Source organism: Janthinobacterium rivuli (assembly GCF_009208735.1).
GTDB lineage: Bacteria > Pseudomonadota > Gammaproteobacteria > Burkholderiales > Burkholderiaceae_D > Janthinobacterium.
Genome location: NZ_WFLJ01000014.1, coordinates 111,593 through 169,263, shown reverse-complemented (window position 1 = coordinate 169,263; position 57,671 = coordinate 111,593). Strand labels below are relative to the sequence as shown.

The following is a 57,671-nucleotide window of genomic DNA, read 5'->3' as shown; positions in this document are numbered from 1 at the left end:
GCTGGCTGGCGCTGCAAGTCGATATCGGCAAGACGACCCTGGCCGCGCAGAGCGAACGCGCGCGCCTGGCCAAGCTGCGCTACGACAATGGCGCCGCGCCCTACCTGGAAGTGCTCGACGCGCAGCGCGACCTGCTGACGGTGGAGCAGCAACTGGTGCAGACGCGCCGCGCGCTGCTGTCCAGCCAGGTCAGCCTGTATGCGGCGCTGGGCGGTGGCGCGCCAGCCGCTTCCGCCGCCGCTTCCACCCACTAATTTGATCGCCCCGATACCATGAATGCTCAACTGAAGAAAAAACTCATCCCCGCGGCGCTGGTCGTGGCCGTTCTCGTGCTGGGCTATGCGGCCTGGCAAAAAATGCGCCCCACGGGTCCGGGCGAAGGTTTTGTCAGCGGCAATGGCCGCATCGAAGCGACGGAAATCGATGTCGCCACCAAGCTGGCCGGCCGGGTCAAGGAAATCCTCGTGCGCGAGGGCGACTTCGTCAAGGCAGGCCAGCCGCTGGCCACCATGCAGGTCGATTCCCTAGTGGCCCAGCGCGACGAGGCGCGCGCGCGCCAGCAGCAGGCGTCCGACGCCGTGGTCGGCGCGCAGGCGCAGGTGGCCGTGCGCGAGAGCGACAAGGCGGCCGCGCTGGCCATGGTGGCGCAGCGCGAAAGCGAACTCGATGCGGCCAGGCGCCGCCTGGCCCGTTCCGAAACCCTGTCGAAAGAGGGCGCTTCCTCGGTGCAGGAACTCGACGACGACCGCGCCCGCGTGCGCAGCGTGGCCGCGGCCCTGAATGCGGCCAAGGCGCAGGTGACGGCGGCGCAGGCGGCCATTGACGCGGCCAAGGCGCAGGTGGTTGGCTCGCGCTCCGCCGTCGTCGCCGCCGAGGCGACCACGGCGCGCATCGATTCCGACCTGGCCGATGGCCAGCTTGCGGCGCCGCGCGACGGCCGCGTGCAATACCTGGTGGCGCAGCAGGGTGAAGTGCTGGCCGGCGGCGGCAAGGTCCTCAACCTGGTCGACCTGTCGGACGTCTACATGACCTTCTTCCTGCCCGAGACGGCGGCCGGCAAGGTGGCGATGGGCGGCGAAGTGCGCATCATCCTCGACGCGGCGCCCAATTACGTGATTCCGGCAACGATCTCATTTGTCGCCGCCAGCGCGCAGTTCACGCCGAAGACGGTGGAAACGGCCAGCGAGCGCCAGAAGCTGATGTTCCGTGTGAAGGCGCAGATCAGCCGCGAGCTGCTGCAAAAGCACCTGGCGCTGGTGAAAGTGGGCTTGCCCGGCGTGGCCTGGGTGCGTCTCGATGCGAAGCAGGCATGGCCCGCTGAACTGACGACGAAGGTTCCGCAGTGACCATGGATGTGAACAATTTCGTCGTCAGCATCCGGGGCGTCAGCCAGCATTACGGCAAGACGGTGGCGCTCGACGGCATCGACCTCGACGTGCCGGCGGGCTGCATGGTGGGCTTGATCGGCCCCGATGGCGTGGGCAAATCGAGTCTGCTGTCGCTGGTGGCCGGCGCGCGCGCCGTGCAGCAGGGCAGCGTGATGGCGCTGGGCGGCGACATGCGCGATGCGCGCCACCGCGACGACGTCTGTCCCCGTATCGCCTACATGCCGCAAGGCCTGGGCAAGAATCTGTATCCGACCCTGTCGGTCGAGGAAAACCTGCAGTTCTTCGCGCGCCTGTTCGGCCATGACGCGGCCGAGCGCCGGCGCCGCATCGACCAGCTGACCCGCAGCACGGGTTTGCAACCGTTCCTGGCGCGCCCGGCGGGCAAGCTGTCGGGCGGCATGAAGCAGAAGCTGGGCCTGTGCTGCGCGCTGATCCACGATCCCGACCTGCTCATTCTCGATGAGCCGACCACCGGCGTCGATCCGCTGGCGCGCGCCCAGTTCTGGGACCTGATCGCCGGCATCCGCGTGCAGCGTCCGCAAATGAGCGTGATGGTGGCCACCGCCTACATGGACGAGGCGCAGCGCTTCGATTGGCTGGTGGCCATGGATGACGGCAAGGTGCGGGGTACGGGCTCGCCGGCCGAACTGCTGGCGCGCACGGACAGCGCCAACCTGGAAGCGGCTTTCATCAAGCTGCTGCCCGACGCCAAGCGCGCCGGTCACCAGCCCGTCGTCATCACGCCGCTGGACGCGGCCAGCGCGCAGGACGTCGCCATCGAGGCGCAAGACCTGACCATGCGCTTCGGCGACTTCACGGCCGTCGACCATGTGAATTTCCGCATCGGCCGCGGCGAGATCTTCGGCTTTCTCGGCTCGAACGGTTGCGGCAAGTCGACCACCATGAAGATGCTCACGGGCTTGCTGCCGGCCACGGAAGGCAAGGCCTGGCTGTTCGGCAAGGAGGTCGATTCCAACGATATCGACACGCGCCGCAGGGTCGGTTACATGTCGCAGGCATTCTCTCTGTACAGCGAACTGACGGTGCGCCAGAACCTGGTGCTGCACGCGCGCCTGTTCCACGTGCCGGAAGCGGAAATCGCCGCCCGCATCGACGAAATGGCGCAGCGCTTCGACTTGCGCGCCGTGATGGACGACCTGCCAGACAGCCTGCCGCTGGGCATACGCCAGCGCCTGTCGCTGGCCGTGGCCATGGTGCACAAGCCGGAAATGCTGATCCTCGACGAGCCCACGTCCGGCGTCGACCCCATCGCGCGCGACAATTTCTGGCGCCTGATGATCGAGCTGGCGCGGCGCGACCGCGTCACCATCTTCATTTCCACCCACTTCATGAACGAGGCCGAGCGCTGCGACCGCATCTCGCTGATGCATGCCGGTAAAGTGCTGGTCAGCGATGCGCCGGCCGAACTGGTGCGCAAGAAGGGCGCGCCATCGCTGGAAGCGGCCTTCATCGCCTACCTGGAAGAGGCGGGCGGCGGCACGGCGCCGGCGGCAGTGCAGGAAACGCCGGCGCCCGCGCAGCAAGCGGCGGTGCAGGCACCAGCGCCGCAGCACCGGCGCAGCCGTTTCAGCCTGGGGCGCATGCTCAGCTACATGTGGCGCGAAACGCTGGAACTGCGCCGCGATCCCGTGCGCCTGACCCTGGCGCTGGGCGGCTCCGTGCTGCTGCTGTTCGTCATCGGCTTTGGCATCAGCCTGGACGTCGAAGACTTGAGTTATGCGGTGCTCGACCACGACCAGACCACCCTGAGCCAGAATTACACGAACAACCTGGCCGGCTCGCGCTACTTCGTCGAACGCCCGCCCCTGCGCGACTATGCCGATATCGACAAGCGCATGCGCAGCGGCGAACTGTCGCTGGCCATCGAGATTCCGCCCGGCTTTGCGCGCGACGTGCAGCGCGGCGCGCCAGCCCAGGTGGGCGCGTGGATCGACGGCGCCATGCCGATGCGCGCCGAAACCGTGCAGGGCTACGTGCAGGGCATGCACCAGCTGTGGCTGGCCGACCAGGCCTTGCACCGCTATGGCATCACGCTGAGCAACCCGGTCGCCATCCAGACGCGCTACCGCTACAACCCCGACGTGAAAAGCCTGCCGGCCATGGTGCCGGCCGTGATTCCCCTGCTGCTGCTGATGCTGCCGGCCATGCTGGCGGCGCTGTCCGTGGTGCGTGAAAAGGAACTGGGCTCCATCATCAATCTGTACGTGACGCCCGTCACGCGCCTCGAATTCTTGCTCGGCAAGCAGGTGCCGTACGTGCTGCTGGCCATGCTCAATTTCATCCTCATGGCGCTGCTGGCGGTGACGGCCTTCGGCGTGCCGATCAAGGGCAGCCTGCCGACCCTGATCGGCGCCACCTTCATCTACAATATCTGCGCCACCGGCATCGGCCTGTTCGCCTCGACGTTTACGCGCAGCCAGATCGCGGCCCTGTTCGTGACCATGATCGGCACCATGATCCCGGCCATCCAGTTTTCCGGCCTGCTCAATCCCGTCTCGTCGATGGAAGGCGTGGGCAAGGCCATCGGCCTGATGTACCCGGCCACGCACATGCTCAATATCAGCCGGGGCGTGTTCAACAAGGCGCTGGGGTTCGGCGACCTGCACGCCTCGTTCTGGCCATTGATCCTCGCCATTCCCGTGATCCTCGGCGTGACGGTGGCGCTGCTGAAGAAACAGGAGAGCTGATGCGCCACCTTGAAAACATCTACCGCCTGGGCGTGAAGGAAATCTGGAGCCTGATCCGCGATCCCATGATGCTGATCCTGATCCTCTACACGTTTACACTTGCCATCTACGTGGCCGCCACGGCCAAGCCGGAAACCCTGCACATGGCCTCGATCGCCATCGTCGACGAGGATGGCTCGCCCCTGTCCGGGCGCATCGCCTCGGCCTTCTTCCCGCCGCAGTTCACGCCGCCGGCCATGATCAACCAGAGCCAGGTCGATGCGGGCCTGGACGCGGGCCAGTACACCTTCGTGCTGACGATCCCGCCCAAGCTGCAGGCCGACGTGCTGGGCGGACGCCAGGCGGAGCTGCAGCTGAACGTCGACGCCACGCGCATGAGCCAGGCCTTCAGCGGCAGCGGCTACATCCAGCAGATCGTCGCCGGTGAAATCTCCGAATTCGCCAAGCGCTATCGGGGCGCGACGGTCTCGCCGGTGGAGCTGGTGATGCGCGCGCGCTTCAACCCGTCGCTGAGCCAGGCGTGGTTTGGCTCGCTGATGGAACTCATCAACCAGGTGACCATGCTGTCGATCATCCTCACGGGCGCGGCCCTGATCCGCGAGCGCGAACACGGCACCATCGAGCATTTGCTGGTGATGCCCGTGACGCCGGCCGAGATCATGCTGGGCAAGGTCTGGTCGATGGGCCTGGTGGTGCTGCTGGCCGCCGCCCTGTCGCTGAACCTGGTGGTGCGCGGCATGCTGCACGTGCCCATCGAAGGCTCGATCGCGCTGTTCCTGTGCGGCGCTGCGCTGCACCTGTTCGCCACCACGTCGATGGGCATTTTCCTCGCCACCGTGGCGCGCAGCATGCCGCAGTTCGGCATGCTGCTGATTCTCGTGCTGCTGCCGCTGCAGATGCTCTCGGGCGGCAGCACGCCGCGCGAAAGCATGCCCGAGCTGGTGCAGAACATCATGCTGATCGCGCCGACCACGCATTTCGTCGAATTGAGCCAGGCGATCCTGTACCGGGGCGCCGGCATCGACGTGGTGTGGAAACCGTTCCTGGCCCTGCTGGCCATCGGCACGGCCCTGTTTACCTTCGCGCTGGCGCGCTTTCGCAAGACCATCAGCCAGATGGCGTAGCCCCCGCGCCGGAATGGTCCGGCGTTTTTTGCTTGAAAAGGATAGCCATGACAACCGAAGCTGCACCATTTTTCTCCACCGGCGGCGTGCCGTCGCTGGGCGTGCTGGGCGACTATGCGCGCGACTCGTGGCAGCGCATCGTGCTGTACGCGGACGTGATGCGCCGGCGCGGCAACCAGTACCAGGAGCATCTGGCCGAGGAAGTGCCGAACGTGCTGGACTTCCCCGCCGAACTGGTGATGTCGGGCCTGGAGCTGGCGCGTCCCGTCAACTACGGCCTGGCGCGCATCCTGACGCCCGATGCGCCCGAACCGGATCCGTCGAAGCGGCCATTCGTCGTCGTCGATCCGCGCGCGGGACACGGCCCCGGCATCGGCGGCTTCAAGGCCGAGAGCGAGATCGGCGTGGCCCTGCGCGCCGGCCATCCGTGCTACTTCATCGGCTTCCTGCCCGATCCCGTGCCGGGACAGACGGTGGAAGACGTGATGCACGCCGAGGCGGCCTTCCTGGAGCAAGTCATCGCCCTGCATCCGCTCAGCGAGGGCAAGCCCGTCGTCATCGGCAATTGCCAGGCGGGCTGGCAAATCCTCATGACGGCGGCCATGCGCCCGGAGCTGTTCGGCCCCATCATCGTGGCCGGCGCGCCCGTGTCGTACTGGGCCGGCTGGCATGGCCGCAATCCGATGCGCTACGCGGGTGGGCTGATGGGCGGGAGCTGGGCCACGGCGCTGGCGGGCGACCTGGGCAACGGCCGTTTCGACGGCGCCAGCCTGGTGCAGAATTTCGAGAAGCTGAACCCGGCCAACACGCTGTGGAGCAAGCAGTACAACCTGTACGCGAACATCGATACGGAAGCGCCCCGCTACCTGGAATTTGAAAAATACTGGGGCGGCCACGTCTTCCTCAACGACGTCGAGATGCAGTACATCGTCGACAATCTGTTCATCGGCAACCGCCTGGCCACGGCCGAATTGATCACCTCCGATGGCGTGCGCCTGGACTTGCGCAATATCCGCTCGCCCATCGTCGTGTTTTGCTCGAACGGCGACAACATCACGCCGCCGCCGCAGGCGCTGGGCTGGATCACGGACCTGTACCGCGACGACAACGACGTGCTGCTGCACGACCAGACCATCGTGTATGCCATCCATGACAGCATCGGCCACCTGGGCATCTTCGTCTCGGCCAAGGTGGGGCACAAGGAACACCAGAAATTCGCCAGCAATATCGACCTGATCAACCTGCTGCCGGCCGGCATCTACGAAGCGCGGATCGTCGACAAGACGCCCGATACGCCGAACGCCGACCTGGCCAGCGGCGACTACGTGCTGCAGGTCGAGCACCGCGGCATCGAGGATGTGCGCGCCATCGTGCAGCCCAGCGTGGAAAACGACCGCAAGTTCGCCGCCGCCGCGCGCGTGTCCGAGGTGAACCTGGCCTTGTACCGCACGTTTGCGCAGCCATGGGTGCGCGCCATGGTCACGCCGCAGTCGGCGCGCTTCCTGCAGCTCGCGCATCCGCTGCGCGTGTCGTACGAGCGCTGGACGGACCACAACCCGCTGGCCCGGCTGGTGGCCAAGGAGGCGGAAAAAGTGCGCGCCCACCGCCAGCCGGTATCGCCCGACAACCCGCTGCTGGCCATGCAGGAAGCCGTCTCCGGCGCCATCACGGCCGGCTTGAACAGCTGGCGCGACTGGCGCGACACGCTGCAGGAAACCACCTTCGATCTGGTGTACGGCTCGCCCCTGGTGCAGGCGTTGACGGGACAAGCCATCGGCGACGCCACGCCGCCGCGCCCCCATCCCGGCATCTCGCCCGAGCATTGCGAGTACGTGCGCTGCGAAACGCGCAAGATGGACGAGGACATGCAGCGCGGCGGCCTGGTGGAGGCGGCCGTGCGCGCGCTGTTCTACATCTACCGCTTCCGCATGATCGCCGACGAGCGCAGGGTCAACCTGGCCCTCAAACTGATCAAGCCGCAATACCGGCAAGGCGTCAGCATGGAGGAATTCCGCGCCATCGTACGCCAGCAGGCGCGCCTGATGCTGCATGATTTCGATGCCGCCATCGCCGCCTTGCCGACCTTGCTGTCGCGCGCCGAGCCGGACGACATCGGCGCGCTGGCCGAGTGGCTGCAGCAGGTGCTGCAAGTGCCCGAAGCGCCGACGCCGGACGAGGAAGCGAGCCTGCAGCAGATGCTGGACGTCTTCGAGCGCGCGGTCAAGGAGCAAGCGAAGGCGCTGCCGCCGGACGCGCGCGCATCCCATGCCGGGCCGAAAGCCAAGCCGGCCAAACACATTACCTCTGCCTAGAAGACCACGATGACTACTACCCAAGACGAAGATTTGCATATCGTGCGTAACCGCACCTTCGACCAGATCGCCATCGGCGACAGCGCCAGCATCACGCGCACCCTGAGCATGGACGATATCGCCCTGTTCGCGGTGATGTCGGGCGACGACAATCCGCAGCACCTCGATGCCGAATTTGCCGCCTCCAGCCGCTACCAGGGCGTCATCGCCCACGGCATGTGGGGCGCGGCCCTCATTTCCGCCGTGCTGGGCACCCGCCTGCCCGGCGCCGGCACCGTCTACACGGGCCAGACCCTGCGCTTTCTGCAACCGGTGCGCGTGGGCGATACGCTGGCCATCAGCGTCACCGTCACGGCCCTCGAGCCGCGCAACCGCCACGTGACCCTGGCCTGCCGCTGCGTCAACCAGCACGGCGCCGTGGTGCTCGACGGCGAGGCGCAGGTGATCGCGCCCGCCGAGCGGATCGAGCGGGCGCGCGCCACCCTGCCCGAAGTGCGTCTGCATAACGGCGACGGCACGCGGCGCCTGCTGGAACACGCGCGCACCCTGGGTCCGATCCGGGTGGCCGTGATCCACCCCTGCGATGAACTTAGCCTGTCGGGCGCGCTCGACGCGCATGCCGCCGGCCTGATCACGCCCGTGCTGGTGGCGCCGCGCGCGCGCCTGGAAGCGGTGGCGCTGGAGGCTGGCCTGAGCCTGGAGGGCATCGCCATCGAGGACGTCGAGCATAGCCATGCGGCCGCCGCGCGCGGCGCCGAACTGGCGGGCAAGGGCGAAGTCGAGGCGCTGATGAAGGGCAGCCTGCACACGGATGAACTGATGTCGGCCGTGCTGTCGGCCAGCGCCGGCCTGCGCACCAAGCGCCGCATCAGCCATTGCTTCCTGATGCAGACGCCCGCCTATCCGCGCCCCTTCATCATCACCGACGCGGCCATCAATATCGCGCCGAACCTGGCCATGAAGGCCGATATCGTGCGCAACGCCATCGACCTGGCCCACGTGATCGGCGTGGCCATGCCGCGCGTGGCCATCCTGGCCGCCGTGGAAACGGTGAACGCGGACATGCCCGCCACCCTGGACGCTGCCGCCCTGTGCAAGATGGCCGACCGTGGCCAGATCACGGGGGCCATCCTCGACGGCCCGCTGGCCTTCGACAACGCCGTCTCGATCGCCGCCGCCACCGTCAAGGGCATCGTTTCCGAGGTGGCGGGCCGCGCCGATATCTTGCTGGTGCCCGACCTGGAAAGCGGCAACATGCTGGCCAAGCAGCTCGAATACATGGGCGACGCGGACAGCGCCGGCATCGTGCTGGGCGCGAAGGTTCCCGTCATTCTGACCAGCCGCGCCGATTCGCGCGCCAGCCGCATCGCCTCGTGCGCCATCGCCGTGATGCTGGCCAACCATTACCGGAGCACGCCGCCATGAACGCAGCAGTCCAACATGCCGCCGACGGCTCCCTGATCCTGGTGCTCAATTGCGGCTCGTCGAGCATCAAGTTCGCCCTGTTCGAGCAGGCGGGCGGCGTGCTGCCGCAGCAGGCGCAATGGAGCGGCAAGGTCGAAGGCATCGGCCGCGAAAACGCCACCTACCGCGCCGGCGGCCTGCCGGCGGTGGCCTTGCAGCTCGATGCGGAGCTGCCCCATCATGCGGCCCTCGAATACATCCGCGCGCAAGTGGTGACGCAGCTGGCCGGGCGTCCGCTGCGCGCCGTGGCGCATCGCGTGGTGCATGGCGGCAGCAAGTATTTCGCCCCCGTGCGCATCGACTTCACCGTGCTGGCGGACCTGAAAAGCTTTGTGCCGCTCGCGCCCCTGCACCAGCCGTTCGCGCTGGAGGCGATCGAGGTGCTGCTCGAATCGCGTCCCGACATCGCCCAGGTGGCGTGCTTCGACACGGCCTTCCACCACACGGTGCCGCAGGTCGAGCAGATGCTGGCCCTGCCGTACGATGCGTGGGAGCGGGGCTTGCGCCGCTATGGCTTCCACGGCCTGTCGTACGAATACCAGTCGCTGGTGCTGGAGCAGCGTTTCGGTGCCGTCGCGCGCGGCAAGGTCATCGTCGCCCACCTGGGCAGCGGCGCCAGCCTGTGCGCCATGGAGAATTTGCACAGCGTGGCCACCACCATGGGCTTTTCCGCGCTCGACGGCCTGATGATGGGCACGCGCTGCGGTTCGCTCGATCCGGGCGCCGTGATCTACCTGATGGAGATCGAGAAGCTGTCGCTGGAAAAAGTGGCGCATGTGCTGTACCACGAATCGGGCTTGCTGGGCGTGTCGGGCGTGTCGGCCGACCCACCCGTGCTGCTGGCGCAGCAGGACCGGCAGGATGCCACGGGCGAGCGCATCCGCGCCGCGCTGGCTTTATATATCCGCCGCATCGTGCGCGAGATCGGCGCCCTGACGGCCGTGCTGGGTGGGCTGGACATGCTGGTGTTTACAGCCGGTATCGGCGAGCACAGCGCCGAGCTGCGCCAGCGCATCTGCGCCGAGCTGGGCTTTACTGGCCCCGTGCTCGATGCGCAGGCGAATGCGCGCAACGCCAGCCGTATTTCCAGCGCTGCCAGCCGCATCGTGGTGGGCGTGGAGCCGGCCAACGAGGAGTGGGTGGCGGCACGCCACGCGGCCCTGGCCGTGGGCGCATGAGGATCTGACCGTGCCATCGCACTCCATGGGGAACGTGCCGGATTGCACATATTTTCCGTTGAGTGCGCTAACGCACTGTCTGGTTTTGGTTTTGTCTTTACTATGAAGTCATGCCATTGCGCTACATCAAGAAACAGCGCGATGCCTGGCAAATTTTGAACATTTTGCCCGCCTTTAGTAAGAATAAAATTAAACCATATTGAAAGGTCACATCATGAACAAATTACTCGCCGCACTGATCGCTACCCTGTTTGCCACCGCCGCCTTCGCGCAAACCGCGCCGGCCACGGAAGCCGTCGTGAAAGCCCAGGCTTCCGCGCAAAAAGACGTCAACAAGGCTGTCGCCTCGGAAGCCAAAGTCGATGCCAAGGCTGACGCGAATGTCGCCAAGGCGGAAATGAAGGCCGACGACAAGAAAGCCGACGCCCACCACAAGGCCAACAAAACCAAGGCCAAGGCACACGACAAAGTCGTCAACGCCGATGCGGAGGACAAGCTGAAAGCGGAAGCCAAGGCGGATAAAACCGATGCCAAGGCCGATGCGAAAGCCACCAAGACGGCCGTGAAAGCGAACGCCAAGGTCGCCAAGGAAAAAGTGGAAGCGAACGCCGACAAGGCTCTGGCCGCCACCAAGACGGAAGAAGCCAAGGCCAAGGCCGACGCTGAAGTCAAGGCAGCCGCCGCCAAGTAATTCCCCGTTTGCGGGCCACGGCCCGCAAGCCCCAAAGACAGCTTCGGCTGTCTTTTTTTTCGTCCGCCACTTTTCCCGGGCGTCGCTTGCCAGTCTTGATCTGGCACAAATGCTCCTCTTTTCGCCGTGCCATAGTGATCTGGCAAACAGACGAAGGGAGACATCATGAGCACCGCTAAAACGAAAAAATCACCGGCCACCGGTTCGGCTGAAGGCATGTCCGCCATGTCTTCCGTGCAGGCGATGCCGGTCGAAGGCGACATACAGGCCGACGCTGGCGCGGCAGGCGACGGCGATGCCATGTCCGGCTCGCGCCCGGGCGTGTCGTACGCGGACCAGGCCGCTACCCATGCCGCGGCCACCGCCGGCGCCGGGAGCATGCCGGGCGGCGGCATGCAGCAGGCATCGCAGGGCATGGCTGGCGCCAGTTGCATGCACGTGGGCGATGGCGGCGGCATGGGCGGCGACCGCGATAGCGGGGGCGGCGGTGGCGGCATGGGGGGCGGCGGAGGCGGTGGCGGAGGGCAGGGCGGCGGCGCGCCGCAGGTGCGCACCTGCGCCACGATGGACGTGCATCGCCGCCTGCTGACCGAAGATCCATCCTATGCGAGCGTACGCGCCGATATCGAAAACCTGGCCGGATTGTACGCGGGCGACGGCAGTATCGCCGGCCGTTCCGGCGTGACGCAGATACCGGTGGTGGTGCACGTGGTGTGGAATACGGCCGCGCAGAATATTTCGGATGCGCAGATCGCCAGCCAGATCGACGTGCTGAACCGTGACTTCCGGCGCGTCAATCCGGATGTCAACAGCACGCCGGCGCCGTTCCTGCCGCTGACGGCCGATGCGCGCGTGGAATTCGCCCTGGCCACGATCGATCCGAACGGTGCGGCCACCAGCGGCATCGAGCGGCGCCAGACGACGGTGGCCTCGTTTGGCGCGGACGATGCCGTCAAGTCGCAGGCGACGGGCGGCATGAATGCCTGGCCGGCCGATACCTATCTCAATATCTGGGTATGCCAGCTGGGTGGCGGCCTGCTGGGCTACGCGCAGTTTCCCGGCGGCCCGGCCGCCACCGACGGCGTGGTGATCCTGCAATCGGCGTTTGGCACGAGCGGCACGGCGGCGCCGCCGTTCCACCTGGGACGCACGGCCACGCATGAAATCGGCCACTGGCTGAACCTGAACCATATCTGGGGTGACGACGGCACCGGCTGCTCGGGCACGGACAACGTGGCCGACACGCCCAACCAGGGCGGGCCGAACACGGGACAGCCCTCGTTCCCCCACATTTCCTGCAGCAATGGGCCGAATGGCGACATGTTCATGAATTACATGGATTATGTCGACGATCCCGCCATGTTCATGTTCACGGCGGGCCAGGTGGCGCGCATGCAGGCTTGCCTCGATGGTCCGCGCGCCAGCATCGGCACGGGGACGGGCGGCACGGGCGCCACGCCGCGCCAGAGCTCTTCTCCCGTCGTGGCCTGGGGCGCGAACCGCCTCGACGTCTTCGTGGTGGGCACGGACCGCGCGCTGTACCACAAGGCCTGGAATGGCACGGCCTGGGCGCCGTCCGTCACCGGCTATGAAGGCCAGGGCGGCATCTGCACCAGCGCGCCGCAGGTGGTGTCGTGGGCGCCGAACCGGCTCGATGTGTTCGTCACGGGCACCGACAGCGGCTTGTTCCACAAATGGTGGAACGGCACGGCGTGGGGGCCGTCCCTGACCGGCTATGAGGCGATGGGCGGTTTGTGCGTGGGCGATCCGCGCGCCGTGGCCTGGGGTCCGAACCGGCTCGACGTGTTTGTCGTCGGCACGGACCGGGCCCTGTATCACAAGTGGTGGAACGGCGCGGCCTGGGGGCCGTCGCTGACGGGCTACGAAGCCATGGGCGGTATCTGCCTGGGCCAGCCGGAAGCCGTGGCGTGGGGGCCGAACCGCCTCGATGTCTTCGTCATCGGCACGGACCGGGCCCTGTACCACAAGTGGTGGAACGGCACGGCCTGGGGACCGTCGCTGACGGGCTACGAGCGCCTGGGCGGCATCTGCACCTCGTCGCCGAAGGCGGTGGCGTGGGGGCCGAACCGCCTCGACGTCTTCGTTACGGGCACCGATGGCGCGTTGTACCACAAGTGGTGGGATGGCGCGAAATGGGGGCCGTCCAACGACGGCTTCGAACGCCTGGGCGGCATCTGCGTGGGCGAGGTGGAAGCCGTGTCGTGGGCGCCCAACCGGCTCGATGTCTTCGTCATCGGCACGGACAGCGCCCTGTACCACAAGGCGTGGAATGGATCCGCCTGGTCGCCTTCCGTGACGGGGTTTGAAAACCTGGGCGGCATCTGCACCTCGCGTCCGCGCGCCACGGCGTGGGCGGCGAACCGCCTCGACGTGTTTGTCACGGGCACGAATGGCGCCCTGTTCCACAAGGCGTGGAACGGCACGGCCTGGTCGCCTTCCGTGAGCGGCTATGAAAGCCTGGGCGGCGTGGTATCGTGTTTCTGATGACAATCTGTTCAACGGGAGGCGGCATGCACGGCATGACGATGGCTTTGCCCAGCGGTAGCTGGACGCATTCCTTCGAGGAGGATGCGGATGGTATCGAGGTGTACCGGCCCACGGCCACGTTCGCCTTTCCGCCCAGCCGCAAGGGGCGCAAGGTGCTGGAGTTCGGCGTGCCTGCCGGCGCCATGGCGCCAGGGGAGGCGACCTTGACGTCGATGGCGCCCGGCCCCGATGACCGGCCCCGCGCCGGCCCCGTGACCCGGTTGCGGCCCCTGGGCATGGGGCGTTACGCGCTGGGCGATGCTGGCGGGGCGCAGGAGGTGATCGACATCGTTGAAGCGACGCCCGACGTGCTGCGCCTGTCGCGGCGTTAAGGCGTGCCGCGCAGTTTGCAGGCGAGCGCCGTGCGGTTGCCCACGCCCAGCTTCTGGTAAATCGCATGCAGCTGGTTGCGCACGGTGGCCGGCGACTTGCCCAGTTCCCTGGCGATGCTTTTATACGGCAAGCCTTCGGCCGCCATGGCCGCCACCCGCCGTTCGGCCGGGGTCAGGCGCTGCATGGCGGCTTGCCTGAAACGTTGTTTGTCATCCCTGTTCTCCTGTCCGTGGGCGGCATGCCGGTGGCGTGCCTGCAGGGATAACGGGAACGCGGGACAGATCTGCAAAATTATCTGTAAAACTATCTTTCCTGCTGCCGCTGCGCGGCGATGGGCGAAAAAAAAGACAGGCGAACCTGTCTTTTCGTATGGCCGGGTGGCGATCAGCCGATGGCCGCCATGGAGACCGGTTTCAGCTTGGCCGCCAGCGCCTTGCCCTTCTTCGCGCGCTTGCCGAAATGCTCGGCCAGGGCCGTGGCGCCCAGCGACGCATCCTGGGGCTTCGAGGCCCGGCCGATGCCCGAGACCACCACGCCGCGCTGCGTGATCGGCTGCACGGCCAGCAGCTTGTCCTTGGCATCGAGGTCGATCAGCTTGACGCCGGTGCCGCCCTTGGACAGGGTTTTCATTTCATCGAGACCGAACACCAGCAGGCGCGCGTCTTCCGTCAGGCAGGCCAGGGCGCTGGCCGCCTCGGGAATGACTTTCGGCGCCAGAGGCACGTCGCCGTCGTCCAGGGTGATGAAGGCCTTGCCGCCTTTCAGACGGCTCGTCATGTCGCCCGCCTTGGCGATGAAGCCGTAGCCGGCGCTCGTCGCCAGCAGCAAGCTGGTGGCGCCGTTGCCCGCAAAATAATGGAGGATGCGCACGGCGTTGCCCGGCGTGCCGCCGCTCAGGTCGCACAAGGTCGTGATCGGCACGCCATCGCCGCGCGCGTTGGGCAGGGCCGAGACGGGCACCGAGTAGATCTTGCCGTTGTTGCCAAAGCCCAGCAGCGTGTCGACCGTGCGGCATTCGAAGGCGCCATGCAGGCTGTCGCCCGCCTTGAACGTGAACTGCGCCGCATCGTGGCCGATGCCGGTGCGCGCGCGCACCCAGCCTTTTTCCGAGATGATGACGGTGACCGGTTCATCGACCACTTTTTGCTCGGCCACGGCTTTTTGCGCTTCCTCGATCAGGGTGCGGCGCGCATCGCCGAACTGCTTGGCGTCCGCTTCGATTTCGCGGATGATGGCGCGCTTCATCGAGCCCGGGTTGTCGAGCAGGTCTTGCAGCGACTTTTCTTCCTTGCGCAGCTCGGCCAGTTCCTGCTGGATCTTGATCGTTTCCAGGCGCGCCAGCTGGCGCAAGCGGATTTCCAGGATGTCGTCGGCCTGGCGTTCGGACAGTTTGAACGCCTCGATCAGGGCCGCCTTCGGTTCATCCGAATTACGGATGATCTGGATCACCTTGTCGATATTGAGCAGGATCGCTTCGCGTCCTTCCAGGATATGGATGCGGTCCTTGACCTTGCCCAGTTTGTAGCCGGTGCGGCGCGTGACGGTTTCGAAGCGGAAATCGATCCACTCGCGCAGGATGTCGCCCAGGCCTTTCTGGCGCGGACGGCCATCGCCGCCGATCATCACCAGGTTGATCGAGGTCGACGATTCCAGCGAGGTGTGCGCCAGCAGCATCAGCATGAATTCCGTCTGGTCCTGGTTCTTCGACTTCGGCTCGAACACCAGGCGCACGGGCGCGGCGCGGCCCGATTCGTCGCGGATGGTGTCGAGCGAATTGAGGATCAGCGCCTTCAGGGCCACCTGGTCCGGCGACAGCGCCTTCTTGCCCAGCTTGATCTTCGGATTCGTCAATTCCTCGATTTCTTCCAGCACCTTTTGCGAGGAGGTACCGGGCGGCAGTTCCGTCACGACGGCTTGCCACTGGCCGCGCGCCAGCTCTTCGATCTTCCAGCGCGCGCGCACCTTCATGCTGCCACGGCCGCTCGCATACATGTCCTGGATCTGCGACGGCGGCGTGATGATCTGGCCGCCGCCGGGGAAGTCGGGACCGGGCATGATGGCCATCAGCTCGGCGTGCGTCATCTTCGGATCGCGGATCATGGCGACAGCCGCCTTGGCCACTTCCGCCAGGTTGTGCGACGGGATTTCCGTCGCCAGGCCCACTGCGATGCCGGAGGCGCCGTTCAGCAGCACCATCGGCAGGCGCGCCGGCAGCAGCTTCGGTTCTTCCGTCGAACCGTCGTAGTTGGGCTGGAAGTCCACCGTGCCCATGCCGATTTCATCCATCAGCAGCTTGGCGATCGGCGTCAGGCGCGCTTCCGTGTAACGCATGGCCGCCGCGCCATCGCCATCGCGCGAGCCGAAGTTGCCCTGGCCATCGATCAGCGGGTAGCGCAGCGAGAAGTCCTGCGCCATGCGCACCAACGCGTCGTACACGGACTGGTCGCCGTGCGGATGCAATTTACCCAGCACGTCGCCGACCACGGCCGCCGATTTGCGCGGCTTCGCCGTGGAATTGAGGCCCAGCTCATTCATCGCATACAGGATGCGGCGCTGCACGGGCTTCTGGCCGTCGCAGACGTCGGGCAGGGCGCGGCCCTTGACGACGGAGATGGCGTAATCGAGATAGGCGCGCTCGGCGAAGGTGGAGAGGGTCAGCGCTTCGCCGTCGAATACCGGTTCATCCGGCTCGATCGGCTCAGGCTGGGCATCGTCAAATAAATTGGTTTGTGTGGACATGGCGCTTGTTTCGGTGTGAAGTGGTTGCGGTTGAATTCGTGGGGCTGATTATGACAGCCCGGGTTTGGCTGACGACAGCCGGTAAGTCTGGTACATATAGCGCAGGGTGAAATACAGCACGGCCAGGGCTACTTCGACGCTGCGATGCATGATGGGGCGCGCCCCCATCGCCGGGGCCAGGTTGGCCAGCACGACGCTGGCGATGGACGGCGCCAGCACCAGCGGCCACATGCTGCGCCACTTGAAATCGCTGGGGGAAAACAGCATGCCGGCGCAGGACCAGAGCAGCAGCGCGGCGCCAACGAAGGCGGCCGGCAGCAGCTGCAAATACAGCAGCGACAGCAAGCCCGCGCAGCCGATCAGCCATGCCGCGCGCAGGCGCGGCAAGAGCGCCTCGGGGAAGCGGCAATCGCCATACAGGCCGGTGGCGCTGCGCAGGGCCAGCGCCGCCAGGCAAAAGATCAGGGGCATGGCTTCGCCGACGGCCAGCGCCGGCTGGCCCCTGCCGCTCATGAACATGGCGCCAAACAGCGACAGACCGAGGACAAGGAGCAGCAGCATGCCGTGCAGCAATTGCCGGTTCATCGCATACGCGAGCAGGGCCGACGCGCACAAACCGGCCGCGGTGACGAGGCGCATGGTCTCGCCGCGTTCTGGCAGGAACAGCAGCAGGGCCAGCACGAGATAGGGCGCGATCCAGCCCAGTTGCCGCAAGCCGGGCCGCTTCCACAGCACGGGAAGGCGTTCCTGCAGCGTTTCCTGGAGTGCGTCCAGCCGCGTGAACAGCGGCGCCGGCCAGCGCAAGGCATGCATGGCCAGCAGGCCAAAGGCGAACGCCTGGAAGCCCAGCAGGCTGGCATAGGCCGCCGTGTCGCCGAGCTTGAAGCCGGCCGCATCGAGCACGCCGGCCAGCATGAAGTGCAGCACGAAGCCCAGGCCGCCCGAGGCCAGCGCCGTCTGCTTGAAGTAGCGCTTGGCATGCACGGCCTCTTCCCACTGCTCGAACAGGTCCGTATCGAGCTTGCAGGCCAGCATTTCGGCGTGCTGCCAGCGTATCGCGTGCAGCAGCTCGCGCAGCTGCAGCGTGAATTTGCGGTCGAACAGCTGGCGCGCGTAGGCCGATGGCGGCTGCTGCGACATGATGCAGTCCAGGCCCGGGTAGCTGTCGCGGTTGTCGCTGAAATGGGCGAACGAGCGGTCCGCCCGGTAGCGCTGCACGGCGCCGCGCACCAGGTCCGCATGGCTGCGCGCCAGGTAGGAAAAATCGTGGTCCCAGCCCAGCTGCTCGAACAGGGCCCGGCGCAACGCCAGGTCATAGCCGGCGCTGGCGCAATAGCGCAGCGCGCACAGCTCGAATTCCTCGCGCACGTCGAGGTTCAGCATGGCGTCGTCCTGCAGCATGCGGGCCAGCACGTCGTCGGCATCGGCGTGCCGCACCAGCGCCAGGCAGCCTTGCCACAGATTGGCCGCTTCCTGCGCCGGATCGATGGCGACCACGCCCCATTGCTCCTGCGGCGGTGCGGGCTCCTGGGCGATGACGCCCCACAGTTCCGCCGGCGGCGCCTGCGTTTCCTGCGCCGCCTCGTCGATGACGCCCCATAGCTCGGCCGCTTCCATGGGCGGCGCTTCCGGCGCGTCCGCCGCTTCGGCCTTGGTCCCGGCCACGTGCGCTTCCGGCAGTTCCCCGGCAAACAGGTGCGCATGGCGCAGCGCGTATTCATACGCTTCGCGCAGCTCCTGGAAGGCGGCCGGATCGTCCTCGGGACGCGTCACCTTCAGGCGCTTCGCGTACGCGCGCTTGAGGGCGCGCTCGTCGCCGGTCGGCTCCGTGCCCAGGATCTCCCACAGGCTGCGCTGCCCGTTATGCATGCCGCCGTCCATTTACAGGAAGCTCTCGCTCTCGACCTGGCGCAACACTTCATCGAGCGCCTGGCGCGCCTTGCGGATGGTGTTCGGGTCCTGCGTTTCCAGCGCGGCCTGGAAATTGGCCGTGTGCGCCGCCAGGTACTGGCGCACGTCGCCCAGCGACTGTTCGTACAGGCGGTCGGCGCGCGTGACGAGGGTGCGGTTTTCCATCTGCTCGCGCGGGTGGATCTTCAGGTCGGCCAGTTCCGCAAAGCGCTGCTCGATCTGTTCCGGCGTCATCACGCCCGCGTTGTCGCTGATGATCATCTTGTGCTTTTCCTGCGTGGCCAGCACCGTCACTTCCGCTTCCAGCACGCCGCTGACGTCATAGGTGAAGCGCACGTCGATGCCGATCTCGCCCGCCTTTTTCGCGGGTATCGGGAAGCTGATCTTGCCGAGGAAGACGTTGTCGGCCACCAGGCGCGACTCGCCCTGGAAGATCGCCACGTTGATTTCCTTCTGGTTGTCGTAGATGGTGGTGATGTTTTCCGTACGGGAGACGGGCACCACGGAGTTGCGCTCGATGATGGGCAGGTAATGCCCGCCTTCATACTGGTTCGCGCCCACCTGGCGCGAAATCGAAATGCCCAGCGAATACGGCGCCACGTCCGTCATGACCACTTCGTCGAGGGCGGAGTCGCGCATCTTGAGGCCCGCCTGCACGGCGGCGCCCAGCGCCACGGCTTCGTCCGGGTCCAGGTGGATGGCGGGGAAGCGGCCGAACATGCGCGAGACGAGCTTGCGCACCAGCGGCATGCGCGTGGCGCCGCCGGCCAGCACCACTTCATTCAATTCCGCGGCGCGGATGGTGGCGTCGCGCAGCGCCCGTTCCACGGGCAGGCGCAAACGGGCCAGCAGGGGTTCGCACAGCTGCGCCAGTCGGTCTTCGCTGATCTCCCAGCTGTATTCCTTGTCCTGGTAGCGCGTGGCCATGCGCACGGACGGCTGCTCCGACAGCAGGCGCTTGACGCGCTCGGCCTCATCGCGCAGCAGCTGCTGCTGGCGCGGATCGAACAGGCGGCTGCCGGCCGCTTCGCGCAAGCCGCTGCCTTCCAGGAAGGCGTCGACCAGCACGGTGACGAAGTCTTCGCCGCCCAGAAAATTGTCGCCGGCCGAGGCGCGCACTTCCATCACGCCTTCGAACAGCTCCAGGATCGACACGTCGAACGTGCCGCCGCCCAGGTCGAAGACGAGGAATTTGCTTTCCTGCTCCTTGTCGCGGATACCGTAGGCCAGCGCGGCGGCCGTCGGCTCGTTCAGCAGGCGTTCCACGCGCAGGCCCGCGAGCTGGCCGGCGATGCGCGTGGCCTTGCGCTGTGCATCGCTGAAATACGCGGGCACGGTGATGATGGCTTCCTCGACCTTGTGGCCCAGGAAGGCTTCGGCATCTTCCTTCAGCGCGCGCAGCACCATCGACGACAGCTCTTCCGGACGGAATCGCTGCGTGCCGAGGGTGATCTTCTTTTCGCTGCCCATGTAGCGCTTGAAGACGGCCGCCGTCAGCTGCGGGTGCGTCTGCAGGCGCTCGCGCGCCGCGCGGCCCACCAGCACGGTGCCGTCGTCATCGATGCTCACGCACGACGGCGTCAGGTGTTCACCGAGCGCATTCGGAATGATGGCAGCCTTGCCGTCGCGCCAGATGGCGACCAGGCTGTTGGTGGTGCCCAGGTCGATGCCGATGATCATCAGATATCCGCCTCCGCCTCATTGCCGTGTTCCTCGATCCAGGCGCGGCGTCCGGCCGCTTCGCCCTTGCCCATCAACATATTGAAGCGGGAAGCCGAGGCCATGTGGTCGATTTCCCCCAGGGTGACGGGCAGCAGGCGGCGCGTGTCCGGGTTCATCGTCGTTTCCCACAGCTGCTCGGCGTTCATCTCGCCCAGGCCCTTGAAGCGCGAGATCGACCAGGCGCCCTGTTTCACGCCTTCCTTGCGCAGCTTGTCCTCGATGGCGAGCAGTTCGCCGTCGTCGAGCGCATAGATTTTCTGCATCGGCTTCTTGCCGCGCGCCGGCGCGTCCACGCGGTACAAAGGCGGACGGGCGATGCAGATGTGGCCCTTGTTGATCAGCGCCGGGAAGTGCTTGAAGAAGAGGGTCAGCAGCAGTACCTGGATGTGCGAGCCGTCCACGTCCGCATCCGACAGGATGCAGATCTTGCCGTAGCGCAGACCCGACAGGTCGGGCGAGTCGCCCACGCTGTGCGGATCGACGCCGATGGCCACGGCGATGTCGTGGATCTCGTTATTGGCGAACAGGCGGTCGCGGTCCGTCTCCCACGAGTTCAAGACCTTGCCGCGCAGGGGCAGGATGGCCTGGAATTCCTTGTCGCGGCCCATCTTGGCCGAGCCGCCCGCCGAGTCGCCCTCGACGAGGAACAGTTCATTGCGCGTGATGTCCGACGATTCGCAGTCGGTCAGCTTGCCCGGCAGGACGGCGACGCCCGAGGATTTTTTCTTTTCCACTTTTTGCAGCGAACGCTGGCGCGACTGCGCCTGCTTGATCACCAGCTCGGCCAGCTTCTTGCCGTAATCGACGTGCTGGTTCAGCCACAGTTCCAGCGGCGGCTTGGTGAAGGTCGAGACGAGGCGCACGGCGTCGCGCGAGTTCAGGCGTTCCTTGATCTGGCCCTGGAATTGCGGGTCCAGCACCTTGGCCGACAGCACGAAGGAAGCGCGCGCGAACACGTCTTCCGGCAGCAATTTGACGCCTTTCGGCAGCAGCGAGTGCATTTCGACGAAATTTTTCACGGCGCCGAACAGGCCGTCGCGCAAGCCCGATTCGTGCGTGCCGCCATTCGAGGTGGGGATCAGGTTGACGTACGATTCGCGCACGATGGCGCCTTCTTCCGTCCACGCCACCACCCAGGCCGCGCCTTCGCCTTCGGCAAAGCCTTCCGAGTCTGGCCCCGCGTACTGCGCGCCTTCGAACAGGGGAATCAGGGTTTCGCCATTCGATACCTGCGCCAGCGTTTCGGTCAGGTAGCCGCGCAAGCCTTCCGCGTATTGCCAGGTCTGCGTGTCGCCCGTTTTCGCGTTGGTCAGGGTGACTGTGACGCCCGGCAGCAGCACGGCTTTCGAACGCAGCAGGCGTTGCAGCTCCGTTTGCGAAATGTTGGGCGAATCGAAATACTTGGGGTCGGGCCAGGCGGTGACGCGCGTGCCCGACTTCTTGCCGTCGCGCGGGGCGGGGCGGGAACTCAGGGGCTCGATCACGTCGCCGTTGGCAAACACCATGTGGTGCAAGCCGTTGCCATCGCTTTCCTTGCGCCAGACGGTGATTTCCAGGCGCGTCGACAGCGCATTGGTGACGGACACGCCGACGCCGTGCAAGCCGCCCGAGAACGCGTAGGCGCCGCCCGAACCCTTGTCGAACTTGCCGCCCGCGTGCAGCCGTGTAAACACGATTTCCACCGTCGGCACGCCTTCTTCCGGGTGCAGGCCGACGGGAATGCCGCGGCCATTGTCTTCGACGGTGATGCTGCCATCCGTGTTTTGCGTCACGGCGATATGCGTGCAATGACCGCCCAGCGCCTCGTCGGAGGCATTGTCGATCACTTCCTGAATGATGTGCAGCGGATTTTCAGTGCGGGTGTACATCCCCGGGCGCTGCTTGACGGGTTCCAGTCCTTTCAGGACACGGATGGATGATTCGCTGTAGTCGGATGCTGGTTTTTTAGTGGCCATACGTGTTCAAGCTAAGTAAAGACAGTGGTTGGAACGCCAGGCCAGGGCACTGCGGGGCGCAATGACAGCGGCGGCGATAACTGTATGAATATACAGTATATCCCGTCCAGCGTCACTGGGGGAGGGCAGTGCGGCAGGCTTGGCATCCTTGTGCGGACGCTCGCGCATTCTATCTTGTCCCGCGAGCAATAGCGCTACTCCAAGGCAACAACAGTGCATCGCGCGTGGGGTTTGGCGCCCATTGTGAAGGATTTTATGCGGTAAAGCCCCCGTTTTTACATCTTGTTTACAAGCGCCTCCCCAGTCTTTACGAATTTTTTAGACCCTTTTGGCTAATCTGCTCACTATCAAAACAAACCTGTGTGAGGGTGGGAATGGATCTCGTGTATCTCGGCTTGATTGCCGTGTTTTTCGTCCTGGCGGCCGGCTTTGCCGTCGCCTGCGACAAATTAGGGAGCGTCAAATGAACGCGTTTTATGTGCTGGGCGCCGTCGTTTCGGCTGGCCTGCTCGTGTACCTGCTGGTCGCGCTGCTGAAGGCGGAGGAACTGTGATGACGACGCAATCGATATTGTTACTGGTGGCCTTCCTGGCCGTGCTGCTGGCCGCCGGCTATCCGCTGGGCCTGTACATGGCCAGGGTGGCCGGCGATGGCCCCGTGCGCGGCCTGGGCTGGCTGCAAAAGCTGGAAAACCTGTTGTACCGCTGGTCCGGCCTGCCCGCCGACAAGGCCATGGGCTGGAAAAGCTATGCCATCGCCCTGATCGTCTTCAATACCGTGGGCGCCGTCTTCGTTTACGGCCTGCAGCGCCTGCAGGGCTTCTTGCCACTGAATCCCCAGGGCCTGGGCGCCGTCAGCCCCGATTCCTCGTTCAATACCACCGTCAGCTTCGTCGCCAACACCAACTGGCAGGGCTACGGCGGCGAACAGACCATGAGCTACCTGACCCAGATGCTGGGCATGGCTTGCCAGAACTTCTTTTCGGCGGCCACCGGCATTGCCGTGATCTTCGCGCTGGTGCGCGGCTTCGCCTCGCGCTCGGGCAAATCGATCGGCAATTTCTGGGTCGACCTGGTGCGCTCGACCCTGTACATCCTGCTGCCCCTGTCGCTGGCCCTGTCCGTCGTCTTCATGGGCGAAGGCATGATCCAGAATTTTTCCGCCTACAAGGAAGTGACCCTGCTCGACCACGTGGCCTATGAAACGCCGAAGGTGACGGCCGACGGCCAGCCCGTGCTCGATGCGGCCGGCAAGCCCGTGATGGAAGCGCAAGTGGCGACGACGCAGACGATCGCCATGGGCCCCGTCGCGTCGCAGGAATCGATCAAGCTGCTGGGCACGAATGGCGGCGGCTTCTTCAATGCCAATTCCTCGCACCCGTACGAAAACCCGACCGTGCTGTCGAACTTCCTGCAGATGCTGGCCATCTTCATTATTCCCGCCGGCCTGTGCTTCACATTCGGCCGCATGGTGGGCGACCTGCGCCAGGGCTGGGCCGTGCTGGCCGCGATGAGCCTGATCTTCGTCGTCATGACGGCCGGCGTGATGAGCGCCGAGCAGCAAGCCAGCCCCGCCTTGCAAGCGCTGGGCGTGGACCAGCAGGCCAGCAGCCTGCAATCGGGCGGCAATATGGAAGGCAAGGAAACGCGCTTCGGCATCAGCTCCTCGACCCTGTTCGCGGCGGTGACGACGGCCGCATCGTGCGGCGCCGTCAATTCCATGCACGACTCCTACATGCCCCTGGGCGGCATGGTGCCGCTGTTGCTGATGCAGTTCGGCGAAGTCGTCTTCGGCGGCGTGGGCACGGGCCTGTACGGCATGCTGATGTTCGCCATCCTGGCCGTCTTCATCGCCGGCCTGATGATCGGCCGCACGCCTGAATACCTGGGCAAGAAAATCCAGGCCTATGAAATGAAGATGGTCTCGCTGGCCATCCTGATTACGCCAGCCCTGGTATTGACGGGCACGGCGATCGCCGTGATGGTCGAACCGGGCAAGATCGGCGTGGCCAATCCGGGCGCGCATGGCTTCTCCGAGATCCTGTACGCCTTCACGTCGGCCGCCAACAACAACGGCAGCGCGTTCGCCGGCCTGTCCGCCAACACGCCGTTCTACAACGTGATGCTGGCGATCGCCATGTGGTTCGGCCGCTTCGGCGTGATCGTGCCCGTGCTGGCGGTGGCCGGTTCGCTGGCGGCCAAGCAGCGCCTGTCGGCCAACGCCGGCACCATGCCCACGCACGGCCCCATGTTCATCGGCCTGTTGATCGGCGTCGTCGTGCTCGTCGGCGTGCTCAATTACGTTCCCGCGCTGGCCCTGGGCCCGATCGTCGAACACCTGCAACTTTTTACAAAATAAGAGGCTACCATGTCACGCACAAGCCTGACCTTGTTCGATTCCGCATTGATTGGCCCTGCCATCGTCGATGCGTTCAAAAAGCTTGACCCCCGCACGCAGTGGCGCAGCCCCGTGATGTTCGTCGTCTACGTGGGCAGTATCATCACGACCCTGCTGGCCATCCAGGCCATCAATGGCCAAGGTGAAGCGCCATTCGGCTTCATCGTCGCCGTCGCCGTGTGGCTGTGGTTTACCGTGCTGTTCGCGAACTTCGCCGAAGCGCTGGCCGAGGGCCGCAGCAAGGCGCAAGCGGCCTCGCTGCGCGCCCTGAAGCAGACGGTGATGGCGAAGAAAATGCAAACGCCGAAGTACGGCACCTCCTGGCTGCCCACGCCGGCCACCGACCTGCGCAAGGGCATGACGGTGCTGGTCGAGGCGGGTGACGTGATTCCCGCCGACGGCGAAGTGACGGCCGGCGTGGCTTCCGTCGACGAAAGCGCCATCACGGGCGAATCGGCGCCCGTCATCCGCGAGTCGGGCGGCGACTTTTCCGCCGTCACGGGCGGCACCCGCGTGCTGTCGGACTGGCTGCTGGTGCGCGTCTCCGTCAACCCCGGCGAAGCCTTCATCGACCGCATGATCGCCATGGTCGAAGGCGCCAAGCGCCAGAAGACGCCGAACGAGATCGCCCTGACGATCCTGCTCGTCGCGCTGTCGATCGTGTTCCTGATCGTCACCGTGACCCTGCTGCCGTACTCGCTGTTTTCCGTGGCGGCGGCCGGCAGCGGCACGCCGGTGACGATCACCGTGCTGATCGCGCTGCTCGTGTGCCTGATTCCGACCACCATCGGCGGCCTGCTGTCGGCCATCGGCGTGGCCGGCATGAGCCGCATGATGCAGGCCAATGTGATCGCCACCTCGGGCCGTGCCGTCGAAGCGGCCGGCGACGTGGACGTGCTGCTGCTCGACAAAACGGGCACCATCACCCTGGGCAACCGCCAGGCTTCCAGCTTTGTGCCGGCGCCCGGCGTGACGGAGCAGCAGCTGGCCGATGCGGCGCAACTGGCCTCCCTGGCCGATGAAACGCCGGAAGGGCGCAGCATCGTCGTGCTGGCCAAGCAGAAGTTCAATATCCGCGAACGCGAGATGGCCAGCCTGCACGCCACCTTCGTGCCCTTCACGGCGCAAACGCGCATGAGCGGCGTGGACATTCCGGGCGAGCAGCAGGTGCGTCAGCTGCGCAAGGGCGCGGCCGACTCCATGAAGAAGTACGTGGAAGCGCTGGGCCAGCCGTATCCGGCCGAGGTGGGGCGCGCCGTCGACGACATCGCGCGCCGCGGCAGCACGCCGCTGGTGGTGGTCGACGATGGCCGTGTCATGGGCGCCGTGGAGCTGAAGGATATCGTCAAGGGCGGCATCAAGGAGCGCTTCGCGGAATTGCGCCGCATGGGCATCAAGACCGTGATGATCACGGGCGACAACAAGCTGACGGCGGCGGCGATTGCCGCCGAAGCGGGTGTCGACGATTTCCTGGCCGAGGCGACGCCGGAAGACAAGCTGAAACTGATTCGCAGCTACCAGTCCGAAGGCCGCCTGGTGGCGATGACGGGCGACGGCACCAACGATGCACCGGCGCTGGCGCAGGCCGACGTGGCCGTGGCCATGAATTCGGGCACGCAGGCGGCGAAGGAGGCGGGCAATATGGTCGACCTGGATTCGAACCCCACCAAGCTGCTGGAAATCGTTGAAATCGGCAAGCAGATGCTGATGACGCGCGGTTCGCTGACGACGTTCTCGATCTCGAACGACATCGCCAAGTACTTCGCCATCATCCCGGCCGCCTTCGTGGGCACCTATCCGCAGTTGAAGGCGCTCGACATCATGCACCTGGCCAGCCCCGCCTCGGCCATCATGTCGGCCGTGATCTTCAATGCCTTGATCATCGTCGTGCTGATTCCGCTGGCGCTGAAAGGCGTGCAGTACCGGGCCATCGGCGCGGCCAGCCTGTTGCGCCGCAATCTGCTGATCTACGGCCTGGGCGGCATCGTCCTGCCCTTCATCGGGATCAAGCTGATCGACATGCTGCTGTCCGCACTCAATTTAGTCTAAAGGAACCATCATGAGCACTATCGTACGTCCCGCCCTGGTCCTGTTTGCCGCGTTGACCGTGATCTGCGGCGTCGTCTATCCGTTTGCCACGGCCGGCATCGGGCAGCTGGCCTTCAACGATGAAGTCAACGGCAGCATCGTCGAGCGTGGTGGCAAGCCCGTCGGCTCGACCCTGATCGGCCAGTCCTTCACCTCGCCCAAGTATTTCTGGGGCCGTCCATCGGCCACCGCGCCGATGGCCAATAACGGCGCCGGTTCTGGCGGCTCGAACCAGGGACCGACCAATCCGGCCCTGGTGGACGCCGTCAAGGCGCGCATCGCCGCCCTGCAGGCAGCCGATCCGGGCAACCGCAACCCGATCCCCGTCGACCTGGTGACGGCGTCGAGCAGCGGCCTGGACCCGGAAATCAGCCTGGCGGGCGCCCTGTACCAGGCGCCGCGCGTGGCCCGCGTGCGCGCCGTGCCGCTGGCGCAGGTGGAAAACGCCATCGCCAAGGTGCAGAAAACCGCGTATATCGGCTTTTTCGGCGAACCACGCGTGAATGTGCTGGAACTGAATCTGGCGTTGGATGCAGCCGCGAAGTAAGATGATGCAGGGGCGGAGCCGCCGGTTTTGCCCCTGGTTTTGACATTAAAAGATGCCCATGCTCCCCAACGACAGCCAACGCCCCGACCCTGATGCCCTGCTGGCGCAAGTGCAGGCGCAGGAAAAGAAAGCTGCGCGCGGCCGGCTGCGCATTTATTTCGGCGCCTCGGCCGGCGTCGGCAAGACCTACGCGATGCTGGCGGCCGCCCGCAAACTGCTGGCCGATGGCCAGGACTTGCTGGTGGGCGTGGTGGAGACGCATGGGCGCCAGGATACGGCGGCCCAGCTTGATGGCTTGCCCGTGCTGCCCCTGAAGGCCATCGAGTACCGGGGCAAGACCCTGTACGAATTCGACCTGGACGAAGCGCTGCGGCGCGCGCCGGCGCTGATACTGATGGATGAACTGGCCCATTCGAACGTGGCCGGTTCGCGCCATCCGAAGCGCTGGCAGGATGTCGAGGAATTGCTGGCGGCCGGCATCGACGTGCTGTCGACCGTCAACGTGCAGCACCTGGAAAGCCTGAACGACGTGGTGGGGGGGATCACCGGCGTGCGAGTGGCCGAGACCCTGCCCGACACGGTATTCGACCGCGCCGATGAAGTGGTGCTGGTCGATATCCCCGCCGATGAACTGCTGCGCCGCCTGAAACAGGGCAAGGTGTATCAGCCGCTGCAGGCCGAGCGGGCATCGCAGCATTTTTTCCGCAAGGGTAACCTGATCGCCTTGCGCGAACTGGCCTTGCGCCGCACGGCGGACCGGGTGCAGGACGACGTGCAAGCCTACCGCGTCGAAAAATCGATCAATCCCGTATGGAAGACGGGCGCCGCGCTGCTGGCCTGCGTGGGACCGCACGCGGGGGGCGAGCACGTGATCCGCAGCACGGCGCGCCTGGCCAGCCAGCTGAACGCGGAATGGCACGCGCTGTACGTGGAAACGCCGCGTTTGCAGCGCCTGCCGGCGAGCCAGCGCGAACGCATCCTGAAAACCCTGAAACTGGCGCAGGACCTGGGCGCGCGCACGGCCATTGTGCCGTCCGCCGACATCGCCGGCGCCGTGGTCGAATATGCGCGCAGCGCGAATATCTCGAAAGTCATCGTCGGCCGTGGCCGCGCCGGCGCGCTGGCGCGCCTGTGGCATGCGCCGCCGGCCGCGCGCATGGCCAGCCTGGCGCCCGATATCGATCTGATCGAGGTGGGCTTGCCGCCAGCCGATGCGGCGCCCCGGCGTGCAGCCGGCGACGATGCGGAGGCGCCGCGCCGGCCGTCGCGCCATTGGCGCTACATCCTGGCCGCCGGCGTCAGCCTGGCCACGGCCCTCGCCTCGGTGCCCCTGCAACCCTATCTGGACCTGGCCAATATCGCCATGCTATCCTTGCTGACGGTGGTGCTGGTGGCCGTGCGCCTGGGGCGTGGGCCGGCGGCGCTGGCCAGCCTGGTGGGCGTGGCCAGCTTCGATTTCATCTTCGTGCCGCCGCGCTTCTCGTTTGCCGTGGGCGACTTCCAGTATGTGATCACGTTTGGCGTGATGCTGGCCGTGGGACTGATCACGGGCCACCTGACGGCCGGCCTGCGCTTCCAGGCGCGCGTGGCTTCGCACCGCGAAGCGCGCGCCCGCGCCCTGTATGAATTCTCGCGCGAGCTGTCCGGCGTGCTGCAGACGGAGCAGATTTTCGACATCACGAAAAGCGCCATCGAACGGGCGTTCCGCGCGCGCGCCACCTTGCTGCTGCCCGATGACGAAGGCAGCTTGCAGGCCCCGAATGGCGGCGAAGCGCTCGACATCGGCATCGCGCAGTGGGCCTTCGACCATGCCCAGGCGGCGGGGACGGGCACCGATACCCTGCCGGCTTCGCCCATTTTCTACCTGCCGCTGATCGCGCCCATGCGCACGCGTGGCGTGCTGGCGCTGCTGCCGCTCGAGGGCGCGCAGCGCGGGCGCTGGCTGCTGGTGCCGGAACAGCGCCAGCATCTCGATACCTTTGCCGCGCTGGCGGCCATCGCGCTCGAACGCGTGCATTACATCGACGTGGCCCAGGGCGCGCTGCTGCAGATGGAGTCCGAGCGGCTGCGCAATTCGCTGCTGGCGGCCCTGTCGCACGACTTGCGCACGCCCTTGACGTCGCTGGTGGGCCTGGCCGAATCGCTGGCCCTGTCGAAACCGGCGCTGTCGCCCGCGCAGCTGGACATGGCGCGTTCGCTGCAGTCCGAAACCGTGCGCATGAGCGCCCTGGTGGCGAACTTGCTGGACATGGCGCGCATCGAAAGCGGCCAGGTGCGCCTGAACCTGCAATGGCAGGCGCTGGAGGAAGTGGTGGGCAGCGCGCTGCGCGCCAGCGGCCCGCAATTGCAGCAGCACGCCGTGCAGACGCAGCTGGCGCCGGACTTGCCGCTGGTGCGCTACGACGCCGTGCTGATCGAGCGCGTGCTGTGCAACCTGCTGGAAAACGCGGCCAAGTACACGCCGCCCGGCAGCATCATCACGGTCGCGGCCGGGGTGCACGGCCAGTTCCTGCAGGTGACGGTGGCTGATAATGGCCCGGGCTTGCCGCCCGGCCGCGAAGAAGCCATCTTTGAAAAATTCACGCGCGGCGAGCGCGAATCGAACAAGCCGGGTGTCGGCCTGGGGCTGGCCATTTGCCGCGCCATCGTCGAAGCCCACGGCGGCACCATCCACGCGCAGCCGCACACGCCGGGACAGGGCGCCGCCATCGTCTTCAGCCTGCCGCTCGGCACGCCCCCGGCGCCGCCCGAGATCGAGCTCGATGACGCCAACGACCAAGAAACAGGAAAAACATCATGAACGAACCTTCCGCCACCGCCTTGCTGGTCGAGGATGAACCGCAAATCCGCCGCTTCGTGCGCGCCGCGCTGGAAGACGAGGGTTGGCAGATTTTCGAATCGGCCACCATGCAGCGGGGCCTGATCGATGCCGGCACGCGCCGGCCCGACCTGATCGTGCTGGACCTCGGTTTGCCCGATGGCGACGGCATCGATTTCATCGCCGACATCCGCAAATGGTCGGCCGTGCCCATCATCGTGCTGTCGGCGCGGGTCGACGAGCAGGACAAGATCCGCGCGCTCGACGCGGGCGCCGACGACTATCTGACCAAGCCGTTCGGCGTGGGCGAGCTGCTGGCCCGCGTGCGCGCCACCCTGCGCCGCCAGCGCCAACCCGCCGCCAGCGACGATGGCGTGGTGCAGTTCGGCGACGTGCGCGTCGACCTGAAGGACCGCCTGGTGACGCGCAACAAGCAGCTGGTGCACATGACGCCGACGGAATTCCGCCTGCTGTCCGTGCTGGTGAAAAACGCGGGCAGGGTGGTCACCAATCCGCAGCTGCTGCGCGAAGTGTGGGGGCCGTCGAACAGCGAGAATGGCCACTACCTGCGCATCTACATGGGCCACCTGCGCCAGAAGCTGGAAGCCGATCCGGCCCAGCCGCAGTACCTGCTGACGGAAACGGCCGTCGGCTACCGGCTGCTGCTGCCGCTCTAACAAGCTGTCCATCCCTTGTTGGAAAACAGGCGCCGCGCGCGCCAGGGGGACGCTTTACCCTATTTTTTGCAGCGGCGGGCCAGCTGCGCCATGTTGGCAAAGGCCCATACCACCCATGAAGAAGAAAAAAACATGAATAAAATGATACTTGCACTTGCCGTCGCGACCGCCTTTACTGGCAGCCTGGCCCACGCGGACGAGGCCAAGCCCGACAACGAAGTCAGTTTCAACGTGGCCGGTGTGTCCGACTACCGTTATCGCGGTATTTCGCAGACGCGTTTGAAACCGGCACTGCAGGGCGGCGTCGATTACGTCAACAACCCGACGGGCCTGTATGCGGGCGCCTGGGCCTCGACCATCAAGTGGACCAAGGACGCGGGCGGCAGCGGCGACGTGGAAGTGGACCTGTATGCGGGCAAGCGCGGCCAGCTGACCGGTGATGTCGGCTATGACGTGGGCGTGCTCGCGTATGTGTATGCGGACAACGGCTTGAAGAATGTCGGCCTGGCCAACGCGGACACGCAGGAAGTCTACGGCCAGCTGTCGTATGGCCCCGCCTACGTCAAGTATTCGCACGCCGTCTCCAACCTGTTCGGCATCGTCAACAGCAAGAACAGCGGCTACCTGGACATCGGCGCGACCATCGACCTGACGAACGGCTGGACCGGCAACCTGCATGCGGGCCACCAGAAGGTCAGGAACAACGACGCGGCCAGCTATACGGACTGGAAAGTGGGCGTCACGCGCGACTTCGGCTTTGTTTCGGGCGCGCTGGCCGTGATCGGCACGAACGCGGACAAGTCGGCCTATGCCTCGCCCGTGAATGGAAAATTCATGGGCAAGACGGCGCTGCAGCTGACGGTCAGCAAGACGTTTTAATGGACTGAGTTGACTGAAAGGAGAGGCGGCGCATGCGCCGCCTTTTTTTGCGTACTTACGCTGGCAGGTTGAAAACGGCGCAGTACAGCTGCCCCAGTCCCACCACGCGGGCGGACGGGATCTGCGCGGCCAGCGCATGGGCGGGCGCCGCTTGCGCGTCCGTTGCCAGCAGCACGCGCAGGCTCGGGTTGACGCTGCGCGCGTGCGCGATGCGGCGCGCCAGGCCCGCCTGCGCGGCGCCATCGACGACACCGTCGAGCGGCACCACCAGCACGCGCGCGGCGATCAGGGCCGAACGGCTGCCCATGGAGTCGCGGCCTTCGCTGTCGATGACGATGTCGTGGTAACAGTGCACCAGGTGCTCGAGCTCCGGCTGCAAGCCCTTGGCGCTGATGGCGCGCGCCATCAGGCGCGGCCGCGTCAGGCTGCCGTGCATGGCGCCGTCGTGCAGGTTCCTGGCCTGCGCCATGGCGCCCTGGCGCGGATCGGCATCGAGCAGCAATACCTTTCGTCCGGCCAGCGCGCGCGAGGCGGCTAGCCGTCCGGCCAGGATGGATTTCTCCATGCCCCCGCGTTCATCCGTGATGGCGATGATCATCTTGGCGCACGGCTGGCATGATGTTGGCGGGGGAGACCAGCTGCAGCAGACAGCCTTCGCGCGGCGCATCCCTGTCGCTGGCGGTCCAGACGGGCAGTTCCATCAGGGGGTCGAGCGCCGCGGCCAGGGCGGCCTGGCCGGCGGCGGACATGGTCGTCATCGGCAGGCGCAATGCGTCGCGCACTTTGCCCTGCATGGCCAGCGCCGCTTTCACGGGAGCGGGATTCGGTTCGGCAAACAGCAGGCGGATGACGGGCAGCATGGTTTTGAACAGGGCGCCGGCGGCGCCGTGGCGGCCCTGCCTGACGAGGTGGTACAACTGCGCATACAGGTCGGGGCGCACCTGGGCGGCGGCCGACATGGCGCCGTGGCCGCCCATGGACAGGCTGGCCAGCAGCAGCGCATCGTCGCCGCACAGCACGTCCAGGCGCGTGTCGAGCAGCAGTTCGCCCAGCTGCTGCAGCTTGCCGCCCGCTTCCTTGATGGCGACGAAGTGCGAGTCGCGCGCCAGCAGCGCGGCCGTCTGCGGTTCGATATTGACGCCCGTGCGCGCCGGCACGTTGTACAGCACGATGGACTGGTCGGTGGCGGCGGCGATGGCCTGGAAGTGGCGCACGATGCCGTCCTGCGACGGGCGCACATACGCGGGCGCGGAGACCAGCAGGCCGGCCAGCGGATGGTCGTTGTAGCGCTGCACCGTGCCGACGACACTGCGCGTATCGCTGCCGCCGATGCCCATCACGACGGGAAAGCGGGGGCCGACGGCTTCGAGCACGCTATCGAGCAGCATGGTCTGTTCGGCCGCGCTCAGCATGGCCGCTTCGCCCGTGGTGCCGCACACCACCAGGCCATCGACGCCGCTGGCGGCCAGCTCGCACGCCAGTTGCTGTGCCGCGTCGAAGTCGATGTCGCCATCGACATCCAGGAAGGGCGTGACCATCGGCACCCAGATGCCCTGGAAGTGGGCGGTGATGCGCGAGGAAGACATCGCCTGGTCGCAGGCATACTGGTTCATAGCGATTTCCCCTGGCTGATGCGGCCAAACTCTGCGGCCGGCAGCAGGCGCATGACGGCATCCATGGTCAGGCGCAGGGCCGGTTCCGTCACGCACAGCCAGACCTTCATGCGTTCGGCGTGGTCGACCGCCTCGACGCGCATGAACGACAGCATGCCGCCGCAGGTCCGCACGACCAGCTGGCGCAGCTCGGCCAGGCAGGCTTTGTCGACCGTGATGTGCATGAGGAAGGTGGGCAGGCGGGGATGGCGGTGGGGCAGTGCTTGATGCGCTGGATGCGTTTGCAGGCGTGAATGGGGTTCCATGGTGGCTTTGCAGCGGTGGTTGAGGTACGTTCAAGATTAGCAGCGGGGGCGTAAAGATTCTCTAAAAAGCGGGGCCATCGGTGTAAACGGGCCGTATGTGCGGGCGTGTTGCGCGGATGCCCCGCGCGTGGGCTTTTGTTACAAAATTGAATCGTGCTTTCCGGGGCAGGGGTTTATATTGAAAACGTCTCCGCTTTCAGTCAGCTCCGCCATGTCAGACGAAAAAGATCCCCAGCTTCCCCCTTCCATCGATCCGGCCGCGCCAGCGCCATCGCGGCCTGACCGGGTGGGCCGCCGGGCGCCCGATGATGAGCACCGTGCGCGAGATGCGGCGCCCCGCTACCTGAAGGACAACGACACGCCGCTGGCGCTGGCCTGGCGGGTGATCTCGTCGCGCTACCGCTCCATGCGCGACAAGGCCAGCCGCGATTTCATGCGGCGCACGCTGCGCATCGGCATCTCGGCGCGCATTTTCCACCCGGAGCCGGGCGCCACTGGCCTGCGCAGCAAGAACTTGCAATACCTGGAAGAGTCGATCGCGCAGTGGGTCATGTCGCGCGACGTGCTGGTGTTCATGATTCCGACCGTCAATACGAGCGGCCAGCTACACCCGAGCAATATCACCCTGCGCCACTATGCGCGCCACCTGGACGGCCTGGTGCTGCAGGGCGGCGCCGACGTCTCGCCGCAGACGTATTCCGAGGCGGCCACGCGGCCCGAATGGAGCGGCGACCGCGCGCGCGACCTGTACGAACTGGAGCTGCTGCACGAATTCGTCGACGCGGGCAAGCCCGTGCTGGGCATTTGCCGCGGCTGCCAGCTCATCAACGTGGGCTTTGGCGGCACCCTGTACCAGGACATCGCCTCGGATGTGGAAGGCGCGACCTCGCACGTCAACGACCTGTATGACCGTCACCGCCACAGCATCGTCTTCCCGCAAGGCTCGTCCCTGGCGGGCATGTTCCCGAAGGCGGGCGAGGCGCTCGTCAATTCCATCCACCACCAGTCGGTCAAGGACCTGGGGCGCGACATCACGGTGGAAGCGTATTCGCAAGGCGACAACATCGTCGAAGCCATCCGCTACCAGCGGGCGCGCTTCGTCATGGGCTTGCAGTGGCACCCGGAATTCCATTCGGCGGGCGGCGTCGAACTGCTCGATTGCACGCCCATCCTCGATAACTTTTTGCGCGCGGCGCGGGAAACGCGGTTTTGAGCGCGCACTTCACGCGCCGGCGCAGCGTGCTGGCCGGCCTGCTGGCGCTGCCCCTGGCCGGCTTGCGCGCGGCGCCGCGCCCGCGTGACGGCGCGCTGCCGTTTGCGCTGACGTCCGCCGCGCGCGCCCGCACGCTCAAGGCGCGGGTGGCGCCCGCCGTTGCCGAACAGGTGGTCAAGGCGGCGCGCAAGGATGCGGCGCGCCCCGTGCACCTGATGGCCGAAGTGCGCACGGGCGGCTTGCTGAAGGGCGAGGGCGGACGCGAGACCAGCCAGCAGGCGCAGGAAGACTGGCGCCAGGCGCGCTTGCAGGCGCTGGCCTGGAGATTATCGGGCGAGATGGCGCATTTCGAGGCGGCGCGCCAGCTGCTGCTGGCCTGGAGCGGCAGCTACCAGCCCTCGTTCAGTCCGGTCGACGAGACGGAGCTGGCCAGCCTGTTGACGGGGTTTGACCTGGTGCAGGAACGCTTGAACGGCGTCGAGCGCGAGCAGGTGCAGGCGTTTTGCCGCACCCTGGCGCAGGGATATCTGAGTGACCCGATCAAAGTGGGCGGTCCGTCCACGGCGCGCAACAACTGGCATAGCCACCGCATCAAGATCGGCACGGCCGCCGCGTATGTCACGGGCGACGCCTTGCTGATCGCGCGGGCGAAGGAGCGCTTCCTGGCGCACGTGCCGCGCAATATCGGCGCCGGCGGCGTGCCCTTCGATTTCGAGCAGCGCGACGCCCTGCATTACACCACCTACAGCCTGGAGCCGCTGCTGACGACGGCCCTGATGGCGCAGGCGCATGGCGACGACTGGTATGGCGCGCCGGAGGCGCGGCGCCTGGCCGAGGCGCTGGCCTGGCTGGCGCCATACGCGCAAGGCAGAAAGACGCACGAGGAGTTCGCGAAAAGCGCCGTGCCCTTCGACCGCAAGCGCGTGGCGGCCGGCGAAAAAGGCTTTACGGGGAATTGGGAGCCGAAGGGCGCCGCCAATGTGTATCTGCTGGCGGCCCGCTTCGATCCCGCTTACCTGTCGCTGGCGCTGGAATTGCGCCCGCCAGCGTGGGCGCTGGCGCTGTACGGCGCTTAGCTGGAACTTCGCGTTAGAACTTCGTGCGCACGGTGAACATCACATTGCGCGGTTCGCCATAAAAACCTGTTCCGAACAGGCCCAGACCCGTCAGGTATTTTTTGTTCATCAGGTTGTTGACGTTCAGGCTGGCCGTGACGTTCTTGCTGATGTCATAGCGGCCCAGCAGGTTGACCAGTGCATAGCCGCCCTGCTGCAGGCGCGCAGTGTCGTTGGCGGCAGGGTTCCACACCTCGCCGTGGAAACTGCTTTGCCAGGTCAGGCCGCCGCCCACCGTCACTTTGTCCAGGCTGGCCGGCAGGCGCCAGCTGCCTTGCACTCTTGCCAGGTGGGCCGGCTGCGTGGTTTTCATCGTTTCCGCGAACACTGCCTTGCCATCCTTGTCGCGCACATGTGCATACGTGTAGCCGGCGCTCAGTTTCACATCCTTCAGCACCTCGCCTGTTACTTCCATTTCCACGCCGCGGCTGGTGACGCCATCGATGGCTGTATACGCTTCTTCGCCGTTGACTTCACCCACAGAGCTGGCCACATTGCTTTGACGGATCTGGAACAGGGACGCGCTGGCATTGACCTTGCCGTCGAGGTATTCCGCCTTCACACCCGCTTCCACACCCTTGCCGCGCACGGGTGCGAGGAAGTTGCGCTTCACGTCGCGGCTGCTTTGCGGCGCAAAGATGGTCGTGTAGCTGCCGAACACGGAATAGGTCTGGTCGAGGTCATACACGACGCCCGCATACGGCGTGATGACGCCGCTTTCGTCCATGCGCGTATGGCTGGGCGTGGCATTGTCGAATAAGCTGCGCTTCTGGTCCATCTTGTAGTTGCTGATCCGCGTGCCGACGATCACCGATAGCGCATCGCTCGGGCGCAGGCGCACGGCGCCATACAGGCCGCTCTGGCGCGTGCTGTCGTCGTCGTGGCCCTGGTGTTCGAACGCCGGCTCTGCATACTGGCCGCGCCAGTCGAAGTAGCTGCCGTCCAGGGGCGGATAGACCGATTTGTAGACGGGGGCGTCCTGCTTGGCCGTCGATGAAGAATAGCCCAGCATGGCTTCATGCTGGCGGCCGAACAGGGTAAACGGGCCGCTGGCGTCCACGTTGAAGGTGGTCTGGCGGCGGTCGCCCGCGTATTTGCCCATGTAGAAACTGGCGCCTTCCCCTGTGACGGGGTCAGGATAGCCGCCGCTGACCGAGCTCAACACGCTGTCATGCTTGCTGCGCAACTGGTTGGCGCTCAATTTCACTTTCCACGCGTTGGCGAAGCTGTGTTCCAGCGACGTGAATAAGGTGGTGTTCCGCATGTCGCGGCGGCTCCAGTCGGTGGCGGGATTCCACGAGGTGGGGAAGTTCGTGCGCGTGCCGTCGGAAAACAACAGGGGAAAGCCCGTCCAGGTGGCGCCGCGCGGCTTGTAATCCTGGTGCGTGAAGCCGGCCGTCAGCAGGGTGACGGGTGTCAGGTCGGCCTCGATGATGCCGTAGGCGACCGATTTCTGCTGCGTGTAGCGGTCCAGGTAGGAGTGTTTGTCCTGATAGGCGCCCACCAGGCGGCCGCGCACCGAGCGGTTTTCATTTAGGGGGCCGGCGATATCGGCTTCGCCGCGGTAGTTGTCCCACGATCCCGCACCCAGGGTCGCCGAGCCTTCGAATTCGGCGGTGGGGCGCTTGCGCACCATGTTGACGGTGGCCGACGGGTCGCCCGAACCGCTCATCAGGCCCGTCGCGCCTTTCAGCACTTCGATGCGGTCGTAGATGGCCATGTCACTGTTCGTCGTGCCCCAGTCGTAGACGCCGTCATAGATGGCCGACACGCCGTCGTACTGGAAATTGGTGACGGCAAAGCCGCGCGCCTGGAAGCTCCAGCGGTCGCTGTCGTAGTTTTGCACGCTCACGCCATTGACGTTCTTCATGACGTCGGACACGGCGTTGCTGTTCTGGTCATCCATCTGCTGGCGTGTGACGATGGTCAGCGATTGCGGCGTTTCGCGCTGGCTCAAGGCCAGGCCCGTGGCGCCGCTGGCGGGGCCGCCCGTATAGCTGCCCGTGCCGCCCGTCACGGCGCTGCGCTCGGCTGCCGCCACCACGGTGACGCCGCTCATGACGGCCACGCCGCGGCTATCCGCCGAGGCGGTATCCGCGCCGGCGGGGATCTTTTGCAGCAGGTAGCCGCCATTCGATTGCGGCACGGCTTGCAGGCCGCTGCCGGCCAGCAGCGCGCGGAAACCGTCTTGTACGCCATAGTTGCCTTGCAGCCCGGTGCTGCGCAAGCCTTGCGTGGCATCGCTGGAGAACGACAGCAGGATGGCGCTGTCGCTGCCGAAGCGCGTGAGCACGTCGCCCAAGGAACCCGCGGGGATGCTGTAGCTGCGCACTTGCCGGGTTTGCGCCTGGGCTGATGCCGTCAGGGCCAGGGCCATGCCGATCTGCGACAGGGCGCAGGCCAGGACGGTGCGGGTCAGGAGGGAACGTGAAGCGTGGTGCATGGAATAAAACCTTTCGTGGATGCGCAAGATGGAGACTGCCTATCTAAGTAACCCTCAATAAGTTATTGTGTTTTCTGACTTTCATAACCGGCGCTGTGCGGTGTTGCCCGCAGCTAGCAGTGCTCGCACTGCGTCGCTGCAGGCGCCTTGCACAGCATCCGGTTCTGTTAGTCATAAATTCACAATAATTTCCCGAGCATTACTTACCAAGTCACGCGAGCACGCTAAAACAGCTCACTTTGCAGAAAATATTTTTCAGTGGGCCGCCAGTTCGATCCTGACGACTTGATGGCCCCAGAAGCGCGTCACGGTATTGCGCCGCAGTTGCAGGCTGGCGCCGACGGCGTTGAGGATGGCATTGACGTCGGCCAGCGGGTAGGAGCCGGAGACGCGCAGGGCGGCGATGGCCGGCGCGCAGGCCAGCGGATGCTCGCTGTAGCGCGACAGCTCGGCGAGAAAATCGGCCAGGCGCATGTCGCGCGCCACCAGCATGCCATCGAGCCAGGCGCCGCCATAGGGCGCCATCGCCTGGCGGTGCAAGCCGGTGCCGTCGAAATGGACGCCTTCGCCGGGACGCAGCACCACGCGCTGTGCGCCATCGCCGGCCAGCACGGCGACGGCGCCTTCGAGCACGCCGGCGCTGGCGTACTGCTCGTGCAGGCGCACGGTGAAACGCGTGCCCAGCGCCTGCAGGCTGCCATGCGGCGTGTCGACGAAGAAGGGCCGATGTGCCGCCTCCTTGCCGGTGGCGATGAGGATTTCACCGGCCAGCAGTTCGATGCGGCGCTGCGCGCCGTCGTAAGCGACATTCACGGCGCTCTTCGTGTTGAGCGTGAGCCGCGTGCCATCGTCCAGGGTCACCACGCGGCGCTGGTTGACGCCCGTGCGATAGTCGGCCGTCCAGCCGCGCCATGGGCTGCGGCGTTCGAACGCATACAGCGAGGTGCCGCAGGCCAGCAGCAGGGCCAGGGTCTTGACGGCGTGGCGGCGCGGCGCGTTCGCTTGCACGCAGGTGCGCAGCAGGGTGGCGTGCATGGCGGGCGGCAGATGTTCATGCTGCGTTTGCAGCTGCTGCCACGCCTGGGTGGCGCTGGCGGCCCGCTGCAGATGGCGTTTCACGGTGGCCAGCGAGATGCCGAGCTGGCGCGCGATGTCTTCCTGCGGCAGCGCGTCGAGCTGGCGCAGTAAGAATGCCCGTTTGACGGGAGGCGGCAAGCCGTCGAGCATGCGGTCCAGTTCAGACACGGTGGCCAGCAGCATTGCCCGCTCTTCCGGCGATGGCGTGTGCAGCGGCGGCAGCTGCGCCAGCACGTCGAGGTAAGCCTGTTCCAGTTTCTGGCGGCGGTAATGGTTGCACAGTACGCGCTGCGCGACGGTGGCGAGCAAGGCGCGCGGCTCGCGCGCGGCGACGGCGTCTTCGCGGTCGAGCAGGCGCATGAAGGTGTCCTGCGCCACGTCGGCCGCGCACGCCGTGCTGCCGAGTTTCTTGCGCAGCCAGCCCTGCAGCCAGCCGTGGTGGTCGGCATACAGTGTCGCGATGTCCTGGCGTTGTAGCGGCTCTGCCAGCGGCATCGCGTTCCCCTTGCATGACCGGCCCGGCTGGGCTGGTGTTTTTAAACAATAATAAGAATCATTCTCATTGTATCAAGCGAGGACGGGGACTGTAAATGACGGGGGCGGCGGGTGTGGTTTTTTGGGTTGCCGTGGTTGCGCCTGATTGCACCCCAAAAGCAAGATCCGGGGTCGGCCCCTGAGGGGCCGACCCCGGCAGTTCAGGTGTTGGGGTGAACGGGCCAGCCCTCAATAATTCATGGGTTCGCCCCGGAAGCAGCGGATCGCCGAATCGACCATGCCCTCGGCGCTGCCCTGCAGGCTGTGCTGCTTGCGCAGGTATTGCGCATCGCTCCACTGCTTGGCCACGTCCGACAGGTGTTTCAGGGCCGGCGTGCTGCCCAGCGCCTCGGCGTGCGGTTCCATCTTGCGCAGGGTGGTCATGATGTCTTCGCGCAGCGACATCGTTTCGTAGGTTTTCGGATGCGTGATGGCGCCATCGAGGCCGAAGCGGCAGGCCTGGAAGCGGTTGTAGTTGTACACGAGGTAATCGTCTTCCACCGGCGGGGTTTCGCGGCGCTCGAGCAGGTAGCGGCACAGGGCCTGCAGGTAGGCGGCCAGCGCGGCGGCCCGCTCCACCGTCAGCGGCGTGTCGCACACGCGCAGTTCGATGGTGCCAAATTCCGGCTTGGGACGGATATCCCAGTAAAAATCCTTCATGCTCTTGATGATGCCCGTGTTCTCCATCTTGGCGAAGTACTCGTTGGAGAACTGCTCCCAGCTCAGGGTGAACGGCGCGCGCCCGCTCATGGGGAAGGCGAACACGGAATTGAGGCGGGCCGAGTCGAACAGCGTGTCGCGTCCCTGCACGTAAGGAGACGACGCCGACAGGGCGATGAAGTGGGGGATGTAGCGGTTCAGCGAATGCAGCAGGAACATGGCGTCGTCGCCCGAGGCGCAGCCGATGTGCACGTGCTGGCCGAAGATGGTGAACTGCTTGGCCAGGTAGCCGTACAGTTCCGAAATCTCCTGGAAGCGGGGCTTGGAAAAGATCTTTTGCGACGACCATTGCTGGAACGGGTGCGTGCCGCCGCCCGCGATGCCGATATTGAGCTTGTCGCCGGCCGTGATCAAGGTGTCGCGGATTTCCTGCAACTGCGCCAGCAGGGGGCCATGATGCGTGTGCACGCTCGAGTTAATCTCGATCATGCTCTCGGTGATTTCCGGCGTGACGTTGCCGGGGAACGGTTTCTTGTTCAGCAGATGCAGCAGGTCGGGGCTGGCGGCCGTCAAGTCATAGTCCGACAGGTTCACCAGTTGCAGTTCGAGTTCGACGCCGAAGGTCAGCGCGGCCGATTGGCCAAAGGGTTCCAGCGGCATTTAGCGCTCCTTGATTTCGTGGGTTTCTTTTGCCAGCATCAGCACGCGCTGCACCAGCACGGGGCCAACCAGTTCCAGGCCCAGGGTGACGGCGGCCAGGGCGTTCAATTCGTCGCCGAAGTTCACGCCGTGCTGGCGCGCGTGCTCCAGCAGCAGGATGATGAAGACGGAGACGGGCGTCAGCGCCACGCCCGTCAGCACGCCCTTGCGCCAGGAAATGCCGCTCACATGCGAAAACGCGGCCACGCCGGCGACCTTCGTCAGCAATCGTCCGCCGACGACGGCCAGGGCCAGTCCCGCGCCGGCCGTCACGCTGGCCCATTCCAGGGTCGAGGCGGCATACACGAACAGCAGCACCGTCAGCAGCTCGCCCAGCGCGCCGAAATTGCGTTGCGCCTGGCTGAAGGCGACCCTGCGGTGGCGCGCCACCAGGCCGAAGGTGAGGGTGGCCAGCAGCGGCGACAGGCTGGTGGTGTAGGTCAGGGCGACGAGCAGCATCACCGACAGCGCGAAGGCCACGGTGGCGTCCTGCGCCATGTTGCCCAGGCGGCGCAGCATGGCCGGCACGACGATGCCGAAGACGGTGCCAGCGGCCACGGAGGCCGCCAGCACGGCGGCGCTGCTGCTGCTCGCCTCGATCAGGTCGGTGGAGCTCTGGAACATCCAGAAGCCGACGATGATGTTGAACGTGAAGACGGCCAGCACGCAATTGAGGGCGGTGAGGTGGACGATGCGTTCCGTCACCTGGCCCGAGCTGCGTTCTTCGTTGATGACGCGCATGATGGTGGCCGGCGAGGTGGACATGGCCAGCGATGCCAGCAGCAGCGCCGTCATCGAGGTGCTGCCGAATTCGATGCCGATGAAGTAGACGACGGCAAAGGTCAGCAGGGATTCGACCAGGCCCGTGACGGCGATCCACGGATTGTTCTTCAGCCAGCGCAGGTTGATGCGGTAGCCCACCTCGAACAGGATCAGGCCGAAGGCCACGTCGGCCAGCACCAGCATGGGGCCGGCGTCCGTCTGCGGCAGGATGCCTACCTGGGTTTGCGCGAGGACGAAACCGATCACGCCGTAAAAACTGATGCGCGGCAGGCCAGTCCAGCGGTGGCCGAATTCGCCCACCACCCAGGCCAGGGTGATGGCGAACGGCCAGGACAGGTCGGCGGCGATCGAGATCAGACTTTGCATGCTCATTCCTTTGAAAATGGCGCTGGCACCGGCCGGCAGCACGGGGGGCTGGCGCGGCAATGTCGTGGTGCAGCGATGGTGCATGGTTTGCGCAGAGCGCTGCGCCGATTCTACCGGAGCAGAAGGCGCGCACGATGTGCGCAATCGAACAGTGTCGCGGCCATGGCGGCCGCGCACAGGATGCAGCAGGGTGGGCAGGGCTGGTATCGGCGTATGGTACCCGCCCGCGGCGGAGATGCTCCGCACGGTAGTGCCGTGTCGCAGTGTACGGCATGGCGGGCCCATGCCGCCATGGACTTTTTGTTGCGTGTTTTTATTTACTGAGCAGACGCATGCCCCGTTCCAGCCCGTCGATCGACAGGGGGAACATGCGGTTGTTCATCAGTTGCCGCATCACGCCGATCGACTGGCGGTACTGCCACAATCCCTCCGATTCCGGATTGAGCCAGATGAATTTCGGGAAGGCCTGGGTAAAGCGCGCCAGCCACGTCGATCCCGCTTCCTCGTTGTTGTATTCGACGCTGCCGCCCGGCTGCAGGATTTCGTAGGGGCTCATGGTGGCGTCGCCGACGAAAATCAGCTTGGTGTCGGGCGGGTACTTGCGCAGTACGTCCCAGGTGGGAAAACGCTCGGCGTTGCGGCGCCGGTTGTTCTTCCATAGGTAGTCGTAGACGCAGTTATGGAAGTAAAAGAACTCCATGTTCTTGAATTCCGTCTTCGCGGCCGAGAACAGTTCCTCGGTGCGCTCGATATGGTCGTCCATGCTGCCGCCCACATCAAGCAGCATCAGCACCTTGATGCGGTTCTTGCGCTCGGGCCGCATCCTGATGTCCAGATAGCCCGCATTGTTCGCCGTGGCGGCGATGGTGGCATCGAGCGCCAGTTCGTCTTCCGCGCCTTCGCGCGCGAACTTGCGCAGGCGGCGCAAGGCCACCTTGATGTTGCGCGTGCCCAGTTCGCGCTCGCCGTCGTAATCCTTGTAGCTGCGCGCCTCCCACACTTTCACCGCGGTGCGGTTGCCGCCCTTGCCGCCGATGCGGATGCCTTCCGGGTTCGTGCCGCCATTGCCGAACGGCGAGGTGCCGCCCGTGCCGATCCATTTGCTGCCGCCCTCGTGGCGCTCCTTCTGCTCCTTCAGCAGCTCGTTCAGGCGGTCCATCAGCTTGTCGTAGCCGAATTTCTCCAGCTGCGCCTTCTGCTCCTCGGACAGCTCGCGCTGCATGCGTTTGAGCAGCCAGTCGAGGGGAATCGCCGCGTTCGTGTCGAAGGCCGCGTTGACGCCCTTGAAGTACTGGGCGAACGCGCGGTCGAACTTGTCGAAATGGGCTTCATCCTTGACCAGGGTCAGACGCGCCAGATAGTAAAAATCGTCCATCGAGGCGTCGATGACGTTCTTTTGCAGCGCTTCGAGCAAGGTCAGAAATTCCTTGATCGAGACGGGAATCTTCGCATCCTTGAGCGTGAAGAAGAAGTCGATCAGCATGGCGCTTCCTCTGCCCCGGCGGCTCCCGCGCGTGGCAGTGCGGCGATGGGGCGCTGCGCCAGCTTGTAGCGCAGATGGGCGGCGATCTCCGGCCATTCGCCGCGCGTGATGCTGTACATGACCGTGTCGCGCACGGTGCCGTCGCGGCGCAGCCCATGGTGGCGCAGCACGCCGTCCTTTTTCGCGCCCAGGCGTTCGATGGCCGCCTGCGACGCATGGTTGAAATTGTCGGTGCGCAGGCCCACCAGCGCGCAGCCAAGCGTGTCGAAGGCGTGCGCCAGCAGCAGCAATTTGCAGGTGGTGTTGACGTGGCTGCGCTGGCAGCGCTTCGCATACCAGGTGTAGCCGATTTCCAGGCGTTTGATCTCGGGCACCACGTCGTGGTAGCTGGTGGTGCCGAGCACCTCGCCGCTGGCCACGTCGATGACGGCAAAGGCGAAGCGCGTGGGGCGCATCTCGATGCCCTTGAAAATGTACTGGTCCACCTGGTCCGGCTCGGGCACGGAGGTGACGCGCAGATTCCACAGTTCGCCATCCATGGCCGCCGCGCGCAAGCCGGGCGCGTGGTGCGGCGCCAGCGCTTCGAGACGGATGCCGTGCAGTTCCAGGGGGACGAAGACCTTGTCCGGGCTGATGTCGTTCACCGGCGCTCCTTAGCGGTTGGTGCGCGACATGAACATCAGGCGCTCGAACAGGTGCACATCCTGCTCGTTCTTCAGCAGCGCACCGTGCAGCGGCGGCACGACGGTGTCCTTGCTGCGCAGCGCTTCGGCCGGGATGTCCTCGGCCAGCAGGAGCTTGAGCCAGTCGAGGAATTCCGACGTCGACGGTTTCTTCTTCAGGCCCGGCACGTCGCGCACTTCATAGAAGGTTTGCAGCGCCTGCGCCAGCAATTCCTGCTTCAGGTGCGGGTAGTGGACGGCGACGATCTGCTCCATCGTGTCCTTGTCCGGGAATTTGATGTAGTGGAAGAAGCAGCGGCGCAGGAAGGCGTCCGGCAATTCCTTCTCGTTGTTCGAGGTGATGATGACGAGCGGACGGTGGCGCGCCGTGACCATTTCGCGCGTTTCGTACACATAGAATTCCATGCGGTCCAGTTCGCGCAGCAGGTCGTTCGGGAATTCGATGTCGGCCTTGTCGATTTCATCGATCAACAGCACCACCGGTTCGGGCGCCGTGAACGCCTGCCACAGCACGCCCTTGACGATGTAGTTCTGGATGTCGCGCACGCGCTCGTCGCCCAGCTGCGAATCGCGCAGGCGCGACACGGCGTCGTATTCGTACAGGCCCTGCTGTGCCTTGGTGGTCGATTTGATATGCCATTGCATCAGCGGCATGTTCAGCGCGGCGGCCACTTCCTCGGCCAACATGGTCTTGCCCGTGCCAGGTTCGCCCTTGATCAGCAGCGGGCGTTGCAGGGTCAGCGCCGCATTCACGGCCAGTTTCAGGTCGGCGGTGGCGACATAGCTGTCGGAACCTTCGAAGCGTTGGCCTTGCTGGGAGTGCTGTGCTTGCATGAGCGGTCTGCCAAAGTAGGGAAATGGAGAGTATAAACAGAACTGTGGCGCGGCGTCACGCGGACGGCCTGTGCCTGCCTGCCTACAATGCGGGTTTTATAGGTGGACTTGCAAGAATATCTTGGCTAGAATCGGCAAGCAGCAGATTAATTGTCAACCTTAATTGTCAACACATAAAATCAATAAAAACCAGCTCTGGCGTTTCTCCGATTACCTTTGTTCACATTGCCACTATGAAAAAAATATTTGCACTTCTCGTGCTTGCCGGCATAGCAAATGCCGTCACAGCGGCTGACATTGTAGGAAACGCCAAGGCAGCGACTGCCAAGGTGGAAATGTGTATAGGCTGCCACGGCATTCCCGGTTACAAGGCGACCTTCCCCGAAGTGTTCCAGGTGCCGATGATCGGCGGCCAGCCGGCGAAATATATCGAGAATGCGCTGCAAGCCTACAAGAAGGGCGACCGCAAGCACCCCAGCATGAAGGGCATCGCCAGCAGCCTGTCGGACCAGGATATCGCCGATGTCGCCGCGTATTATGCGCAACAAGCCAAGCCGAACTGAGGACCAGCCAGATGATGAAAACACTATTCGCCGCCCTCGTTTGCGCCACCGTCTCGTTGTCCGCCAGCGCCGCCGGCAATATCAACACGGGCAAGGCCCTGGCCGAAAAATACAGCTGCGCCACCTGCCACGGCAAGGATTACGGTTCGCCCATCGACCCGTCGTACCCGAAGCTGGCTGGCCAGCACAAGGATTACCTGGAACACGCCCTGACGGCATATAAACGGGGCGACAAGGCCAACGGCCGCAACAACGCCATCATGACGGGCCAGGTGAAACCGCTGAGCAACCAGGACATCAAGGACCTGGCCGCCTACCTGCACAGCCTGCCGACCACCCTGGTCATTCACCGCTGAGTTTTAGCCCGGGTCAGGCTTTCAAGCCGACCCGGCGCGCCAGCTTATGCAAATTGCTGGCGTCCAGCCCCAACTGGCGCGCCGCGGCGGCCCAGTTATCCTGATGCAGGAGCAGCGCTTGCCGGATGGCCTGGCGCTGGCTCGCTTCCACGATCTGATGCATGGACAGCAGCGGCGCCGCCGGCGCGCCGCACGCGACTGGCACTGGCGGCGGCGCGTCCGCACCGGCCGGCGCTTCCAGCGCATCGAGGTCGAGCATATCCGTTTCCAGCGTCACGATATCCTTGCGGTCCGCGCCGCGGATCACCGCTTTCAGCGCGGCCCGGCTGATCACATGTTCCAGTTCGCGCACATTGCCGGGCCAGCGGTAGTGGCACAGGGCGTTTTCCGCCGCGGCGGACAGGCGCAGGCTGCGCAAGCCCAGGCGCGCGCGGTTGAGCTCAAGAAAACCGCCGGCCAGCAGCAGCACGTCATTGCCCCGCTCGCGCAGCGGCGGAATCGGCACGGGATACACGGACAGGCGGTGATACAGGTCGGCGCGGAAGGTGCCGTCGCGCACATGCTCGCGCAGGCTGCGGTTGGTGGCGGCGATCACGCGCACGTTGACGCGGCGCGGCCGGTCCGCGCCCAGGCGCTGGATTTCGCCATTTTGCAGGGTGCGCAGCAGCTTGGCCTGTATCGACAGCGGCAACTCGCCCACTTCATCGAGAAACAGGGTGCCCCCTTCGGCCGCCTCGAAACGTCCGGGCCGGTCGCTGACGGCGCCGGAAAACGCGCCCCGTACATGGCCAAACAATTCGCTTTCGGCCAGGGATTCGGGCAAGGCCGCGCAATTGACGTGGATCAGGGGCTTGCCGGCGCGGCGCGACAGCCGGTGCAGCCGGTGCGCGCACAGTTCCTTGCCCACGCCCGTCTCGCCCAGCAGCAGCACGGGCAGTTCGGAATCGGCCACCACCTGCAATTCGTGCAGCAAGTGCGTGATGGCGCTGCTCTGGCCGACGAAGTCGTGTTCCTCGCGCGGCGCCTGCGCATCGGCCAGCATGGCGCCGCCCGACAGGCGCAGGGCGCGGATTTCCGTCTCCAGGCGGGTCACGCGCACGGCCGCCTCGATGGCGCAGGCCAGCTCGCCCAGGTCGCGCTGCGCCTGCCCGTCGAAGGTGCCCACCTGCAGCGCGTCGAGCGTGATCACGCCCCAGCGTTCGCCTTCCAGGTCCAGCGCCATGCCCATGCAGTCGTGCACGGGCAGCGGTTCGCCGGCCCGCTCGGCGATCAGGCCATCGTAGGGATCGGGCAGGGAACTGTCGTGATGGAAGCACAGCACACCGCGCCGCTGCAGGATGGCGGCCAGGCGCGGATGGTCGGCGACGGCGAAGCGGCGTCCCAGCGCGTCGCTGGCCAGGCCAGCCATCGCCACGGGGCGCAAATGTTCGCCATCGAGCTTGAGCAAGGCCACGGCCTCGCAGCCGAAGTGCGCGCGCAGGCTGCCGACGAGGCGCTGCAGGCGCACGGCCACGGGCAGGTCGGCGACCAGGTCGGTGAGCAGCAGCAGGTGGATGGCGGTGGTGGTCATAACTACCATGCAGGGTACAACGGACCATGCTTGAAAAGGGTCATTATGACCCTGCATTTTTCAAATCGTTGATTTAAAACAAGTTTTTCCTGGCACACGGATTGCCTAGGTAAGGGGGCCGAACCGGCATACAAGACCAAGGAAAGCTTGATGAAAACGACTCCCTCCCTCCGCGCCATTGCCGCCGCCGTCTGCGTACTGGCCCTGCCCCTGTCCGTGCAAGCCCAGGCGAGCCTGCCGGCCAGCGCCGCCGCCACTGCGGCCAAACCGGCCGCCGCCGCGCTCAAGCGCTATGAACTGCAAACCAATATCGTCGACGGCAAGATGGTATTCATCGACGCCAAGGGCCAGGTCAACCCCGTGCTGGCGGCCAAGGTGGGCGACACGGTCGAACTCGTGCTGAAAAGCGGCGAAGGCGCCGAACATGATTTTCTGATCCCGGAACTGAACGTGGCTTCCGCCAAATTCAGCGCCAACAGCGGCAGCACCAGCGTGCGCTTCAAGGTCATGCGCGCCGGCACGTTCACTTATTACTGCTCGATTCCCGGCCACCGGCAGATCGGCATGGAAGGCAAGCTGGAAGTGACCGGCACCTCGCTGGCCGATGCGGGCGCGCCGAAGGCTGCTGGCGCCGGCAGCGCGGCCAGCGAATCGAGCCAGGCCGCCGCGCTGGCCCTGTACACGCCCGCGCCGTCGCCGATGCGCGGCCCCGATCCCTCGGCCGTCAGCGTGGCCGCCAATCCGGCCTCCGTGCCGACCGCCATCGGCGCGCGCGCGCCGCAGTTGCTCAAGTACCGCATGGAGACGGTGGAATTGCCGGGCAAGCTCGATGACGGCACCAGTTTTACCTATTGGACTTTCAACCGGCAAGTGCCTGGCCCGATGCTGCGCGCGAAGGTGGGCGACACGGTCGAACTGACCCTGTTCAACGCCAAGGACAGCAAGATGATCCATTCGATCGACCTGCACGCGGTGACGGGCGGCCATGGCGGCGGACAGCATACGCAGGTGGCGCCGGGACAGGAAAAAACGGTCACCTTCAAGGCGCTCAATCCGGGTCTGTTCGTCTACCACTGCGCCACGCCGCTGGTGCCGCAGCATATCGCGGCCGGCATGTACGGCATGATCCTCGTCGAACCGGAAGGCGGCCTGTCGAAGGTGGACCGCGAGTATTACGTGATGCAGGGCGAGATGTACACGGGCCGTCCGCACGGCGCGCCCGTGCACCAGGAACCGAACCTGGAAAAAATGGCCAATGAACTGCCCGACTACTACGTCTTCAACGGCGAAGTGGGCGCCCTGAGCAAGACGCACAAACTGCAGGCGAAAGTGGGCGAGACGGTGCGCATCTATTTCGGCGTCGGCGGCCCGAACAAGATTTCATCCTTCCACGTCATCGGCGAGATCTTCGACAAGGTGTACAGCGAAGGCTCGATCAGCAGCCCGAAACACGACGTGCAGACCACGCTCGTGGCACCGGGCGGCGCGACCATCGTCGAACTCAAGGTACAGCATCCGGGCAGCTATCTGCTGGTCGACCACGCGCTGTCGCGCGCCGGCAAGGGCGCCGTGGGCGTGCTGGAAGTGACGGGCGAACCCGTGCCCGGCGTCTACCACGCGGGCGCAGTCCAATAAAACACCCCCCATTCATCATCAAGGAGCATCTATGGAACTGATCGAACAATCTCTGGGCCAGCTGGCCCGCCGCATCCCTGGCGCCACGCGCCTGTTCGATGCGCACCGCCTGGATTTTTGCTGCGGCGGCAACAAGACCCTGCGCGCGGCGGCCGAAGCGGCCGGCGTGGACACGGCGCCCATCGTCGAGGAACTGAAACTGCTGGCAGGACGGATTGACGCCAGCGGCGAGCGTGACTGGCAGGACGCCTCGGCCACCGAGCTGGTGGAACATATCCTGGCGCGCTACCACGCCGTGCACCGCGAGCAGCTGCCCGAGCTGATACGCCTGGCACGCAAGGTCGAGCAGGTGCATGGCGACCGCGCCGACTGTCCGCACGGGCTGGCGGAGCACCTGTCGGCCATGGCGCAGGAGCTGGAAAGCCATATGCGCAAGGAAGAAGACGTGCTGTTCCCGATGATCGTGCGCGGCCAGGGGCCACGCGCCGGCGCGCCCATCAACGTCATGCGCATGGAGCATGACGACCATGGCGTGGCCTTGCGCGCCATGGAGGCAATGACGAACGATATCACCGCACCTGGCGGCGCCTGCACCACCTGGCGCGCGCTGTACACGGGCTTGCGCACCTTCCGCGAAGACCTGATGGCGCACATCCATACCGAAAACAATATCCTGTTCGAGCGCTTTGCGCCGGCCGCGGTGCACTGACAAAGGAAAGACCCATGGGTCCCTACAAAAAACTCTGGTTCACCCTGATCGGTGTGCTGATCGTGACGTTTTCGCTGCTCGGCTACTACGGCACGGAAGTCTACCGGCAGGCGCCGCCCATCCCCGCGCAAGTGCTGGCGCAAGACGGCCGGCAACTGTTCGACCGCGAAGGCATCCTCGACGGCCAGACGGCCTGGCAATCCGTCGGCGGCATGCAGCTCGGCTCCATCTGGGGCCATGGCGCCTACCAGGCGCCCGACTGGACGGCCGACTGGCTGCACCGCGAATTGACGGCCTGGCTGGAACTGGCCGCGCAGGAGCAGCATGGCAAGGCCTACGCGGCGCTCGACGGCCCCGCGCAGGCGGCGCTGCGCGAAGCGCTCAAGATGGAATACCGCGCCAACCGGGTCGACGATGCGCAAGTGCTGCGCCTGTCGGCGCGCCGCGTGCAAGCCATCGCCGACACGGCGCACTATTACGACCAGCTGTTCTCCGACGCGCCTGCGCTGCACGCCAGCCGCGAGCATTTCGCCATGAAGGAAAACACCCTGCCCAGCGCCGAGCGGCGCGCGCAGATGACGCAGTTCTTCTTCTGGACGGCGTGGGCCGCCGCCACCGAGCGTCCGGGCCAGAAGGTCACATACACGAACAACTGGCCACATGAACCGCTGATCGGCAACCAGCCCAGCGGCGAAAACCTCGTCTGGTCGGTCGCCAGCGTGGTGGTGCTGCTGGCCGGCGTGGGCTTCCTCGTCTGGGGCTGGGCCTTCCTGCGCGACCATGACGATGCGCTGCCGGCGGCCGGTCCGCGCGATCCGCTCACCACGTTCGCGCTGACGCCATCGCAGCGGGGACTGGGCAAGTATCTGTTCCTGGTCGTGGCGCTGTTCATCTTCCAGGTCTTCATCGGCGGCTTCACGGCGCACTACACGGTGGAAGGGCAGCAGTTCTACGGCATCGACGTGTCGCGCTGGTTCCCGTATGCGCTCACGCGCACCTGGCACATCCAGGCCGCGCTGTTCTGGATCGCCACGGGCTTCCTGGCTGCCGGCCTGTTCCTCGCGCCCCTGATCAATGGCGGCAAGGATCCGAAGTGGCAGCGCCTGGGCGTCGACGTGCTGTTCTGGGCCCTGGTCGCTGTCGTCGTCGGCTCCTTCATCGGCAATTACCTGGCCATTGCGCAAGTGATGCCGCCCGAGTGGAATTTCTGGCTCGGCCACCAGGGCTATGAATACGTGGACCTGGGACGCCTGTGGCAAATCGGCAAATTCGTCGGCATCCTGCTGTGGCTCGTGTTGATGCTGCGCGGCGTCGTGCCGGCTTTGCGCCAGCCGGGCGGCGACAAGAACCTGCTGGCGCTGCTGACCGCGTCCGTGGGCGCCATCGGCCTGTTCTACGGCGCCGGCCTGTTCTACGGCGAACGCACGCACCTGTCCGTGATGGAATACTGGCGCTGGTGGGTGGTGCACCTGTGGGTGGAAGGTTTCTTTGAAGTGTTCGCCACCACGGCGCTGGCCTTCATCTTCTCGACCCTGGGCCTGGTGTCGGTGCGCATGGCCACGACGGCCAGCCTGGCGTCGGCCTCGCTGTTCATGCTCGGCGGCATACCCGGCACCTTCCACCACCTGTACTTTGCCGGCACCACCACGCCCGTGATGGCCATCGGCGCGAGCTTCAGCGCGCTGGAAGTGGTGCCGCTGATCGTGCTGGGCCATGAAGCGTGGGAAAACTGGCGCCTGAAGGAGCGCGCGCCGTGGATGGAGCAGTTGCGCTGGCCGTTGATGTGCTTTGTCGCCGTCGCCTTCTGGAACATGCTGGGCGCCGGTGTGCTGGGCTTCATGATCAACCCGCCCGTGGCCTTGTACTATATCCAGGGCCTCAACACGACCCCCGTGCATGCGCATGCGGCGCTGTTCGGCGTGTACGGCTTCCTGGCGCTGGGCTTTACCTTGCTGGTGCTGCGCTACCTGCGGCCCGACTACCGCTTCAGCCCTGCGTTGATGAAGACGGCGTTCTGGGGCTTGAACGGGGGACTGGCGCTGATGATCTTCACCAGCTTGCTGCCGATCGGCATCATCCAGTTCCACGCCAGCGTGACGGAAGGCCTGTGGTATGCGCGCAGCGAAGGCTTCATGCAGCAGCCGCTGTTGCAGAACCTGCGCTGGATACGCACCTTCGGCGACGTGGTCTTCATCGTCGGCGCGGTGGCCATGGCGCTGCAGGTGGTGCTGGGATTGCTGGGAAGAGGGCCTGCACAGGCCTTGCCTCAGCGCATGAAAGAGGCAGTAAAACCGATGTGAGGTAGTACTGGCACAACAACTGGCAAAACCGTAGCGAGCGGCAGCGATTTGTCGCTAAGAAGCGCAACCGTACTTTAGTACGGGGGCGCCGAGCCGGTGAGCATCGCAGGCCGCAAAGCGCGACGCGCAACAGGTTTTGACAGGTGTTCCTACCGGCGGCGCACGCAGTCGATATACGCATCCGTATCGGGCGGCAAGCCCGAGCGCTGCGACGCCCAGATCATCTGGCCCAGGCATTCCATCACTTCGTGCTGGGCCGCATGGGCCGAATCGAGGCGCTGGGTCAGTTGCTGGACGGCCGGGCGGATGCCGCGCGGCTGGTCCACCTGCACCTGCTCCGTGATCGACAGATGCATGGACAGGTGCAGGAATGGGTTGGCCTGTCCGCCTTCGACGGAATAGTCGCGCGCCAGCGCCGCCTCGACGTCGCTCAATTCGTTTTCATACTCGGGGTGTTCGAGGATCCAGTCCAGCGCGATGGCTTCCATCGGCGTGAGGATTTCATGGGCGCGGTGCTTGCGCAAGGTGTCGCAAAAGAAGCGGCGCACGTCGTCGGAAGAGGGGTTGAACATGGCTGGATGACTATGGCTAAAGGGCAGCCGGCATTGTACCGCGTACGTCAACGAAGGGCATCGGGGATGCCCTTTTTGCCGTCTGGCGTCCGCTTGCATGACCCGATAGTCACCGTCATTTAATACCCTGCAGTAAGTATTATCCACTACCGCCGCGGCCCGGCGGCGCCAAATAACGGTGATAAAATCGCCGCTCTTGATATTTGCTCTGGACACGATGGCGATTTTGTTACCACTCCGTGCTTCCATTGCCCGCACCTTTGCCACCAGATCTTGCTCCTGGCTTATTCCGGAGCGCGGCAGCATGCCTATCACCATCGATATCGACCTGTCCGGCCGCCCTGGCGTTCCGGCCGGCCGGCTGTTTTTCATTCACTACAGCGATGGTGCCGCCAAGGTGGCGCGCAAGAATCATCCTTCAGTATTCATAAACGGAGTTACGTATGCGTAAATCGCTATTACTTTTGATGTCGTGCCTGATCCTGGCGGCATGTGACAAGACCCCTCCGGCCTCGTCCGAAAAACCGGTCGACGTGCTGCTGATCGGCGCCGGCACCATGAGCGCCACCCTGGGCAGCATGCTCAAGGAACTCGATCCCTCGCTGACGATGGAAATGGTCGAGCGCCTCGATTCCGTGGCCGCCGAAAGCTCGGACGCGATGAACAACGCGGGCACGGGCCACTCGGCATTCGCCGAGCTGAACTACACGCCGGAAGCGGCCGATGGCAGCATCGAGACCAAGAAAGCCGTTGCCATCAATGAGCAATTCGAAATCTCCAAGCAATTCTGGGCTTATCAGGTGGCCAACAAGCACCTGGGCGCGCCGCAGACCTTCATCAACAATGTGCCGCATATGGCCTTTGTGTGGGGCGACGACAATATTGCCTTTTTGAAGAAGCGCTACGCCGCGCTGCAAAAGGAAAACCTGTTCAAGGGCATGCTGTATTCGGAAGACCAGGCGCAGATCGAGCAATGGGCGCCGCTGGTCATGCAAGGCCGCGACAAGGGCCAGAAAGTGGCCGCGACGCGCATGGAAATCGGTACCGACGTCAATTTCGGCAACCTCACGCGCGGCCTCGTGAGCTACCTGACGGACAGCCATGGCATGGTCCTGCACCTGCGCCACCAGGTGGAAGACATCCAGCGCGGCGCCGATGGCGTGTGGAACGTGACGGTGAAAGACCTGGCCGCTGGCAAGGAAAAGACCATGCGCGCCAAGTTCGTCTTCATCGGCGCCGGTGGCGGTTCGCTGCCGCTGCTGGAAAAATCGGGCATTCCTGAAGCCAAGGGCTACGGCGGCGTGCCGGTGGGCGGCCAATGGCTGGTCACCACCAATCCGGAACTGGTGGCGGCGCATGCGGCCAAGGTGTACGGCAAGGCATCCGTCGGTTCGCCGCCGATGTCCGTGCCGCACCTGGACACGCGCATCATCGATGGCAAGAAAGCCCTGCTGTTTGGCCCATTCGCCACCTTCTCGACGAAGTTCCTGAAAAACGGTTCGTGGATCGACTTGCCTGCCTCGATCGGCACGGGCAACGTGAAACCGATGCTGCAAGCCGGCTACGACAACATTCCGCTGACGAAATACCTGGTCGAGCAAGTCATGAACACGCCGGAAGACCGCCTGAAGACGTTGCGCGAGTACTTGCCGAACGCCAAGATGGAAGACTGGACCCTGCAAAACGCGGGCCAGCGCGTGCAGATCGTCAAGGATGATCCTGTCAAAGGCGGCTTGCTGCAGTTCGGCACGGAAGTCGTCGGCGCCGCCGATGGCAGCATCGTCGCCCTGCTGGGTGCCTCGCCAGGCGCCTCGACCGCGCCACCGATCATGATCAAGGTGCTGCAAACGGCATTCAAGAGCCGCCTGGCCACGCCGGAATGGCAAGCCAAGATGGTGGAAATGGTGCCGTCGTACGGCCAAAAGCTGAACAACGACCCGGCCCTGGCCAACAAGATCCGCCACTACAGCAGCAATATCCTGGGCTTGAAGGCGATCACGCTCGACGTGCCAGCCGCTGCGCCAGCGCCGGCGGCAAACTAAGTCAGCTTTGCCGGCAGGGGAGTTTACTGCCTGAATGAAAAAAGGGGCAGCCTGTTCAGGCTGCCCCTTTTGCGTGGGAGAGTGCGTTCATTGCGGTGGACTACCCCTTGCCCGGCAAGATCAGCTCCGGCGTACACCCTTCGGCGGCGATGCCGTCGCAAGGCTTGGCCAGTGCCGCGCCATCCTGTGCCCGTGGCGCATGGGGCTGGCGCAGGTAGCGCGACGTGTGGCGGTGCGCTTGCTGTGCGTTGCCATGCACGGGCCAGGTCAGGAAGCGGGACAGCTCCTGCAAGGCGCGCTGGTAGACATCGCGTTTAAATTCAATGACGACATCGAGCGGGACCCAGTACTCATGCCAGCGCCAGGCGTCGAACTCCGGATGGTCGGTCAGGCGCAGATTGACGTCGTTGTCGCGCGCGCACATTCTCAGCAGAAACCAAATCTGCTTCTGGCCACGGTAATGGCCGCGAATCTCGCGCTTGATGAAGTGGTCTGGCACTTCATAGCGCAGCCAGTCGCGGGTGCGTCCGACAATTTTGACGTGTTCCTGTCTGAGTCCGATTTCCTCTTCAAGTTCGCGAAACATGGCTTGTTCCGGTGTTTCGCCATATTTGATACCGCCTTGCGGAAACTGCCATGAGTGCTCGCGCACCCGCTTGCCCCACCACACCTCGTTCTGGGCGTTTAGCAGGATGATGCCGACGTTGGGACGAAACCCTTCACGGTCGAGCATAATGCACCTCAAACTTTCTGCGACAGAGCGTCCTTTTTTACATAATTACCCACAACTTCGCAAGCCGGTGACCTTTTCGGGGTGCGAAAAGCGCCGGAATCGCACCAATTGAGCGCATTTGTGTAAAGTATGGACGCATCAGCCAGCTAATCCTTTAAAATTAGGTTGATTATAACCCTCTCTTTTTAAAAAGAATTCACCGTTATGCGCGCCTCCCGTTTTTTTATTTCCACACTTAAAGATGCACCTTCTGACGCGGAAATCGTCAGCCACCAATTGATGATGCGTGCAGGCATGATCAAACGCCTCGGTTCCGGCATCTATACCTACATGCCGATGGGCTTGCGCGTGATCCGCAAGGTGGAAGCCATCATCCGTGACGAGATGAACAAAGCCGCCGGTATCGAACTGCTGATGCCGCTCGTGCAGCCGGCCGAACTGTGGCAGGAGACGGGCCGCTGGACCAAGATGGGCGACGAACTGATGCGCGTGAAAGACCGCCACGGTCGCGAATACGCGATCCAGCCGACATCGGAAGAGGTCATCACGGACGTCGTGCGCACGGAAATCAAGTCCTACCGCCAGTTGCCGTTGAACTTTTATCACATTCAGACCAAGTTCCGCGACGAGCGCCGCCCACGCTTCGGCCTGATGCGCGGCCGCGAATTCACCATGAAGGACGCGTACTCGTTCGACCGCGACCTGGCCGGCATGCAAGCGTCGTACAAGGTCATGTTTGACGCCTACACGCGCATCTTCACGCGTTTCGGCCTGCAATTCCGCGCCGTGGCCGCCGACAACGGCGCCATCGGCGGTTCCGGTTCGCATGAATTCCACGTCATCGCCCACACGGGTGAAGACGCGCTCGTGTATTGCCCGACCTCCGACTATGCCGCCAACATGGAAGCGGCCGAAGCGCTGCCGCCAGCCGGCGAGCGTCCGGCGGCAAGCCAGGCGCTGACGAAAACGGCCACGCCGGACACCGTCAAGTGCGAAACCGTGGCCACACTGCTGGGCCTGGAACTGTCGCAGACCGTGAAAACCATCGCGCTGACGGTGGAAACGACGGGCAAGGACGAAAAAGTCACGAAACAGCATTTCATGCTGCTGCTGCGCGGCGACCATGAACTCAACGAGATCAAGGTGGGCAAGGTTGCCGGCCTGGCCGGTCACCGTTTCTCGACGGAAGCGGAAATCCTGGAAGTCTACGGCACGATTCCCGGCTATCTGGGTCCGATCGGTACCCGCGCCCCCGTCACCGTGGTGGCGGACCGCACGGTCGCCCACATGAGCGACTTCGTCTGCGGCGCGAATGAGGCCGGTTTCCACTACACGGGCGCCAACTGGGGCCGTGACATGGCCGAGCCTGCCATCGTGGCCGATTTGCGCAATGTCGTCGCCGGCGACGCCTCGCCGGACGGCCAGGGCACGCTCGCCATCGAGCGCGGCATCGAAGTGGGCCACGTGTTCCAGCTGGGTACGGCATACTCGGAAAGCATGAAAGCCACCTTCCTCGACGAAAACGGCAAGCCTGCGCCGCTGCAGATGGGTTGCTACGGCATCGGCGTGACGCGTATCCTGGGCGCCGCCATCGAACAGAACTTCGATGACAAGGGCATCATCTGGCCCGCATCGATCGCGCCATTCGAGGTCGTGCTGTGCCCGATGGGCATGGACCGTAGCGAACTGGTCAAGGAAGAGACGGAGAAGCTGTACACGGCACTGCAAGGCGCTGGCGTGGACGTCATCGTCGACGACCGCGGCTTGCGTCCTGGCGCCATGTTTGCTGACTGGGAACTGATTGGCGTGCCGCACCGCATTGTCATCGGCGAGCGCGGCCTGAAAGAAGGCAAGCTGGAATACCAGGGCCGCCGCGATACGGAGGCGACCGGCGTGTCGCCGGAC

Annotated in this window: 45 protein-coding genes (2 of these 45 running past the window's edge); 27 read left to right on the top strand and 18 right to left on the bottom strand. The window is 65.1% G+C overall.

Translation table 11 applies throughout. From position 1 onward, the window contains the following. From GCN78_RS19570 to GCN78_RS19520, 10 genes are all read left to right on the top strand, one after another. A protein-coding gene (locus GCN78_RS19570) for an efflux transporter outer membrane subunit (protein ID WP_413465221.1) crosses the window boundary here: on the top strand, positions 1–254 show its end. It extends 1,186 nt beyond the left edge of the window; only the last 254 of its 1,440 coding nucleotides appear in the window; its start codon lies off the left edge, out of view; the stop codon is at positions 252–254. 18 nt (positions 255–272) lie between these two features. Next, complete coding sequence (locus GCN78_RS19565) at positions 273–1,346, top strand: HlyD family secretion protein (RefSeq protein WP_152253180.1); 1,074 nt, start codon at positions 273–275, stop codon at positions 1,344–1,346. Positions 1,347–1,348: 2 nt separating this feature from the next. Then, on the top strand, positions 1,349–4,096 hold the full coding sequence (gene rbbA / locus GCN78_RS19560; protein WP_152253179.1) for a ribosome-associated ATPase/putative transporter RbbA: 2,748 nt from the start codon (positions 1,349–1,351) through the stop codon (positions 4,094–4,096). After that, positions 4,096–5,220 carry an ABC transporter permease gene (locus tag GCN78_RS19555; protein WP_034746452.1) on the top strand — a complete coding sequence of 375 codons (1,125 nt, stop codon included), beginning with the start codon at positions 4,096–4,098 and terminating at the stop codon, positions 5,218–5,220. Before rbbA ends, GCN78_RS19555 begins: the two co-directional genes overlap by 1 nt. A gap of 47 nt (positions 5,221–5,267) precedes the next feature. Beyond that, complete coding sequence (locus GCN78_RS19550) at positions 5,268–7,532, top strand: DUF3141 domain-containing protein (protein WP_152253178.1); 2,265 nt, start codon at positions 5,268–5,270, stop codon at positions 7,530–7,532. A gap of 9 nt (positions 7,533–7,541) precedes the next feature. After that, complete coding sequence (locus GCN78_RS19545) at positions 7,542–8,957, top strand: bifunctional enoyl-CoA hydratase/phosphate acetyltransferase (protein WP_152253177.1); 1,416 nt, start codon at positions 7,542–7,544, stop codon at positions 8,955–8,957. Next, the gene (locus GCN78_RS19540; protein ID WP_152253176.1) at positions 8,954–10,174 is read left to right on the top strand and encodes an acetate/propionate family kinase; all 1,221 of its coding nucleotides are present in this window, start codon (positions 8,954–8,956) and stop codon (positions 10,172–10,174) included. The genes GCN78_RS19545 and GCN78_RS19540 overlap by 4 nt, the downstream gene beginning before the upstream one ends. Positions 10,175–10,388: 214 nt before the next feature. Beyond that, positions 10,389–10,865, top strand: coding sequence for a hypothetical protein (locus GCN78_RS19535; protein ID WP_099666487.1), 477 nt, complete (start codon positions 10,389–10,391; stop codon positions 10,863–10,865). A 165-nt stretch (positions 10,866–11,030) separates the two neighbouring features. Beyond that, on the top strand, positions 11,031–13,370 hold the full coding sequence (locus GCN78_RS19525) for a M43 family zinc metalloprotease (protein ID WP_319633143.1): 2,340 nt from the start codon (positions 11,031–11,033) through the stop codon (positions 13,368–13,370). Continuing rightward, entirely contained in the window at positions 13,370–13,744 is a 375-nt protein-coding gene (locus GCN78_RS19520; RefSeq protein WP_152253175.1) for a hypothetical protein, read from the top strand. The genes GCN78_RS19525 and GCN78_RS19520 overlap by 1 nt, the downstream gene beginning before the upstream one ends. On the opposite strand, the gene GCN78_RS19515 is transcribed toward GCN78_RS19520, so the two are convergent. The 5 genes from GCN78_RS19515 to GCN78_RS19495 form a co-directional block, all read right to left on the bottom strand. Then, on the bottom strand, positions 13,741–13,929 hold the full coding sequence (locus tag GCN78_RS19515; RefSeq protein WP_152253174.1) for a helix-turn-helix domain-containing protein: 189 nt from the start codon (positions 13,927–13,929) through the stop codon (positions 13,741–13,743). The two genes, GCN78_RS19520 and GCN78_RS19515, sit on opposite strands and share 4 nt — an antisense overlap. A 200-nt stretch (positions 13,930–14,129) precedes the next feature. After that, positions 14,130–16,484 carry a DNA topoisomerase IV subunit A gene (gene parC, locus GCN78_RS19510; protein WP_152253173.1) on the bottom strand — a complete coding sequence of 785 codons (2,355 nt, stop codon included), beginning with the start codon at positions 16,482–16,484 and terminating at the stop codon, positions 14,130–14,132. A 48-nt stretch (positions 16,485–16,532) separates the two neighbouring features. Beyond that, positions 16,533–18,353 carry a J domain-containing protein gene (locus GCN78_RS19505; protein WP_152253172.1) on the bottom strand — a complete coding sequence of 607 codons (1,821 nt, stop codon included), beginning with the start codon at positions 18,351–18,353 and terminating at the stop codon, positions 16,533–16,535. A gap of 12 nt (positions 18,354–18,365) precedes the next feature. Next, positions 18,366–20,075 carry a molecular chaperone HscC gene (locus GCN78_RS19500; protein ID WP_152253171.1) on the bottom strand — a complete coding sequence of 570 codons (1,710 nt, stop codon included), beginning with the start codon at positions 20,073–20,075 and terminating at the stop codon, positions 18,366–18,368. Next, the gene (locus tag GCN78_RS19495; RefSeq protein WP_152253170.1) at positions 20,075–22,072 is read right to left on the bottom strand and encodes a DNA topoisomerase IV subunit B; all 1,998 of its coding nucleotides are present in this window, start codon (positions 22,070–22,072) and stop codon (positions 20,075–20,077) included. Before GCN78_RS19495 ends, GCN78_RS19500 begins: the two co-directional genes overlap by 1 nt. A gap of 463 nt (positions 22,073–22,535) precedes the next feature. Here GCN78_RS19495 and kdpF point away from each other — a divergent pair, with 463 nt between their 5' ends. From kdpF to GCN78_RS19460, 7 genes are all read left to right on the top strand, one after another. Further along, complete coding sequence (gene kdpF / locus GCN78_RS19490; RefSeq protein ID WP_034746483.1) at positions 22,536–22,625, top strand: K(+)-transporting ATPase subunit F; 90 nt, start codon at positions 22,536–22,538, stop codon at positions 22,623–22,625. After that, positions 22,625–24,430, top strand: coding sequence for a potassium-transporting ATPase subunit KdpA (gene kdpA / locus GCN78_RS19485; RefSeq protein WP_152253169.1), 1,806 nt, complete (start codon positions 22,625–22,627; stop codon positions 24,428–24,430). Before kdpF ends, kdpA begins: the two co-directional genes overlap by 1 nt. Before the next feature lie 9 nt (positions 24,431–24,439). Continuing rightward, the gene (gene kdpB / locus GCN78_RS19480; RefSeq protein WP_152253168.1) at positions 24,440–26,518 is read left to right on the top strand and encodes a potassium-transporting ATPase subunit KdpB; all 2,079 of its coding nucleotides are present in this window, start codon (positions 24,440–24,442) and stop codon (positions 26,516–26,518) included. Positions 26,519–26,528: 10 nt separating this feature from the next. Beyond that, complete coding sequence (gene kdpC / locus GCN78_RS19475; RefSeq protein ID WP_152253167.1) at positions 26,529–27,104, top strand: potassium-transporting ATPase subunit KdpC; 576 nt, start codon at positions 26,529–26,531, stop codon at positions 27,102–27,104. A gap of 58 nt (positions 27,105–27,162) precedes the next feature. After that, a complete protein-coding gene (locus tag GCN78_RS19470; RefSeq protein ID WP_152253166.1) occupies positions 27,163–29,904 on the top strand; it encodes a DUF4118 domain-containing protein in 2,742 nt (913 codons plus the stop codon). Next, positions 29,901–30,599: a two-component system response regulator KdpE gene (kdpE, locus tag GCN78_RS19465; RefSeq protein ID WP_034746496.1), complete on the top strand. Its 699-nt coding sequence runs from the start codon at positions 29,901–29,903 to the stop codon at positions 30,597–30,599. Before GCN78_RS19470 ends, kdpE begins: the two co-directional genes overlap by 4 nt. A 132-nt stretch (positions 30,600–30,731) precedes the next feature. Continuing rightward, positions 30,732–31,478, top strand: a complete 747-nt coding sequence (locus GCN78_RS19460; protein WP_152253165.1) for a TorF family putative porin — start codon at positions 30,732–30,734, stop codon at positions 31,476–31,478. A gap of 55 nt (positions 31,479–31,533) precedes the next feature. Here GCN78_RS19460 and GCN78_RS19455 read toward each other — a convergent pair whose 3' ends face one another. The 3 genes from GCN78_RS19455 to GCN78_RS19445 are packed head-to-tail and all read right to left on the bottom strand — an operon-like array spanning position 31,534 to position 33,396. After that, complete coding sequence (locus GCN78_RS19455) at positions 31,534–32,043, bottom strand: P-loop NTPase family protein (RefSeq protein WP_264372693.1); 510 nt, start codon at positions 32,041–32,043, stop codon at positions 31,534–31,536. A 10-nt stretch (positions 32,044–32,053) separates the two neighbouring features. Continuing rightward, positions 32,054–33,091, bottom strand: coding sequence for a 4-hydroxy-tetrahydrodipicolinate synthase (dapA, locus tag GCN78_RS19450; RefSeq protein WP_152253163.1), 1,038 nt, complete (start codon positions 33,089–33,091; stop codon positions 32,054–32,056). Continuing rightward, the gene (locus GCN78_RS19445) at positions 33,088–33,396 is read right to left on the bottom strand and encodes a hypothetical protein (protein WP_226939729.1); all 309 of its coding nucleotides are present in this window, start codon (positions 33,394–33,396) and stop codon (positions 33,088–33,090) included. The genes dapA and GCN78_RS19445 overlap by 4 nt, the downstream gene beginning before the upstream one ends. Positions 33,397–33,607: 211 nt before the next feature. On the opposite strand from GCN78_RS19445, the gene GCN78_RS19440 reads away from it, so the two are divergent. Further along, positions 33,608–34,609: a gamma-glutamyl-gamma-aminobutyrate hydrolase family protein gene (locus GCN78_RS19440; RefSeq protein ID WP_152253162.1), complete on the top strand. Its 1,002-nt coding sequence runs from the start codon at positions 33,608–33,610 to the stop codon at positions 34,607–34,609. After that, positions 34,606–35,685 (top strand): alginate lyase family protein, encoded by a 1,080-nt coding sequence (locus GCN78_RS19435; protein ID WP_152253161.1) that lies wholly within the window; start codon positions 34,606–34,608, stop codon positions 35,683–35,685. The genes GCN78_RS19440 and GCN78_RS19435 overlap by 4 nt, the downstream gene beginning before the upstream one ends. A gap of 13 nt (positions 35,686–35,698) precedes the next feature. Here the strand turns inward: GCN78_RS19435 and GCN78_RS19430 are convergent, their stop codons facing one another. The 7 genes from GCN78_RS19430 to GCN78_RS19400 all read right to left on the bottom strand — a co-directional run bounded on the left by GCN78_RS19430 (position 35,699) and on the right by GCN78_RS19400 (position 45,286). Next, entirely contained in the window at positions 35,699–38,167 is a 2,469-nt protein-coding gene (locus GCN78_RS19430) for a TonB-dependent siderophore receptor (RefSeq protein ID WP_152253160.1), read from the bottom strand. Between the two features lie 255 nt (positions 38,168–38,422). Further along, a complete protein-coding gene (locus GCN78_RS30050) occupies positions 38,423–39,739 on the bottom strand; it encodes a sigma-70 family RNA polymerase sigma factor (protein ID WP_152253159.1) in 1,317 nt (438 codons plus the stop codon). Between the two features lie 228 nt (positions 39,740–39,967). Beyond that, entirely contained in the window at positions 39,968–41,098 is a 1,131-nt protein-coding gene (locus GCN78_RS19420) for a YbdK family carboxylate-amine ligase (protein ID WP_152253158.1), read from the bottom strand. Further along, entirely contained in the window at positions 41,099–42,286 is a 1,188-nt protein-coding gene (locus tag GCN78_RS19415; RefSeq protein WP_193316795.1) for a cation:proton antiporter, read from the bottom strand. Between the two features lie 313 nt (positions 42,287–42,599). After that, a complete protein-coding gene (locus GCN78_RS19410) occupies positions 42,600–43,769 on the bottom strand; it encodes a vWA domain-containing protein (RefSeq protein WP_070256030.1) in 1,170 nt (389 codons plus the stop codon). Next, positions 43,763–44,413 (bottom strand): GNAT family N-acetyltransferase, encoded by a 651-nt coding sequence (locus tag GCN78_RS19405; RefSeq protein WP_152253156.1) that lies wholly within the window; start codon positions 44,411–44,413, stop codon positions 43,763–43,765. The genes GCN78_RS19410 and GCN78_RS19405 overlap by 7 nt, the downstream gene beginning before the upstream one ends. 9 nt (positions 44,414–44,422) lie before the next feature. Next, the gene (locus GCN78_RS19400) at positions 44,423–45,286 is read right to left on the bottom strand and encodes an AAA family ATPase (protein ID WP_152253155.1); all 864 of its coding nucleotides are present in this window, start codon (positions 45,284–45,286) and stop codon (positions 44,423–44,425) included. Between the two features lie 233 nt (positions 45,287–45,519). Between GCN78_RS19400 and GCN78_RS19395 the strand changes: the two genes are divergently transcribed. Both GCN78_RS19395 and GCN78_RS19390 read left to right on the top strand, forming a co-directional pair. Further along, complete coding sequence (locus GCN78_RS19395) at positions 45,520–45,849, top strand: c-type cytochrome (RefSeq protein WP_092796428.1); 330 nt, start codon at positions 45,520–45,522, stop codon at positions 45,847–45,849. A 14-nt stretch (positions 45,850–45,863) separates the two neighbouring features. Beyond that, a complete protein-coding gene (locus GCN78_RS19390; protein ID WP_152253203.1) occupies positions 45,864–46,205 on the top strand; it encodes a c-type cytochrome in 342 nt (113 codons plus the stop codon). 13 nt (positions 46,206–46,218) lie between these two features. On the opposite strand, the gene norR is transcribed toward GCN78_RS19390, so the two are convergent. Then, the gene (gene norR, locus GCN78_RS19385; protein ID WP_152253154.1) at positions 46,219–47,775 is read right to left on the bottom strand and encodes a nitric oxide reductase transcriptional regulator NorR; all 1,557 of its coding nucleotides are present in this window, start codon (positions 47,773–47,775) and stop codon (positions 46,219–46,221) included. A 150-nt stretch (positions 47,776–47,925) separates the two neighbouring features. Here norR and nirK point away from each other — a divergent pair, with 150 nt between their 5' ends. The 3 genes from nirK to GCN78_RS19370 are packed head-to-tail and all read left to right on the top strand — an operon-like array spanning position 47,926 to position 52,419. Beyond that, entirely contained in the window at positions 47,926–49,410 is a 1,485-nt protein-coding gene (nirK, locus tag GCN78_RS19380) for a copper-containing nitrite reductase (protein ID WP_152253153.1), read from the top strand. 31 nt (positions 49,411–49,441) lie between these two features. Beyond that, positions 49,442–50,119 carry an iron-sulfur cluster repair protein YtfE gene (gene ytfE, locus GCN78_RS19375; protein WP_152253152.1) on the top strand — a complete coding sequence of 226 codons (678 nt, stop codon included), beginning with the start codon at positions 49,442–49,444 and terminating at the stop codon, positions 50,117–50,119. 14 nt (positions 50,120–50,133) lie between these two features. Continuing rightward, complete coding sequence (locus GCN78_RS19370) at positions 50,134–52,419, top strand: nitric-oxide reductase large subunit (protein WP_152253151.1); 2,286 nt, start codon at positions 50,134–50,136, stop codon at positions 52,417–52,419. 149 nt (positions 52,420–52,568) lie between these two features. On the opposite strand, the gene GCN78_RS19365 is transcribed toward GCN78_RS19370, so the two are convergent. Then, on the bottom strand, positions 52,569–52,991 hold the full coding sequence (locus GCN78_RS19365; RefSeq protein ID WP_070218599.1) for a DUF1841 family protein: 423 nt from the start codon (positions 52,989–52,991) through the stop codon (positions 52,569–52,571). Positions 52,992–53,295: 304 nt separating this feature from the next. On the opposite strand from GCN78_RS19365, the gene GCN78_RS29415 reads away from it, so the two are divergent. Further along, positions 53,296–53,442, top strand: coding sequence for a hypothetical protein (locus GCN78_RS29415; protein ID WP_193316794.1), 147 nt, complete (start codon positions 53,296–53,298; stop codon positions 53,440–53,442). After that, positions 53,435–55,033, top strand: coding sequence for a malate dehydrogenase (quinone) (gene mqo, locus GCN78_RS19360; protein WP_226939728.1), 1,599 nt, complete (start codon positions 53,435–53,437; stop codon positions 55,031–55,033). The genes GCN78_RS29415 and mqo overlap by 8 nt, the downstream gene beginning before the upstream one ends. Positions 55,034–55,133: 100 nt before the next feature. On the opposite strand, the gene GCN78_RS19355 is transcribed toward mqo, so the two are convergent. Beyond that, positions 55,134–55,766, bottom strand: coding sequence for an RNA pyrophosphohydrolase (locus GCN78_RS19355; RefSeq protein ID WP_076566319.1), 633 nt, complete (start codon positions 55,764–55,766; stop codon positions 55,134–55,136). A gap of 204 nt (positions 55,767–55,970) precedes the next feature. Here GCN78_RS19355 and GCN78_RS19350 point away from each other — a divergent pair, with 204 nt between their 5' ends. Beyond that, positions 55,971–57,671, top strand: partial view of a proline--tRNA ligase gene (locus tag GCN78_RS19350; protein WP_152253150.1) — the 5' portion only. Its footprint extends 39 nt past the window's final position; 1,701 of the gene's 1,740 nt are visible here — the first part of the coding sequence; it begins with the start codon at positions 55,971–55,973; its stop codon lies off the right edge, out of view.

Bases quoted from the DNA above. Each gene is read 5' to 3' on its own strand.
- GCN78_RS19565 (WP_152253180.1), top strand. From the start codon at position 273: ATGAATGCTCAACTGAAGAAAAAACTCATCCCCGCGGCGCTGGTCGTG.
- rbbA (WP_152253179.1), top strand. From the start codon at position 1,349: ATGGATGTGAACAATTTCGTCGTCAGCATCCGGGGCGTCAGCCAGCAT.
- GCN78_RS19555 (WP_034746452.1), top strand. From the start codon at position 4,096: ATGCGCCACCTTGAAAACATCTACCGCCTGGGCGTGAAGGAAATCTGG.
- GCN78_RS19550 (WP_152253178.1), top strand. From the start codon at position 5,268: ATGACAACCGAAGCTGCACCATTTTTCTCCACCGGCGGCGTGCCGTCG.
- GCN78_RS19545 (WP_152253177.1), top strand. From the start codon at position 7,542: ATGACTACTACCCAAGACGAAGATTTGCATATCGTGCGTAACCGCACC.
- GCN78_RS19540 (WP_152253176.1), top strand. From the start codon at position 8,954: ATGAACGCAGCAGTCCAACATGCCGCCGACGGCTCCCTGATCCTGGTG.
- GCN78_RS19535 (WP_099666487.1), top strand. From the start codon at position 10,389: ATGAACAAATTACTCGCCGCACTGATCGCTACCCTGTTTGCCACCGCC.
- GCN78_RS19525 (WP_319633143.1), top strand. From the start codon at position 11,031: ATGAGCACCGCTAAAACGAAAAAATCACCGGCCACCGGTTCGGCTGAA.
- GCN78_RS19520 (WP_152253175.1), top strand. From the start codon at position 13,370: ATGACAATCTGTTCAACGGGAGGCGGCATGCACGGCATGACGATGGCT.
- GCN78_RS19515 (WP_152253174.1), bottom strand. From the start codon at position 13,929: ATGCAGCGCCTGACCCCGGCCGAACGGCGGGTGGCGGCCATGGCGGCC.
- parC (WP_152253173.1), bottom strand. From the start codon at position 16,484: ATGTCCACACAAACCAATTTATTTGACGATGCCCAGCCTGAGCCGATC.
- GCN78_RS19505 (WP_152253172.1), bottom strand. From the start codon at position 18,353: ATGCATAACGGGCAGCGCAGCCTGTGGGAGATCCTGGGCACGGAGCCG.
- GCN78_RS19500 (WP_152253171.1), bottom strand. From the start codon at position 20,075: ATGATCATCGGCATCGACCTGGGCACCACCAACAGCCTGGTCGCCATC.
- GCN78_RS19495 (WP_152253170.1), bottom strand. From the start codon at position 22,072: ATGGCCACTAAAAAACCAGCATCCGACTACAGCGAATCATCCATCCGT.
- kdpF (WP_034746483.1), top strand. From the start codon at position 22,536: ATGAACGCGTTTTATGTGCTGGGCGCCGTCGTTTCGGCTGGCCTGCTC.
- kdpA (WP_152253169.1), top strand. From the start codon at position 22,625: ATGACGACGCAATCGATATTGTTACTGGTGGCCTTCCTGGCCGTGCTG.
- kdpB (WP_152253168.1), top strand. From the start codon at position 24,440: ATGTCACGCACAAGCCTGACCTTGTTCGATTCCGCATTGATTGGCCCT.
- kdpC (WP_152253167.1), top strand. From the start codon at position 26,529: ATGAGCACTATCGTACGTCCCGCCCTGGTCCTGTTTGCCGCGTTGACC.
- GCN78_RS19470 (WP_152253166.1), top strand. From the start codon at position 27,163: ATGCTCCCCAACGACAGCCAACGCCCCGACCCTGATGCCCTGCTGGCG.
- kdpE (WP_034746496.1), top strand. From the start codon at position 29,901: ATGAACGAACCTTCCGCCACCGCCTTGCTGGTCGAGGATGAACCGCAA.
- GCN78_RS19460 (WP_152253165.1), top strand. From the start codon at position 30,732: ATGAATAAAATGATACTTGCACTTGCCGTCGCGACCGCCTTTACTGGC.
- GCN78_RS19455 (WP_264372693.1), bottom strand. From the start codon at position 32,043: ATGGAGAAATCCATCCTGGCCGGACGGCTAGCCGCCTCGCGCGCGCTG.
- dapA (WP_152253163.1), bottom strand. From the start codon at position 33,091: ATGAACCAGTATGCCTGCGACCAGGCGATGTCTTCCTCGCGCATCACC.
- GCN78_RS19445 (WP_226939729.1), bottom strand. From the start codon at position 33,396: ATGGAACCCCATTCACGCCTGCAAACGCATCCAGCGCATCAAGCACTG.
- GCN78_RS19440 (WP_152253162.1), top strand. From the start codon at position 33,608: ATGTCAGACGAAAAAGATCCCCAGCTTCCCCCTTCCATCGATCCGGCC.
- GCN78_RS19430 (WP_152253160.1), bottom strand. From the start codon at position 38,167: ATGCACCACGCTTCACGTTCCCTCCTGACCCGCACCGTCCTGGCCTGC.
- GCN78_RS30050 (WP_152253159.1), bottom strand. From the start codon at position 39,739: ATGCCGCTGGCAGAGCCGCTACAACGCCAGGACATCGCGACACTGTAT.
- GCN78_RS19420 (WP_152253158.1), bottom strand. From the start codon at position 41,098: ATGCCGCTGGAACCCTTTGGCCAATCGGCCGCGCTGACCTTCGGCGTC.
- GCN78_RS19415 (WP_193316795.1), bottom strand. From the start codon at position 42,286: ATGCAAAGTCTGATCTCGATCGCCGCCGACCTGTCCTGGCCGTTCGCC.
- GCN78_RS19410 (WP_070256030.1), bottom strand. From the start codon at position 43,769: ATGCTGATCGACTTCTTCTTCACGCTCAAGGATGCGAAGATTCCCGTC.
- GCN78_RS19400 (WP_152253155.1), bottom strand. From the start codon at position 45,286: ATGCAAGCACAGCACTCCCAGCAAGGCCAACGCTTCGAAGGTTCCGAC.
- GCN78_RS19395 (WP_092796428.1), top strand. From the start codon at position 45,520: ATGAAAAAAATATTTGCACTTCTCGTGCTTGCCGGCATAGCAAATGCC.
- GCN78_RS19390 (WP_152253203.1), top strand. From the start codon at position 45,864: ATGAAAACACTATTCGCCGCCCTCGTTTGCGCCACCGTCTCGTTGTCC.
- norR (WP_152253154.1), bottom strand. From the start codon at position 47,775: ATGACCACCACCGCCATCCACCTGCTGCTGCTCACCGACCTGGTCGCC.
- nirK (WP_152253153.1), top strand. From the start codon at position 47,926: ATGAAAACGACTCCCTCCCTCCGCGCCATTGCCGCCGCCGTCTGCGTA.
- ytfE (WP_152253152.1), top strand. From the start codon at position 49,442: ATGGAACTGATCGAACAATCTCTGGGCCAGCTGGCCCGCCGCATCCCT.
- GCN78_RS19370 (WP_152253151.1), top strand. From the start codon at position 50,134: ATGGGTCCCTACAAAAAACTCTGGTTCACCCTGATCGGTGTGCTGATC.
- GCN78_RS19365 (WP_070218599.1), bottom strand. From the start codon at position 52,991: ATGTTCAACCCCTCTTCCGACGACGTGCGCCGCTTCTTTTGCGACACC.
- GCN78_RS29415 (WP_193316794.1), top strand. From the start codon at position 53,296: ATGCCTATCACCATCGATATCGACCTGTCCGGCCGCCCTGGCGTTCCG.
- mqo (WP_226939728.1), top strand. From the start codon at position 53,435: ATGCGTAAATCGCTATTACTTTTGATGTCGTGCCTGATCCTGGCGGCA.
- GCN78_RS19355 (WP_076566319.1), bottom strand. From the start codon at position 55,766: ATGCTCGACCGTGAAGGGTTTCGTCCCAACGTCGGCATCATCCTGCTA.